The organism is Streptomyces sp. NPDC102437, assembly GCF_044765565.1.
GTDB lineage: Bacteria > Actinomycetota > Actinomycetes > Streptomycetales > Streptomycetaceae > Streptomyces.
In genome coordinates, this window is record NZ_JBIWKI010000010.1 from 171,410 (window position 1) to 225,995 (window position 54,586).

Here is a 54,586-nt window from a genome sequence, read left to right on the forward strand (position 1 = left end):
GCCATCCGGGCCCGCTGGGCCACCGCACCGCCGGTGAGCTGTGGGTGCCCGAGCGGGAGTGCGGGATAGCGGCACCGGCCGGGCTGGTGCGCGGTCTGCTGGACGGCTGGGTGGCGGACAGCCCGGACAGCCGCGAGTGGCGGGATCTCGAAGAAGTCTGCTGACCGGTGCCCGTAGGCTGTACGGGCACCGGGTCGCGGTGCTCGGGTGCCCAGCCCCAAAACCGTCGGTCGGCCTGGTTTCAGGCAGGGCCGGACTTCGGGCCAGGGCCGGGTTTCAGGTTTGAGGAAGGCGTACGGCGGACATGGCGCAGCAGGAGACGGACGAGCAGATCAGCGTCGACGACGAGGGTTTCGTCGTTGACACCGAGGACTGTGAGGCGCGCGAGGCGGCACATCGCGAGCGCGGCACCTCCCGTCCGATCACGGTCGTGGGCAACCCGGTGCTCCACAAGGAGTGCAAGGACGTCACCGAGTTCGACGACGAGCTGGGCCGGCTGATCGACGACATGTTCGCGAGCCAGCGGACGGCGGAGGGCGTCGGCCTGGCAGCCAACCAGATCGGTGTCGACCTCAAGGTCTTCGTCTACGACTGCCCGGACGACGACGGTGTGCGGCACGTGGGCGCCATCTGCAACCCGGTGCTGGAAGAGCTCGCGCCCGAGGACCGGATCCTGGACGACTCCAACGAGGGCTGCCTCTCCGTCCCGACGGCGTACGCCTCGCTGGCCCGCCCGGACTACGCGGTGGTCCGCGGACAGGACGCCAAGGGCAACCCGGTCAAGGTCCGGGGCAGCGGCTACTTCGCCCGCTGCCTCCAGCACGAGACGGACCACCTGTACGGCTACCTGTACATCGACCGGCTCTCGAAGCGGGACCGCAAGGACGCGCTGCGGCAGATGGCGGAGAACACGCCGCGCTACGAGGTCGTGCCGAACGACTGAGCGCGTCCCCGGTCGTCACTGCTGGGCCCGGCACCTCGCACGCATCGCGAGGTGCCGGGCCCAGCGGCTTCCGCACCGGATTCCGCAGCAGGACGCGCGTCAACTGTCATTCGTACCTGGGCAGTTGACGCGCGTCGACTCGTCCGACAGGCTCTCTCACCACACTTCCGTCACAGCGGGGAGCCCCACATGCTCAGACGTACCGCACGACTCCTGCTCGGACTTGTCATGGCCATGGCTTTCACTTTGGGTGGTGCCGTGGTGACCGCCGGCACCGCACAGGCCGACGGCTGCTACACCTGGACCCGCACGATGTCCCCCGGCGCCACCGGCAACGACGTCGTCCAGCTCCAGATCCGGGTGGCCGGCTACCCCGGCTACAACTCCGTACTCGCCGTCGACGGCTCCTACGGACCGGCCACCACCGCCGCCGTCAAGCGCTTCCAGGCCGCCTACGGCCTCGCCGCCGACGGCATCGCGGGCCCGGCCACCCAGGCCAAGATCTACGAGCTCCAGGACAACGACTGCACCCCGGCGCACTTCACGTATGCCGAGCTCAACCACTGCAACAGCACCTGGGCCGGTGGTGCCGTCGCTGCGGGAACCGCCAAGGCCAACGCGCTGAGCACCATGTGGAAGCTGGAAGCGCTGCGGCACGCGCTCGGTGACCGCCCCATCACCGTCAACAGCGGCTTCCGCTCCACGTCCTGCAACAGCGCGGTCGGCGGGGCCTCGAACAGCCGTCATCTGTACGGTGACGCGGCCGACCTGGGCGGGATCGCCTTCTGCACCCTGGCCCAGCAGGCCCGCAACCACGGGTTCAACGGGATCCTCGGCCCGGGTTACCCGGACCACAACGACCACGTCCACGTGAACCAGGGCCCCAGCCACTTCTGGTCCGCGCCCAACTGCGGCATCTGACGCGCGCGTGGGGCCCGCCGGCACCGGCGGGCCCCACCTTGCGCGGGACGGTCAGGCGGTCTCGGCCGTCAGCCGCGTACCGCCCGTCGTCTGGACCGCGGCGCCGTCCGCGGCCTGCCGGGTCAGGGAGAGCTGCGAGATGGCGTTGCGCAGGGTCAGTGCCCCGGCCCCGGGGTCCAGTTGCCAGCGCTGGGTGCGCGCCGTCACCGAACAGACACCGAGCGACAGCTCGGCCCCGACCTCCAGCGGAGCGCCCAGGTACTTCTTGCCCCGCACCGCGTCCAGGCACTGGTCCGTCCCGGCCGAGCGCACCGTGTAGTACCCGTCGGCGGTCGCCGTCAGCGTCCAGGAGGCCGCGCCGCCGCGGACCAGGGACACATCCGAGTCCGCCCCGGGGACCAGGACCTCGTCCCCGGCGGTCAGCCGGTAGGTGCCGTCGGCCAGCGGGGTGCGGTCGGTGTTCGACCAGCCCGGCGCGTGGCCGATCCGCCTGGCCAGCTCCTCGAAACCGTCGTACGTCCCGCTGGGCTGCGGGCCGCCTCAGGTGGCCTGCCGCCAGGAAGCGCAGCGGCATGAAGGTCTTCTCCTCCACCTCGTTCTCGGTCTCGGCCGCGGCGCTGTCCGGCCACAGGCTGATCTTGGCCCCGGTGACGTTCGCCGCCGTCGCGGGCAGGGTCTCGCCCTCGAAGCGCAGCGGGGTCCAGTCGCTCTCGTAGAGCTTGCGGGTCTGCGCGAAACGGCGCGCGTCGGCGGTCGTACGGCTGTCGCGCACCCCGTCCAGCACGATGCGGGCCCGGTCGGCCAGCGTGAACTCGCCCTCCCTGGGCTGCCATTGCCGCAGCGAGGGCAGCACTTCGGGCGGGGGCGCGGCCGAGGCGGCGTCCCCGGCCGAGGCGCTCTGCCAGGGCAGCAGCGCGGCGGCGAGCGCGGCCACCACGGCCCCGATGGTCCTTCGTCTTGTCATCCGCATGTCCATGCCGATGACCCTCTTGGCTCGGCCGGGTCGCGGTCCATGGACAGGTGTGGCGAAGAATTGGACGATCGACCCGACGTCAGACCTGTGACGGATGACGTGTAGGTCAGGCCGCGCCGGCCATCGAGGTCGGGCCACGGAAGGTGCGGCGGTACGCATTGGGTGTGGTGTCCAACGAGCGTACGAACTGGTGGCGCAGCGCGGCGGCGGTCCCGAAACCGGTGCGCCCGGCGATCGTGTCCACCGTTTCGTCGGACGTCTCCAGTAGGTGCTGTGCCAGCAGCACCCGCTGGCGCAGCAGCCAGCGGTACGGAGTGGTGCCCGTCTCCTGCTGGAAGCGGCGGGCGAAGGTGCGCGGCGACATGTGGGCCTGGGCGGCGAGCTGCTCGACGGTCATCTCCTGGTCGAGGTGGCGCTCCATCCAGACCAGCGTCTCGCCGACGGTGTCGCAGGAGGTGCGGGGCAGCGGCCGCTCGATGTACTGCGCCTGGCCGCCGTCCCGGTGCGGCGGCACCACCATGCGGCGGGCGAGCGCGTTGGCGGCGTCGGGACCGTACGCCTGCCGGACCAGATGCAGACAGGCGTCGATTCCGGCCGCCGTGCCCGCCGAGGTGATGACCTGGCCCTCGTCCACGTACAGCACATCGGGCTGGACGACGGCCCGGGGGAAGCGGCGGGCCAGCGCCGCCGCGTGGCGCCAGTGGGTGGTGCAGCGGCGTCCGTCCAGCAGTCCGGCCGCGCCGAGCACGTACGCGCCGGAGCAGACGCTCATCACCCTGGCCCCCCGGTCCACGGCCCGGCGCAGCGCGTCGAGGACCTCCTCGGGGTACTCCCGGTCCCGGAAGTTGCTCCCGGCCGGCACGGCGATGAGGTCGGCCTCGTCCAGACGGTCGAGGCCGTGCGGAGTACTGATGGTGAAGCCGGCGTGGGTCCGCAGCACCGGGCCCTCGGCGGAGACCACGGCGAAGTCGTGGACCGGCAGGCCCTGATCGCTGCGGTCGAGCCCGAAGACCTCGCACAGCACGCCGAGTTCGAAGGGGTGGACCTCGTCGAGCAGCAGAACCGCGACATTTTTCAGCATGACGCCAGTGTGGCAGTAATTCGAGGTTCCATGACAGTCCTGCCACTGCCGCAATGTGCCCGCGCGGACGAGAGTAGAGCCATGAACACATTCCAGAACGTCCTGGGCATAGCCGCACTTATCGCTCTCGTCCTGCTGCCCGCCCTCGCCGGGCTCGCCCGCGAGCGCCGCATCGACCGCGAACTGCGCGCCGCGGAACGGGCCCGGAGCGACGGACCCCCGCAAACGGCGGGCGCCGCGCGACCCGTCATGGCCGCGCGGCGCCCCCACCTCAGAAGCTGGGCCAGGGTCTAGGGCCCGAAGAGGATCTAGAAGTCGTCGTCGAAGGCGACCGAGCCCTCCACCGCCACCTGGTACGCGGACGGCCGGCGCTCGAAGAAGTTCGTCAGCTCCTGCACGCCCTGGAGCTCCATGAACGAGAACGGGTTCTCGGAGCCGTACACCGCCGGGAAGCCCAGCCGGGTGAGCCGCTGGTCGGCGACGCACTCCAGGTACTGCCGCATTGACTCGGTGTTCATGCCCGGCAGCCCGTCACCACACAGATCGCGGCCGAACTGGAGCTCCGCGGCCACCGCCTCCTTCAGCATGTCGGTGACCTGCTGCTGGAGCTCGTCGTCGAAGAGGTCCGGCTCCTCCTTGCGGACGGTGTCCACGACCTCGAACGCGAAGTTCATGTGCATCGTCTCGTCACGGAACACCCAGTTGGTGCCCGTGGCGAGACCGTGCAGCAGGCCCCGCGAGCGGAACCAGTAGACGTACGCGAACGCGCCGTAGAAGAACAGCCCCTCGATGCACGCCGCGAAGCAGATCAGGTTCAGCAGGAAACGGCGGCGGTCGGCCTTCGTCTCCAGGCGCTCGATCTTCTCGACCGAATCCATCCACTTGAAGCAGAACTGCGCCTTCTCGCGGATCGACGGGATCTCCTCGACCGCGTCGAACGCCGCCGCGCGGTCGTCCGGGTCGGGCAGATAGGTGTCCAGCAGCGTCAGATAGAACTGGACGTGCACGGCCTCCTCGAAGAGCTGCCGCGACAGATACAGCCGCGCCTCGGGGGAGTTGATGTGCTTGTACAGCGTCAGCACGAGGTTGTTGGAGACGATCGAGTCGCCCGTCGCGAAGAACGCGACCAGTCGGCCGATCATGTGCTGCTCGCCGGGGGACAGCTTGGCGAGGTCGGCGACGTCGGAGTGAAGGTCGACCTCCTCCACCGTCCAGGTGTTCTTGATCGCGTCCCGGTAGCGCTCGTAGAAGTCCGGGTAGCGCATCGGCCGCAGGGTCAGCTCGAAGCCGGGGTCCAGCAGGTTCTTCTCGGAGTTGGTGGAGCTCATTACTGGCAGGCCTCGCAGGACTCGGGGTTTTCGAGGGAGCAGGCGATCGCGTCCGCGTCGGGCGCCGAGGCCTGCTGTACGGGAATGGGAGCGGCGGCCGCCTGGCCGGAGGCGGCACGGGCGATCCGGGTCGCCGGGCGCGAACGCAGGTAGTACGTCGTCTTCAGCCCCTGCTTCCAGGCGTACGCGTACATCGAGGAGAGCTTGCCGATCGTCGGCGTCTCCAGGAACAGGTTCAGCGACTGGCTCTGGTCCAGGAACGGCGTACGGGCCGCCGCCATGTCGATCAGGCCGCGCTGCGGGATCTCCCACGCGGTGCGGTACAGCGCCCGCACCTCCTCGGGGATCCAGGCGAAGCCCTGCACCGAGCCACTGGCCTCGCGCAGCGCCTCACGGGTGCGCGCGTCCCACACCCCGAGCTTCTTCAGCTCGTCCACCAGGTACGCGTTGACCTGGAGGAACTCGCCGCTGAGCGTCTCGCGCTTGAAGAGGTTGGAGACCTGCGGCTCGATGCACTCGTAGACGCCCGCGATCGAGGCGATCGTCGCTGTCGGTGCGATGGCGAGCAGCAGCGAGTTGCGCATCCCGCTCTTCGCGACCCGGGCGCGCAGCGCCTCCCACCGCTCGGGCCAGTTCAGCTCGGTGTCGTAGTGGTCGGGGTGCAGCACACCGCGCGCCGCCCGCGTCTGCGACCAGGCCGGCAGCGGGCCCGAGCGCTCCGCGAGCTCGCAGGACGACTCGTACGCGGCGAGCATGATCCGCTCGGAGATCTTCGTGGAGAGCGCGCGGGCCTCGGGGGAGTCGAAGGGCAGCCGCAGCTTGAAGAAGACATCCTGGAGACCCATGGCGCCCAGACCCACCGGGCGCCACTTGGCGTTGGAGCGGCCGGCCTGCTCGGTCGGGTAGAAGTTGATGTCGACGACCCGGTCCAGGAAGGTCACGGCGGTGCGGACGGTGGCATCCAGCCGCTCCCAGTCGATGCCGCCGTCGGCGACGAACGCGCCGAGGTTGACCGAGCCCAGGTTGCAGACCGCCGTCTCGCCGTCGTCGGTGACTTCGAGGATCTCGGTGCACAGGTTCGACGAGTGGACGACGGTGCCCGGCTCGGCGGTCTGGTTCGCGGTCCGGTTGGAGGCGTCCTTGAACGTCATCCAGCCCTGGCCGGTCTGGGCGAGGGTGCGCATCATCCGGCCGTACAGCTCACGGGCGGGGATCGTCTTGCGGGCCAGGCCCTGGGCCTCGGCGGCCCGGTAAGCGGCGTCGAACCCGTCGCCCCACAGGTCGACGAGACCGGGCACGTCGGCGGGCGAGAACAGCGACCAGTCGCCGTCCGCGTCGACCCGGCGCATGAACTCGTCCGGGATCCAGTGCGCCAGGTTGAGGTTGTGCGTACGCCGCTGGTCCTCACCGGTGTTGTCGCGCAGCTCCAGGAACTCCTCGATGTCCGCGTGCCAGGTCTCCAGGTAGACGGCGGCGGCGCCCTTGCGGCGGCCCCCCTGGTTGACCGCGGCGACGGAGGCGTCGAGCGTCTTCAGGAACGGCACGATGCCGTTGGAGTGCCCGTTGGTGCCCCGGATCAGCGAACCGCGGGAACGGATGCGGGAGTACGACAGACCGATGCCGCCCGCGTGCTTCGAGAGCCGGGCCACCTGGTGGTAGCGGTCGTAGATCGAGTCGAGCTCGTCCAGCGGGGAGTCCAGCAGGTAGCAGGAGGACATCTGCGGGTGCCGGGTACCGGAGTTGAAGAGCGTGGGGGAGGAGGGCAGGTAGTCGAGCCGGCTCATCAGCCCGTACAGCGCCGCCACTTCGTCCACGGCGCGCTGCGAATCGTCCTCGGCCAGTCCGGCCGCGACCCGCAGCATGAAGTGCTGGGGCGTCTCGACGACCTGGCGGGTGTGCGGGTGGCGCAGCAGATAGCGGCTGTGCAGGGTCCGCAGCCCGAAGTAGCCGAAGCGGTCGTCCGCGCCGTCGGCCAGCGAACGCTCCACCAGCGCGTCGAGGGCGGCCGCGTGCCGGGCGACGAACTCGGCGGTCCGGTCCGCGATCAGGCCCTCGCGGTGGCCGACCGCGACCGAGGCGGAGAAGGAGACCGCGCCCTGGCCGGCCGCCTCGTCCGCGATGGCGAGGGTCAGCAGCCGGGCGGCGAGCCGGGAGTAGGCGGGGTCCTCGGAGATCAGCCCCGCGGCGGCCTCGGTGGCCAGCGACCGAAGCTCGGCCTCGTCGGCGCGGGCGCTGCGGCCGCGCAGCGCGGCGGCGGCGACCCGGCCGGGGTCGGTGTCGGGCAGATCGGCGGTCAGTTCGGTCAGGGTCCGCAGCAGTGCGGTTCCCGGTCCGTCCTGTGCGGCGGCCTCGGACTCGGCTGCTGCGGACGCGGCGACTGCCGGATCGGCTGGCGCGATGGTCACGTGGTGCTCTCCCTCGCTCGGCTCGGGGCCGGCGGGGATCGGGGCAGCCCTGCGGGCGCGCAGACCCGGAGCAGGGCAGCACTTCGCACGGCGTCCACCGGCCCAACCGCGAGGCCCGGACGTCTGGGCATCCGGTTCGGTCGAGCCGGATGCGCTGCCGGCAGGTCATCGGACTGACTCGGGGGTGCACAAAAGCGCACTGAATACACCGTTGCGGGACAGTTCCGGATTCACACCGGATTCCCCTGCGGCGACAGCGAGGACGAGCATACATGTGGGGGCTGCCCGAAGAGGCAGCCCCCACATGTTGTGTCGGTCGGCAAATACCGGGACCACAGGACGCGTTCTGCGGCCCTTTCGGGCAGACGGCGGACGGGCCAGTCGCACCCCTTCGGGAAAGGGGCTCGACGGGCCGTTGGCAGGCCATGGGCCGCGGTTGTCAGTGGCCGCTCGGAGCGCCCGCCGTGGCCGGCGGGAGTTCCACCTCGACGCCCGGGTCGCCCGCGTCGGCGGTGTAGTCGGCCGGGGACGTCTCGTCGGTTCCGGCGGGTGCCTTCACGGCGTTCAGGACGAAGGTGAGCACCACCGTCACCACCACGTTCAGCACGAACGCGGTGAGGCCGATGTAGCCGATCTCGCCGATTCCGGGGATCTCCTTGGACGAGCCGCCGAAGTGCTTCTGCGTCGGCGAGGCGACCCCGTACGCGGCCACCGTCCCGTACACCATGCCGACCGCCCAGCCGGCGAGCAGCGCCCAGCGGTGGAACCAGCGGGTGAACAGGCCGCCGACCAGGGCCGGCATCGTCTGGAGGATCCAGATGCCGCCGAGCAGCTGGAAGTTGATCGCGACCGTCTTGTCCATGGTGAGGACGAAGGCGAGTGCGCCGACCTTGACCAGCAGCGAAACCAGCTTGGAAACCTTGGTCTCCTGCTCCGGGGTCGCGCCCGGCTTCAGGAAGTCCTTGTAGATGTTGCGGGTGAACAGGTTGGCCGCGGCGATCGACATGATCGCGGCGGGTACCAGCGCGCCGATGCCGATGGCGGCGAACGCGACGCCCGCGAACCAGTCCGGGAACATGTTCTCGAACAGCTGCGGGATGGCCAGCTGCCCGTTGTCCACCTTGATCCCGGCGGCGATGGCCATGAAGCCGAGCAGCGCCAGCAGGCCCAGCATCAGCGAGTACAACGGCAGGATCGTGGTGTTGCGCCGGATCACGTTGCGGCTGCGGCTGGAGAGCGTCGCCGTGATCGAGTGCGGATACATGAACAGCGCCAGCGCCGAGCCCAGTGCCAGGGTGGCGTAACCCCAGTGGCCCGCCTCGCCCGGCGCGAGTCCGGCCACCGGTTTGCCGGCCGCTGCGTTCTTCTGCGAGAACGCCTCGCCCGCCTTGGCGAAGATGTCGTCGAAGCCGCCGAGCTTGATCGGGATGTAGATGATCGCCACCGCGATGACCAGGTAGATCAGCCCGTCCTTGACGAAGGCGATCAGCGCGGGTGCCCTCAGCCCGGACGAGTAGGTGTACGCGGCGAGCACCGCGAACGCGATCAGCAGCGGCAGGTCCTTGATGAACCAGTGGGTGTTCTCGCCGCCGCCGACGCCCATCACGTCCAGCACCGCCTGGATGCCGACCAGTTGGAGCGCGATGTACGGCATCGTGGCGAGGATGCCGGTGACGGCGACCGCCAGCGACAGGCCCTTCGAACCGAACCGCCCGCGGACGAAGTCCGAGGTGGTGACGTACCCGTGCTTGTGCGAGACCGACCACAGCCGCGGCAGGAAGGTGAAGATCAGCGGGTACACGAGGATCGTGTACGGCACGGCGAAGAAGCCCGCCGCGCCCGCGGTGTAGATCAGCGCGGGCACGGCGACGAAGGTGTACGCCGTGTACAGGTCGCCGCCGAGCAGGAACCAGGTGACCCAGGTGCCGAAGGAGCGCCCGCCCAGGCCCCATTCGTCGAGGCTGGCCTCGTTCTCGGCCTTGCGCCACCGCGCCGCCAGGAAGCCCATGACCGTGACGGCCACGAAGAAGAAGATGAAGACGCCGAGCGCGACGCCGTTCACGCCGTCCTTCATGCCGACGCACCCCCCTTGCGGGCGCGCTGGTCACGCTGCCACAGCTTGTACGCGATCATCGTGAGCGCGGTGGAGATCAGCACCCAGAGCATCTGGTACCAGTAGAAGAACGGAATGCCGATGAAGGTGGGGTCCACCTTCGCGTACGAACTCACCCAGAGCATCGCCACGAACGGCGCGACGAGACAGAGGGCGATGACCACCCGCACCGGTGTGACGGTGGGTGGTTTTCCTTCTGGTCCTGCTGGCATGTGGCGACTCCGTCCCCTCGCTGAGCACCTTGTAATGCGCAGGAAATCTAGGGGAGGCTTCCGGTCACCGTCACCCCCCGTCCGCATTGCGGTCCGGCAACGGTCGGCCGAGTGGGTATTCATGCTCGAAATACGGCCAAACGTTCGACAGTTGGTCCGGGCCAAAGTGCGCGAGAGGCCCCCGCGGAGTGATGCGTTCCACGGGGGCCGGTCGATGGTGCGGAGTCAGTCCGTGGGCCGCTTCAGGCGCGCCACGAACTTGTACCGGTCGCCGCGGTAGACCGAGCGCACCCACTCCACCGGTTCGCCCTGTCCGTCGAGTGAGTGCCGGGAGAGCATCAGCATCGGCAGGCCCACGTCCGTACCGAGCAGCCCGGCCTCGCGCGGGGTGGCCAGCGAGGTCTCGATGGTCTCCTCGGCCTCGGCCAGCCGTACGTCGTACACCTCCGCCAGCGCGGTGTAGAGGGAGGTGTACTTCACCAGCGAACGGCGCAGCGCCGGGAAGCGTTTGGCCGAAAGGTGGGTGGTCTCGATCGCCATGGGCTCGCCGCTGGCGAGCCGCAGCCGCTCGATCCGCAGCACCCGGCCGCCCGCGCTGATGTCGAGCAGCCCCGCCAGGGTGTCGTCGGCCGTCACGTAGCCGATGTCCAGCAGCTGGGAGGTCGGCTCCAGGCCCTGGGCGCGCATGTCCTCGGTGTACGAGGTGAGTTGCAGGGCCTGCGAGACCTTCGGCTTGGCCACGAAGGTGCCCTTGCCCTGGATACGCTCCAGCCGGCCCTCGACGACCAGTTCCTGCAGCGCCTGGCGCACGGTGGTGCGTGAGGTGTCGAACTCGGCGGCCAGGGTCCGCTCCGGCGGCACGGGGGTGCCCGGCGGCATGGTGTCCGTCATGTCGAGCAGATGTCGCTTCAGCCGGTAGTACTTCGGGACGCGCGCCGTCCGTGTGGCCGCGCCCGTCTCGTTCTCCGTACTGCCCCCGTCGGCACCCATGGTCCGCCCTCCCGGCGCTTGCGTTGCTGCCGTCACCGGCTCCTCCGTCTGTCGCGGCTCACATGGTGGCACGGTCCGGTCACGGCTGGTCGCCCTCCCTTAGGTGTCGGTCCTATAACGGACGCGAGTGCACTTCTTATACACCCCTTGACACCCTTAAAGGTCTAGGCCAAGCTCCCCGTGCTGGTCTAAACCATTAAAGACCAGGTCCAGCCCCAGCAGTACTCGTCGAATGTCTTCGCGGTGGGCGGGGTTGCAGTATCCCTGAGGAGGGTTTGGCGTGAAGCGCAAGCTCATCGCGGCGATCGGCGTCGCGGGCATGATGATCGGCCTTGCGGCGTGCGGGTCCGACGACGGCGGCGACAGCGGCAAGAAGGCCGGTCCGGACGCGTACAAGGGCCAGACCCTGAAGGTGTGGACGATGTCCGGCTCGAACCCGGACGGGTGGACCAAGAAGGTCACCGAGGAGTTCGAGAAGAAGACGAAGGCCAAGCTGAAGATCGAGGTCCAGGACTGGAACGGCATCCAGCAGAAGGTCACCACCGCCCTCTCCGAGTCCAACCCGCCGGACGTCCTGGAGATCGGCAACACCCAGACCCCGGCGTACGCCAAGACCGGCGGTCTCGCCGAGCTCGGTGACCTGAAGAAGGAGATCGGCTCCGCCTGGGCCGACGGCGTCAACCAGCCCTCCGTCTTCGACGGCAAGCAGTACGCCCTGCCGTGGTACGTGGGCAACCGCGTCGTCATGTACAACAAGAAGGTCTTCAAGGACGCCGGCATCACCGAGACGCCGAAGACCCGCGCCGACCTCTTCAAGGCCTTCGAGGCCATCGAGAAGAAGGGCGACGCCGAGCCGATCTACCTGCCCGGCCAGAACTGGTACTTCTTCGACGGCCTGCTCGTCGGCAAGGACGTCTCGCCGGTCAAGAAGGAAGGCGACAAGTACGTCTCCAACCTGGCCGACCCGAAGGTCGCCGAGGCCATGGACGTCTACAAGCAGTACCAGGCCTTCTCCAAGGCCCCCAAGGACAAGGACGAGGCCACCCCGCAGCAGGCCGAGGTCTTCGCCAAGGGTAAGACCGGCGCCATAATCGCGATGGGCTACGAGGCCGGCACGGCCATCAAGGCCAACCCGAAGATCAAGGACGACATCGGCTTCTTCACCATCCCCGGTGAGACGGCCGACAAGCCCGAGGGCGTCTTCCTCGGCGGCTCGAACCTCGCCGTGGCCGCGGGCAGCAAGAACCAGGACCTGGCCAAGGAGTTCCTGAAGATCGCGCTCTCCGAGCAGAACGACGGTGAGCTGATCAAGGAGGCCGGCTGGTCCCCGAAGAACGACGCCATGCAGAAGTACACCGTCGGCCAGCCCGCCGCCGAGGCCGCCGGTCCGGCCGCCGCCAAGTCCGGTGGCACCACGCCGCTGATCCCGGAGTGGGCGCCGGTCGAGAACCCGCCGAACCCGATCAAGACCTACATGACGCTGGTCCTGCAGGGCAAGTCGCCCGCCGAGGCCGCCAAGCAGGTCGAGGGCGAGCTCAACAAGCGCCTCGGCCAGCAGCAGTAGTCGCAGTAGCGCGTCCCGCGCCGGGGCGGCGGGTCCCGACCCGCCGCCCCGGCTGTACGCACCGTTCCGTGTAGGGCTTTGTTGGAAGAGATGGCGAGCATGGCAGTGCAGACCGAACCCTCGGATGTGGCCAGGACGGCCGCAGTCCGCGGGCAGGACGGGGAACCACCCGTCGGGCAGCACGGGGGCAGCAAGCGGAAGCCGGGCATCGGCGCAGCGCCGTACCTGCTGATGATTCCCGCACTCGCGGTGACGGCGGTCTTCCTCGGGTACCCCCTGGTGAAGAACGCCATGCTGTCGTTCCAGAACCTCAATATGGGACAGCTGATCCAGCATGTCACCGAGTGGAACGGCTTCAAGAACTACCAGGAGATCCTCACCGGAGAGGACTTCTGGAAAGTCACGCTCCGCACGATCGTCTTCACCGGCGTCAATGTCGTCCTGATCATGGTCCTCGGCACCCTGGTCGGACTGCTGCTCGCCCGGCTCGGCAAGAAGATGCGGCTCACCCTGATGGCCGGCCTGGTGCTCGCCTGGGCGATGCCGATCGTGGCCGCGTCCACCGTGTTCCAGTGGCTGTTCGCCTCGCGCTTCGGCGTGGTCAACTACGTGCTGGACCAGCTCGGCTGGCACTCGATGGCCGACTACAACTGGACCGGATCGCAGTTCTCCACCTACTTCGTGGTCACCCTGATGATCGTCTGGCAGTCCATCCCGTTCGTGGCGATCAACCTGTACGCGGCGACCACGACCATCGCCAAGGAACTGTACGAGGCCGCCTCGCTCGACGGCGCCGGCGTCTGGAAGAGCTTCACCTCGGTGACGTTCCCGTTCCTGCGGCCCTTCCTCTACGCCACGACCTTCCTCGAAGTCATCTGGGTCTTCAAGGCGTTCCCGCAGATCTTCACCATCAGCGAGGGCGGCCCCAACCGCCTCACCGAGACCCTGCCGATCTACGCCTTCGTCGAGGGCGTCGGCAACCAGCACTACGGCATGGGCGCGGCGATCTCGTTGCTGACCATCCTGATCATGCTGGGGCTCACCTCCTACTACCTCCGCATCGTTCTCAAGCAAGAGGAGGACGAGCTGTGAAGCGCTCACTGTTCGGCCGCATCTGGCCCAACGCGACGGCGGTCATCCTCTTCGCCGGTCTGGTCTTCCCCGTCTACTGGATGTTCAGCACGGCGTTCAAACCGACCGGCGACATCATCACCGAGACGCCCGTCTGGTTCCCGACCGACGTCACGTTCGAGCACTTCAAGACGGCGTACCACGCGCCGGACTTCCTGACCCTGGTCGGGAACTCGCTCACCGTCACCCTGCTCGCCGTGGTCTTCTCGCTGATCATCGCGCTCTTCGCGTCGTTCGCGCTGGCCCGGATGCGGTTCAAGGGCCGCAAAGGCATGATCCTGGTCTTCATGATTGCGCAGATGGCACCGTGGGAAGTCATGATCATCGCGATCTACATGCTGGTCCGCGACGCGGACATGCTCAACAGCCTGGTCCCGCTGACCCTCTTCTACATGGTGATGGTCCTCCCCTTCACGATCCTGACGCTGCGCGGTTACGTTGCCGCCGTGCCCAGGGAGCTGGAGGAGTCCGCCATGGTCGACGGCTGCACCCGCCCGCAGGCGTTCGTCAAGGTGATCCTGCCGCTGCTCGCCCCCGGCCTGATGGCCACCTCGCTCTTCGGCTTCATCACCGCGTGGAACGAATTCCCGCTGGTCCTCATCCTCAACAAGGACCCCGAGGCCAAGACGCTGCCGCTCTGGCTCTCCCAGTTCCAGAGCCAGTTCGGCGACGACTGGGGCGCCACCATGGCGGCGGCCTCGATCTTCGCCATCCCGATCCTCATCCTGTTCGTCTTCCTGCAGCGCAAGGCCGTCAGCGGCCTCACCGACGGTGCCGTGAAGGGATAACGCCGCCATGACCACCCTGATATCCACCACGGACACCGTCACCCGCGACGCGCTCGCCGTCCTGCAGCCCGGCTTCACCGGCACCACCGCCCCGGACTGGGTGCTGCGCCGGGTCGACGAAGGGCTCGCCTCCGTCGCCCTGTTCGGCCGCAACATCCGGACGCCCGAGCAGGTGACCGCGCTCACCGCCCAGCTCAGGGCCGTCCGCGACGACCTGCTCGTCGCCATCGACGAGGAGGGCGGTGACGTCACCCGCCTCGAGGTGCGCACCGGCTCCTCGTTCCCCGGCAACCTCGGCCTCGGCCACGTCGACGACCTCGCCCTGACCCGCGCGGTCGCCCAGGAACTCGGCCGCCGGCTCGCCGAATGCGGCGTCAACCTCAACTGGGCGCCCTCCGCGGACGTCAACTCCAACCCGGGCAACCCGATCATCGGCGTACGTTCCTTCGGTGCCGACACCGGACTCGTGGCCCGGCACACCGCCGCGTACATCGAGGGCCTCCAGGCCGCCGGGGTCGCCGCCTGCACCAAGCACTTCCCGGGGCACGGCGACACCGCGATCGACTCGCACCACGCGATGCCGCGCATCGACGTGGACCTGGAGACCCTGCACGCCCGTGAGCTGGTGCCCTTCCGGGCCGCCATCGCGGCGGGCACCAAGTGCGTGATGAGCGCGCACATCCTGCTGCCCGCGCTCGACCCGGACCGCCCCGCCACGGTGAGCCCGCAGATCCTCACCGGCCTGCTGCGCCAGGAGCTGGGCTACGACGGCCTGATCGTCACCGACGCCGTGGAGATGCAGGCCATCGCCGCGACCTACGGCATCGAGCGGGGCTCCGTCCTGGCGATCGCCGCCGGGGCCGACGCGCTGTGCGTCGGCGGCGGCCTGGAGGACGACGGCACGGTGCTGAGGCTGCGCGACGCGCTGGTCCGGGCGGTGCGCAGCGGTGAACTGCCCGAGGAGCGGCTCGCGGACGCGGCCGCACGGGTACGCGCCCTCGCGTCCTGGACGCAGGGGGCCAAGGGGACGGGTTCGGGGCCGGGCGGGGCAGCGCAGGAGGGGACCGCGCCCGCCACCGGAATCGGCTCCGACATCGGCCTGGTCGCCGCCCGCCGGGCGGTGCTGGTGACCGGATCCGCCGCCCCGCTCACCGAGCCCGCGTACGTCGCCGCCTTCACCTCCGCCTCGAACATCGCCGTCGGCGACGAGACTCCGTGGGGCGTCGCCGCGGAGCTGGGCCGGCTGCTGCCGGGCACGGAGACCGACACGTACAGCAGCGAGACCGAGGCGCCCGCCGCCGCGGTGCTGCGGGCGGCGGGGGAGCGGCGCATCGTCGTGGTGGTCCGCGACGTCCACCGCCACGCCTGGATGGGCGAGGCGCTCGACGCCCTGGTGGCCGAGCGCCCCGACACGGCCGTCGTCGAGATGGGCGTACCGCAGGCGGCTCCCAGGGGCGCCCTGCACATCGCCACCCATGGCGCGGCCCGGGTCTGCGGCCTCGCGGCTGCGGAGATCGTCGTCAGCGGCACGGACGGCCGACGGCCTGAGCGCGGGGCGTGATGCGGGGCCGGGGGCCGCATCACGCCTGGCCCGATCCTGAAAGGGCTGTTCCGTAATCCCTGGCGGGCATGCGGCTGCGAGAGGGCCGGGGTACCCGGCGTGGGTGCCCCGGCCCTCTTCTGTGCGTCCGGGAGCCTTACAGCCCCTGCCACGGCGGCTTGGCCGCGTACGTGGCGCGGAAGTAGTCCGCCAGCTTCAGCTTCGACGCGGCGGCCTCGTCGACCACCACCGTCGCGTGCGGGTGCAGCTGGAGCGCCGAGGCGGGCACGACCGCGGCGACCGGTCCCTCCACCGTCTGCGCCACGGCGTCCGCCTTGCCCTCGCCGGTGGCGAGCAGGATCGGATGGCGGGACTCCAGGATGGTGCCGATGCCCTGGGTGATCACGTGGTGCGGCACCTGCGAGATGTCGTTGTCGAAGAAGCGCGCGTTGTCGACCCGGGTCTGCTCGGTGAGCGTCTTGATCCGGGTGCGGGAGGCGAGCGAGGAGCACGGCTCGTTGAAGCCGATGTGCCCGTCCGTGCCGATGCCGAGGAGCTGGAGGTCCACGCCGCCGGCCTCGGCGAGCGCCTTGTCGTACGCCAGGCAGGCCGCGTGGACGTCCTCGGCACTGCCGTCGGGGCCCATGAAGGACGCCTCGGACAGGCCGAGCGGTTCGACGACCTCGCGCAGCACCACCGAGCGGTAGGACTCGGGGTGGCCCGCGGGCAGCCCGACGTACTCGTCGAGCTGGCAGATGCGGGCGCGCGAGGCGTCGACGGCACCGGAGCGGACCTTGGCCGCCAGCGCCTGGTAGATGGGCAGCGGGGTCGAGCCGGTGGCAACGCCGAGAAGTGCGTCGGGCTTGCGGCTCAGCAGGGCGCCGATGGCCTCCGCGATGAGTTCGCCGCCTGCCTTGGCGTTCGGGACGATGACAACTTCCACGCGGGGCCTGCCTATCTGAAGAGTGAAGTCAGGTGGTATAGACCAATCGTCTTCCAATCTAGCAGACCTGGGCGACCCGAGCGCGGCGGACGTACCGTCCCGGCCGCGGTCCACCGACGGCCGTCCGGGATCGCCTGAGGAGGCCGAGGAGATCCTGGCGCGCGGGGACGAGGCCGGGGCCCTGGCGTCGCGCTGTCGGGCCGCCGGGACCGGTTGAACGCGGGGAGTGTGCCGAAGGGCCGGCTGAACGCAGAAAATGGCCCCGGAAACACCCGCGGGCCACGGCGCCGGGACGGGACCCTCAGCCCGTCCGGCACCGCAGCCCGGAGCAAGGCCGGCCATCACGGCCGGACCGGTCGGCCGGCGGTGTGCGGTGCCCCCGGCCGGGGAGAGGTACCGGCGCGGTCAGGGCAGAGAGCGCGGTACCTCGATCCGCCCTCCTGTGCGGGGAGAGCGGAAGCTCTGTCTTCAGCATTGTGGACTAGACCATTCGCCCGTGTCCATCCATCGGAGCGCCGAAATTTTCCGCACTCCTTACCTTCTTCTTTTTACCTTCTTCCTTGCACGTACCGTCCGGATGTCCGGTTCGGAACCATTGCCCGTCCGCGGGTACGCTCGCACACGTGCCCTCCATGAACGACCTCGTCCGCCAGCACACAGCCCTCAGTGACACCGACCTGGAGTGGCTGCATCTGCTGGTCTCGGAGTGGCAGCTGCTCTCCGACCTGTCCTTCGCCGACCTGGTGCTCTGGGTTCCCACTCGCGACGGCACCCGCTATGTGTCGGTGGCGCAGATGCGCCCCAATACGGGCCCCACCTCCTACCAGGACGACATGGTCGGACACCTGGTTCCGCGCGGCCGCCGCCCGTTGCTGGACGCGGCGCTGGACGAGGGCCGGATCGTGCGCGAGGGTGACCCGGAGTGGCGCGAGGAGGTGCCGGTACGGGTCGAGTCGATCCCCGTGCGCAGGGAGCAGCGGGTCCTCGGCGTGATCGCCCGCAACACCAACCTGCTCACCGTCCGCACCCCGTCCAGGCTGGAGCTCACCTACCTCCAGTCGGCCTCCGACCTGGCCCAGATGATCGCCGCGGGGTCCTTCCCCTTCCCGGGGCAGCAGGTCGACATGGACGCTTCGCCGCGCGTGGGCGACGGCCTGATCAGGCTCGACGCCGACGGGGTCGTCCAGTACGCCAGCCCCAACGGCCTCTCCGCGTACCACCGCCTCGGCCTCGCCTCCGATCTGGTCGGCCAGCACCTGGGCGGCATCACCGCCGAACTCGCCCCCTCCCGGGGTCCGGTGGACGAGGCCCTGGTCAAACTGGCCAGCGGCTACGCGCCCCGGGAGTTCGAGGTCGAGTGCGCGGGCGGCGTGATCCAGCTCCGGGCTATCCCGCTCAAGCCCAAGGGTGTCCGCATCGGCTCCCTGGTCCTGCTCCGAGACGTCACCGAACTCCGTCGCCGCGAACGCGAGTTGATCACCAAGGACGCCACCATCCGGGAGATCCACCACCGGGTGAAGAACAACCTCCAGACCGTCGCAGCCCTGTTGCGGCTCCAGGCCCGGCGGATGGACTCGGTACGGGGCCGCGAGGCGCTCAACGAGGCGGTACGGCGCGTCGGTTCGATCGCCATCGTCCATGAGACGCTGTCCCAGAATCTGGACGAGCGGGTGGAGTTCGACGAGATCGCCGATCGCGTCATCGCGATGGTCGCCGAGATCTCGCCGGGCAAGGTCACCTGCCGCCGGACGGGTCGCTTCGGCATCCTGGACGCCGAAGTGGCCACCCCGCTGGCGATGGTACTCACTGAAGTCCTGCAGAACGCCCTGGAGCACGCCTTCACGCTCGCCGAGTCCGGCACGGTGGAGGTGTCCGCGGTGCGCGGCGGTTCTTCCGTCGAGACACGGCTGCTGATCACGGTCCAGGACGACGGGTGCGGTCTGCCGGAGGGGTTCGACCCGCAGCGCGCCGGCAATCTGGGGCTCCAGATCGTCAGGACGCTGGTGGAGGGCGAGTTGGGCGGAACCTTCGGCATGGTCCCGGCCCCCGAGCGCGGCACCCAGGTCGTGCTCGACATACCGGTCCGTTCCGAGAAGTGACCCGGCCCGCCGCTTCCCGGGCGGCCGAACGCGGCAGTGAGCCCGAACACAGCAGTGAGCCCGAACCGTTGTTCACGGTCCGGGCTCACTGGTCATGCATGCGCTTCGGGGGTACTGCGCGCTGCGACTCGGGGGGCGGGGTTGTGCGTACGCTCTGTACGCGCCGCCTGGCTGAGGCTCGTAGCGGTGGCGTCGGTCAGGCGCTGGCGTTACGCGCCCGGTTGCGAGCGGCGCGGCGCTTCATCGCGCGGCGCTCGTCCTCGCTGAGGCCACCCCAGACGCCGGAGTCCTGGCCGGACTCGAGCGCCCACTGCAGGCACTGCTCCATGACGGGGCAGCGACGGCAGACGGCCTTGGCTTCCTCGATCTGCAGCAGCGCAGGACCGGTGTTGCCGATGGGGAAGAACAGCTCGGGGTCTTCCTCACGACAAACGGCGTTGTGACGCCAGTCCATGGCTGCTACCTCTCCTTGGTATTACATACTGGTGCTTGTGAATGTGAACGCTTTCACGAATCCCCCCGCAGATGACGGGCCGACGCCCAGATGAACTGGTTGTGGTCCTGTGAAGTGAGGAGGGGTTCTGGCTCTCAGTGGAGGCCGGTGTTGCGGGCCGTCCCGATCGCCATGTAGAGATTCGCAAACCTCGGCGGCGGATACAACCCCTTCTGGAAACTTTTTTTTGATTCCTCGGTGTCGACTAGGTCACAGCCGTACTTCTATGGGGTGGAGCCCAGCCCAAACGTTCGAGTTAAAGGACTTTGGGCCCTTCTACTCACACAATCACACGCAGTGCCCGGCGTACGCCTGTGAACGTCACACTTGTGCGCACTCCCAGGTGGTCGCCGTCCATCTGGAAGGGCAGCGGGACCTTTGAATGCAAGGTGAAGTCCGTGAGGTCGTGAAGTGAAACTGCGTGCTTTCCGGACGGGCCCTTCTCCGGGCTCGAAGTGAGCAGCTGGGTGCCGTAACGGGCGACCGCCGGAGTGGAGAGCCGCTTCAGCCCGAGCACATCCAGTCCGGTGTCGAAGGTGGCCTTCGGGGACGCGTACAGCGGACGATTGCCCAGGTAGGACCAAGGGGCGGTGTTGGAGATTATGGACAGCGCCAGATCGGTGACCGGCTCCTGCCCCGGGGTCTCCAGGGTCATCACGCCGTGTCTGCGGTGTGGCTCGTCGATGAACTGCCGGACCACCTGGCGCACGTACAGCGCGTGCGTCGAACGCTTTCCGCGTTCGCGCTGCTGTTCGACGCGGCCGACCACGCCCGCGTCGAACCCGAGTCCGGCGCAGAAGGTGAACCAGCGTTCCGGGACCGACTCGTCCTCGGTGCCGGGGGTGCCGGCCGCCAGCCCGAGGCCGACCGTGCGTTCGGTCCGGTTGGCGAGCGCGTCCAGGATCGCCCCGGTCGCCTCCACCGCGTCGTTGGGCAGACCCAGGGCGCGCGCGAACACATTGGTGGAGCCGCCGGGAACCACCGCGAGGCTCGGCAGGCTGTCCAGATCGGGGCCGTTGTGGAGCAGGCCGTTGACGACCTCGTTGACCGTGCCGTCGCCGCCCAGGGCGACCACCAGATCGATGTCGTCGGCGTCCGCGGCCCGTCGCCCCAGGTCACGGGCGTGACCGCGGTATTCGGTGGTCACGGCCTCCAGCTTCATCTCGCTGGCCAGCGCGTGGATGAGCACATCACGGGTCCGCGCACTGGTGGTGGTAGCAGCTGGATTGACCACGAGGAGTGCGCGCATGACCGTCAGACTACCTACCGTGCGGTATCACTCTGAAGTCCTGCCCCATGACCTTTACGCACGGTGACGACGCAAGGTCGAATCCGACCCCGGCTTCGCTTTCGCGGCGCCGGGATGCCAACCTGCAAGGGTGAGTACTCAGCAGAACACGCCCGACTCGTCGCCCGCACCGAGGCTCGAACCGGCGAAGCCGAGCAGGATCACTCTCGTTGCCGGACTCACCGCCCTGGAAGGGGCGGCGCTCGCCATCGGCGGGATCTACATGCTGGTCATGGGTCTGCTCGGCCGCCCCGAGAGCCCGCAGCAGGCGGAGATGGGCGGGCTGACGCTGATCGCGCTGGCCGTGATCCCGTTGGCCGCGGCCCGTGGTCTGCTGCGGCGGCGCAGCTGGAGCCGCGGTCCCGCGCTGATCACACAGATCATCGCGCTCCCGGTGGCGTGGACGCTGCTCAGGTCGCAGGGGGTGCTGATCCCGGCCGGGATCGTCCTTGCCGCGGTGACCCTGACGGCGCTCTACCAGCTGGTCAGGCCGACGACGGTCGAGGCGCTCGGCATCCGCCGGCCGGGCACCACCCCGGAGACCGGCACCACCCCGGAGAACTGAACCGCCCCGCCGGAAGGCCTGATGCTGTTGGCGAATTCAGTCCGATCCGATCTGGCGGTGAGCCCGTGCTCACCGCCAGATCGGACTGATGCTGGGCGGTGGGGCTGCGAGGATGCGTTCTGTGGTTACGGATGCGGAGTGGGAACGGATCCGGGGTGATCTGCGCTTCGGGCAGGTCTTCCGGGGCACCGTTGTGAAGGTACCCAGACCTGGGGCTATCGGGATCTTCGTAGACATCGGGTTGGGCGTTGGGGGCTTCGTCGATGTCCTGCTGTTGCCTGAGCAGGCAGAACGCTGGCCTGCCGAAGGAACGGTGACTGATTTCGAGGTCTGGTGGGCGGACAGCCGTCTTCAGGTCCGGCTGAAGCCGTCCAATCCGCAGTACCTGCGGACGGACTTCGCGGACTTCACTGCGCGGGTCAGGCCCGGTTGGCCGTCCGGCATCGGCCAGCCTGTTCGCGACGGCGGGCCTGTCACCTCGGAGGAGCTTGGCCCACTACTCGATCGGCAGAAGCGCCGCGAAATGTGAAACGCGGGTGCGGGCGCGGGGCGTTTGAGTGAGGTGGGCGTTGATACGGGCGAGGTTGATCGCAGCGCCCGTGAGCTGATGCTGGAGGCTGGTCTTGGCCAGACCGCGGTAGCGGGATCTGCGCAGGCCGCAACGTTGGACTCCTTGGGCGATGGTGCCCTCGACACCAGCCCGGATCTTGTAGCGCTCTTTCCATTCGTCGGTCTGCTGGAGGGAGCGAGCCCGCTGCAGCGTGTCGTACTCGTCTCGGGGCCGCAGAGTGAGCTGTCGGCGCCGGGCAGTGGGCGTACTGAGGCAGTTGCTCCGCTGCGGACAGGAACGGCAGCTCAGCACCGAAAACTCGACTCTGATGACGGGCATCCGGCGCTGCGAACTGTGGACGGCCCAGCTCTTGCTGGTGTGGCCGTTCGGGCACGTAACGCACTGGGATTCCCAGTCAACGGTGAAGGCTTCGTGGCCGTAGGCACCATCTCCACGGGCGGTCTGGACGCTGTTGACCGCCTGGAGCGGGCCGTGCAGATCCACACGGTAGTCACGGTGGGCCGCGACCATGGCGGGGCTGTTGGCGTAGCCGGTGTCGACCCAGTGCTCCTCGGGCAGCAGTTCCCGCTCAGCCAGACCCGCGTGGACCACTGCCGCCATGCGGTCGTCATTGATCGCCGCGGGAGTCGTCACCACATTCGTGATCAGGTGCGGGAGGTCAGGGCCGCACGTCTCGGTGAGATGAACCTTGTAGCCGTCCCAGTCCAGGTCGCGCTTGGAGCCGGTGCGGGTCTCGGCGTCATAGGGGGTGACCAGGCGTTGTGTGCCCGGCGGGCGGTCTTTTGGGCTTCTGCGCAGCACCTCGCCATCGACCAGGTGGAAGTGCTGGACCCAGATCTGTCGCAGAGTCTCGACCTGCGGCAGAACGCGCAGCTGACAGGGAACGTCTGGCGCCGTCACGGCCTGGAGCAGCCGCATGCCGTCGGCGCCGATCCGCCGGCCGGTCTCCTCCCGCTTGGCGCGGGCCTTGGGGAAGCGCGAGTCCTCAGCCCGGGTGGCGTAGTGCCGGAACCAGTCCGGCTCGGACACCTGCTCCAGCTACTCAGGGGATGCCTGAGCCAGTGCGTTCAACGCTGCGCGCAACGTCTCTGAGACCATCTCCAGCCAGCGCAGCTCTCGCACCGCAGACAGCACATGGGTGGAGTCCGTCCGCACCTTTCCACCACCGGCGAGCAGGCCCTTGTCTCTGGCCGTAGAAAGAATGCCATCCAGCACTCGCCGTCCGGCGTCTGCCTCGATGAGGCGGTCCCGGAACTCCGAGAGCACCGAGAAGTCGAAGCCAGGATCGGTCAGCTCCAGCCCGAGCGCGTACTTGAAATCGATCCGAGCGCGCACCGCCTCCGCGGTCTGCCGGTCGGTCAGCCCTTCCACGAACTGCAGCACCAGGACCAGAGCCAGCCGCCCCGGCGACCACGCGGGCTTGCCCCGTAACGGAAACAAGTCGGCGAACTGCTCGTCGGTGAACAGCGTCCCCAGTTCGTCCCGGACCCGGATCGCCAAGCTGCCTTTGGGAAAAGCGGCCTTCGCTACCCGCGCCGTCTCTTCCGGGACCTCCCCCGACACCACTGGCCGCATCGACATCGACACCCTCCCCCTACAGCAACGTCGGTCTCCAAGACCACAACTGGGTCTCGGAGACCGACGTCACGCTGGCCCCGAATTAACCAACAGCATCGGAAGGCCTGGCGGGGCGGAACGGCGGCAACTCCGCGGTCGCCGCCAGCGGCGCGGCCAGGGCACGGGAAGGACCACGCCCGCGCGCGGCCCCCGCCCGCTACTCCTCGACGAGCAGCCGCTCGCGCAGCTGCGCCAGCGTGCGGGCCAGCAGCCGCGAGACGTGCATCTGCGAGATGCCGACCTCCTGCGCGATCTGCGACTGGGTCATGTTGCCGAAGAAGCGCAGCAGCAGGATCCGCTTCTCGCGCGGCGGCAGGTCCTCCAGCAGCGGCTTGAGCGACTCCCGGTACTCGACGCCCTCCAGCGCCTCGTCCTCGGAGCCCAGCGTGTCCGCGACCGCGGGGGACTCGTCGTCCGTGTCCGGCACGTCCAGCGAGAGCGTGCTGTACGCATTGGCCGATTCCAGGCCCTCCAGGACCTCTTCCTCGGAGATGCCCAGCCGCTCCGCCAGCTCGTGGACCGTCGGCGAGCGGCCGTGCTGCTGGGAGAGCTCGGCGGTGGCCGTGGTAAGCGAGAGCCGCAGCTCCTGGAGCCGGCGCGGCACCCGGACCGCCCAGCCCTTGTCACGGAAGTGGCGCTTGATCTCGCCCACGACCGTGGGGGTCGCGTACGTCGAGAACTCGACGCCGCGGTCCGGGTCGAACCGGTCCACCGATTTGATCAGGCCGATGGTGGCGACCTGCGTCAGGTCGTCCAGCGGCTCGCCGCGGTTGCGGAACCGGCGGGCCAGGTGCTCCACGAGCGGCAGATGCATCCGCACCAGTCGATTGCGCAGCTCAGCCTTCTCCGGCGACCCGTCGGGAAGCGCGCGCAGTTCGATGAACAGCGCCCGCGCCCCGCTGCGGTCGTGTGGATCGTGGTGCCCGTGCTCGCTCATCTGGCCTGCCCGCTCCGCCTGCGACTGCTCCACCGCGACCGTACGACCCGAAGGCCCGGCCGCCCCGTCCACCGGATGGGGCAGGGCCTGCTGCTCCGGGATGCCTGCTGCGCGCACCACCCCTGGTCGCATCGTCTCGTCCCGCACAGGACCGTCCCCGTTCCCGTTGCTCACGCCGGCCCGGGTCCCGCGCCGCGCTGTTTGTAGAGGCTGATGCTGACCGTACGGTCGTCGGCCACCGAGGAGTCGACCTTGCCGGCCAGTGCGGAGAGCACCGTCCAGGCGAAGGTGTCGCGCTCCGGCGCCCGGCCGTCCGTCGTCGGGGCGGCCACCGTCACCTCGAGAGAATCCTCGACGAGCCGGAACACGCAGCTGAGGACGGAGCCCGGCACGGCCTGCTGAAGCAGGATCGCGCAGGCCTCGTCGACCGCGATGCGAAGATCCTCGATCTCGTCGAGAGTGAAGTCCAAGCGCGCTGCGAGACCGGCCGTGGCCGTACGCAGCACCGACAGGTAGGCACCCGCAGCGGGCAGCCGGACCTCTACGAAGTCCTGATTCCCGGGCTCGCCTGCGATCTGGGACACCCTCACCTCCAAGGTGGCACAAACTCTTTCGAGGATCCGGGAAGGGTGCCCCGGAGCCATGTGGTACGTCTTCGGTCCTGGTCCGCGACGCTATCGCGACCCATGATGCCTGTCGCCAGAGCCTAAGCCCATGGCTGTCACTCATGGTAAACCCATGAGCACACACAGTGGGTAGGGGTCTGCGGCCGTCAATTACGAACAACCGGCGCCGGTTTGACGTACCCAGACGTCAGACGATCGAACCGTCCTCGAAGCACCAACGCCAGCTCTCGCCGGGTTCGAAACTCCGCATCACCGGATGGCCGGTCTCCTTGAAGTGTCCCGTGGCGTGCTGGAGGGGTGACGAGTCGCAGCAGCCGACATGACCGCAGACCAGACAGAGCCGCAGCTGCACGGGATGGGTCCCCGCCGCGAGGCACCCCGGGCAGGTCGCGCTGAGCGGGGCCGGTTCGGGGCGCGGAAGTACGGACACGTGAGAGCAGTCACTCATGATTGTCAGGTTACGACGGATGTGTGGCCCGTGAATTGCGGATGCGAGGACCGTGGAATGGACGTATTGCCGCTGGTGGGACTGGTCGCGGCCAGTGCGGCGGTGGCGGGGGCGGCCCGCCGTACCCCCGTGCCGGCCCCGCTGCTGCTCGTCACGGTGGGCCTGATCGCCTCCTATCTGCCCGGGGTGCCCACCTACACCCTGGACGCGCACGTCGTGCTGCCGCTGCTGCTGCCCCCGCTGCTCTACACGGCGGCCGTCGACAGCTCGTACCTCGATCTGCGGGCCAATCTCCGGCCGGTCGCACTGCTCTCGATCGGCTACGTCCTGTTCGCGACCGTCGCGGTCGGCTGGCTGGCGTACCGCCTGGTGCCCGGCCTGCCGCTGACCGCAGCGCTGGTGCTCGGCGCGGTCGTCGCCCCGCCGGACGCGGTCACTGCCGCCGCGATCGCGCGCCGGGTCGGGCTGCCCGGCCGGGTCACGACGATCCTGCAGGGGGAGTCCCTGGTGAACGACGCCACGGCGATCACCGCCTACAAGGTGGCGATCGCCGCCGCCGTGGGCGAGGGCATGAGCTGGGGCGCGGGGATCGGCGAGTTCTTCCTGGCCGCCGTCGGCGGTGTGGCGGTCGGCCTGGCGCTGATGGTGCCGCTGCACTGGCTCCGTACCCACCTCAGGGAATCGCTGCTGCAGAACACGCTGTCGTTGCTGATCCCCTTCGTGGCGTACGCGGCGGCCGAACGCGTACACGCCTCCGGGGTGCTCGCCGTGGTCGTGGTGGCGCTCTACCTGGGTCACCGGTCCTGGCAGGTCGACTTCGCCACCCGGCTCCAGGAGGCGGCCGTCTGGAAGATGGTCGCGTTCATCCTGGAGTCGGCGGTCTTCGCGCTGATCGGACTCCAGCTGCCCTTCGTGCTGAAGGGGCTCGGCGAGTACGCGGTCGGTGAGGCCGTCCGGTACGCGGTGATCGTCTTCCTCGCCGTGGTCGTGGTCCGCTTCATCTGGGTCTACCCGGCGACGTTCCTGCCCCGATGGCTGTCGAGACGGATCAGGGAACGCGAGCCCGACACCGACTGGACGGCGCCGCTGATCGTCGGCTGGGCCGGGATGCGTGGTGTCGTCTCGCTCGCCATCGCCTTCTCCATCCCGCTCGCGATGTCCGACGGGAGTCCCTTCCCGGCCCGCAACCTGGTGCTGTTCCTGACGTTCACCACGGTCATCGGCACCCTGGTCGTCCAGGGGCTCACCCTGCCGCTGCTGGTGCGGGTCCTGAAGCTCCCCGGGCGCGACGCGAAGGCGGAGACGCTGGCCGAGGCGCAGGCCCAGAGCGAGGCCTCCGCGGCCGCCGAGGCGCGGCTGGAGGAGCTGCTCGCCGATCGCCGCAACGAGCTGCCGGGCCCCCTCGTCGACCGGCTGCGCACCGTCATGGAACGCCGCCGCAACGCCGTGTGGGAGCGGCTGGGCGCGGCCAATCCGGTGACCGGGGAGTCGGCGGACGACACCTACCGGCGGCTGGCCGGGGAGATGATCGACGCCGAGCGCGAGGTCTTCGTGACGCTGCGGGACGAGCGGCGGATCGACGACGAGATGCTGCGGACGCTGCTCAGGCGGCTCGACCTGGAGGAGGCGGCGGCCTACCGGGAGGAGTCCGAAGCCCCCTGAGGGCTGCCCGTGACAACCGCCGCGAGCGCGGTTCCCGGAGGGAACGCGCCCTCCCCGGCCAGTTCGGTGAGCGCGTACAGCAGCTTGGCCACGTAGAGCCGCTCGACGGGCAGGCCGTGCCTCTGCTCGAAGTCGTCGGCGAAGGCGTGCAGCGCCGGGGGCGTACGGGCGTAGCCGCCGAAGTGGAAGCGCTCGTCCAGCGACCACGCCCCGGCCGGACCGCCGAACGCCTCCTCCTGGAGTCCGCGCACCGCGTCCCCCAGGAAGCCGCCGCGCAGCACCGGAACGCCGAGGGCGCGCTGCATCGGCGCGAGCCCGGCGGCGAGCCCGGCGAGGGTGCCCCCGGTGCCGCAGGCCACCGCGACGACGTCGGCCGCTCCACGCAGCTCGCGCCCCAGCTCGGCGCACCCCTGTGCGGCCGGCGCGTTGCTGCCGCCCTCCGGGACGACACAGCACTCCCCGAAGAGGCCCAGCAGCCCCGCCAGGACCCCTGGATCACCCTTCGCGCGGTACGTGGCACGGTCCACGAAGTGCAGGGTCATCCCGTCGGCGGCGCACCGGGCGAGCGAGGGGTTCAGCGGCCGGCCGGCCAGCTCGTCGCCGCGTACCACCCCGACGGTGGGAAAGCCGAGCAGCCGCCCGGCGGCGGCGGTGGCCCGCAGATGGTTGGAGTAGGCGCCGCCGAAGGTCAGCACGGTGCGCCCGGCGGCGGCCCGCAGATTGAGGGAGAGCTTGCGCCATTTGTTGCCGGGCAGATCGGGGTGGATCAGATCGTCCCGCTTGAGCAGCAGCCGGACGCCGTGGCGGGCGAAGCGCTCGTCCTCGACCGGCTGCAGGGGCGAGGGGAGCACCGGTCGCAGCCGGGAGAGGTCGAGCGCTTCGGAGGGCATGCCGCAATTGTCGCCGTACAGGGCGGGCACCGGTCATTTGAGCCGGTCGTGGATGCGGGCCCGCATGGAATCCATCGTGAAGCCGCGCGGGTCGGCCTTGCCCGGCTGCCACTCCTTGTGCCCGATCACCGAGCGGGAGTATCAGCCATGGTGGCGGCAGATGGCGGCGGCGGCCTTCTCGATGGCTTCGAGCTGGGCCTCGGGCCAGGGGTCCTTGCCGTCGCCGAGGTTCTCGCACTCGAAGCCGTAGAAGTACCTGTTCGCGTCGGTGTCGGCCTCGTTGTCGCCGGGGAGGCGCTTCTCGGCGACAACGGCGCGCAGTACGTCGCTGTCGCCGAGTCCGGCGTGGTTGGCGCGGCCGTGGCCGACCAGGTGGACCCGGCCGTCCTTGGCGATCACGCCGTGGCACAGCGGGCCGGGCAGATCCGGGTAGCCGTCGCGGCAGACGCGCACGGTGGCCTCGGTGCCCCTGGTGACGGTGTGGTGGATCATCACGCCGTTGACCGGGCCCCAGGGGCCCTTGTGGTTGCGGTTGTGGGTGCGCCAGTCGCCGACCTGGACGACGGTGAGCCCCTCGTTCGTCAGGACTTCCAGGAACCTGCTCGCGGACATGGGCGAGGACATGGCCGTCTCCTTCGTGCGCGGGGAACCAGCCTTGATCCGCTTTTACCGGAATGCCGCTCTCCGGGCCATGCCTTCAGCGGCTGTTCGGACCGTGTGCGATCCGAACCGGTCAGATCCGCGAGCAGTGGGCCGGATTCAGCCCTGTGCCAGCCACATGTCGGGGCCGAACACCTCGTAGTGGATGTCGGTCGCCGGGATGCCCTTGGCCAGCAGCTGGGTGCGTACGGCACGCATGAAGGGCAGCGGGCCGCAGAGATAGGCGTGGGTGCCGGGGGCGACGGCGAGGCCGCTCAGGTCGACCAGGCCGGTGCGGCCGGCGGGGTGGCCGGGCTCGGGGTCCTCGTACCAGAAGTGGGCGGCGGCGTCGGGGAGTTTGCCGGTGAGCAGGGCGTGGTCGGTGCGCATCGCGTGGGTGGCGGGGGAGTGGTCGCCGTGCACGACGGTGACCGGGGCGCGGTGACCGGTCGCCGCGAGGTGCTCCAGCATCGAGAGCATCGGGGTGCAGCCGATGCCCGCGGAGGCGAGCAGGAGCGGTGCGTCGGCGGAGTCGAGCACGAGGTCGCCGTACGGGGCGGAGACGCGCAGCACGTCACCGGCCTCGACCTCGGTGTGCAGGTGGCGGGAGACCTCGCCGTCGGGTGAGCCGCCGCCCCGCACCCGCTTGACGGTGATCGAGCGGAGCCGGGAGCCGGGGGCGCAGGAGAGGCTGTACTGGCGTATCTGGCGGGCCCCGTCGGGGAGTTCCACCTGCACGGAGACGTACTGGCCGGGCCGGAAGGCGGGCGCGGGCGCTCCGTCGGCGGGGCGGAGCTGGAAGGTGGCGACGTCGGCGGTCTCCTCGATCCGGGTGACCACCTCCCACTCGCGCCACACGTCGCCGGCGACGACGCCCTGCTGCGCGTACAGCCGCTCCTCGATCGAGATCAGGGCGCCGGCCATCAGCCAGTAGACCTCGTCCCAGGCGGCGGCGACCTCCGGGGTGACCGCGTCGCCGAGCACTTCGGCGATGGCGGCGAAGAGGTGCGTGTGCACGACGTCGTACTGGGCGGGGGTGACGCCGAGCGAGGCGTGCTTGTGGGCGATCCGGCCGAGCATCACGTCGGGGCGGGTGTCCGGGTGCTCGATCAGCTGCGTCGCGAAGGCGGCGATGGAGCCCGCGAGGGCCTGCCGCTGGGCGCCGGACGCCTGATTTCCGCGGTTGAAGAGGTCGCGCAGCAGCTCGGGGTGGGCGTCGAAGAGCTTGCGGTAGAAGAGATCGGCGATGTCTCCGACGGCCGCGCCCACGGCGGGCAGGGTGGCGCGGACGGTGGCGGTCGACGTCTCGGAGAGCATCGGGACTCCTCGTGTGTGAATTGGTATTTGAGATGCGTATTTTTGGACAGCGCGAGGCCGGGCGATGGGCCCGTGACGCGATGTGCGGCGTGTGGTGTCCGGCGTGCGTTGGGGATCAGCCGGTGTCCGGGCGGCCGCTGCTGATGCCGATCAGCAGCGGTCGGGTGGGGGATGCGACGAGTTCGGTGACGGTGAGCGGATCGAGTGAGGCGTAGAAGGCCGCCTCGGCCTGGCGCAGGGCGCCGCGCAGCCGGCAGGCCGAGCGCAGGGGGCACGGGTTGGTGCCCTCGCAGTCGACGACGTCGCCTGGTCCCTCCAGCTCCCGGACGAGTCCGCCGATCGAGGCGGAGCGGCCCGCTCCGGTGAGGCTGAGCCCGCCGCCGCGACCCCGCCGCGCCTCGATCAGGCCGAGGTGCTGGAGCTTGGCGACGACCTTCGCGGTGTGGGTGTAAGGCACCTGCATGGTGGCCGCCACCTCCCGGGTGGTCGGCGGATCCTCGTTCTCCACGACGGCGAGGCGCATCAGTACGCGCAGCGCCACGTCGGTGAATCTCGTCAGCCGCATGACAGCCACCGTAGATAAGTGGCATCGCGGATGCAACTTAAGTCGGCTCGTGGGCGTCGCTGTGCGTTGTGCCCAGCCCAAAGCCGATTAGTCACACTCTTTTGTGTAATGGCGCGACCGCACTCCGTGCTGAAAGGCTTCTTCGCGCAGGTCAGCCGAAGAATCGAGAGGACGACAGATGTCCGTTGGTGAAGAGGTTCAGAACGCGTCGTTGCCGCCGCAGCAGAGCCTGGGGACGGCAGCGGCGCGGAACCTCGCGACGACCACCAAGTCCGCCCCGCAGATGCAGGAGATCACCTCGCGGTGGCTGCTGAAGATGCTGCCGTGGGTGCAGGTGCAAGGTGGTACCTACCGGGTGAACCGCCGGCTGAGCTACTCGGTCGGGGACGGCAGGGTGACCTTTGTGCAGACCGGTGGCCGGGTCGCGGTCATCCCGGCCGAGCTCGGTGAGCTCCCCGCCCTGCGGGACTTCGGCGACGAGGAGGTGCTGGGCGAGCTCGCCCGGCGCTGCGAGCAGCGCGAGATCGCGGCGGGGCAGGTGCTGGCCGCGTCGGGGGACACGGCGGACAGTGTCTATCTGCTGGCGCACGGCAAGGTCGAGAAGATCGGCACCGGCCCGTACGGGGACGAGACGGTGCTCGGGGTCCACGCCGACGGAGCCTACTTCGGGGACCAGGCCCTGGTCGACGGCGACGCCGTCTGGGAGTACACCGCCCGTGCCGTCACCACCTGTACGGTGCTGACGCTGAGCCGGGCCGATGTGCTGAACCTCGCCGAGCGGGCGCAGCCGCTCCGCGACCACCTCGCCGGACTGCTCAACATCCCGGAGCAGCGCACCAACAAGTACGGCGAGGCGGCGATCGACCTCTCCGCCGGCCACGTCGGCGAAGCCGTCGTCCCGCACACGTACGTCGACTACGACGCGGCGCCCCGCGAGTACGAACTGAGCGTCGCCCAGACCGTGCTGAAGGTCCACAGCCGGGTCGCCGACCTCTACAACCAGCCGATGAACCAGACCGAGCAGCAGTTGCGGCTCACGGTCGAGGCGCTGCGCGAGCGCCAGGAGCACGAGCTGATCAACAACCGCGAGTTCGGGCTGCTCAACAACTGCGACTACGGGCAGCGCCTCCAGCCGCACGACGGCGTGCCCAGCCCCGACGACATGGACGAACTGCTCTCGCGCCGCCGCGGGTCGAAGCTCTTCCTCGCCCACCCGAGGGCCATCGCCGCGTTCGGCCGCGAGTGCAACAAGCGCGGTCTGGTACCGCAGAGCGTCGACCTCGGCGGACAGCATGTGCCGGCCTGGCGAGGGGTGCCGATCCTCCCGTGCAACAAGATCCCGGTCACCGACGCCCGGACCACGTCGATCATCTGCATGAGGACGGGTGAGGACGAGCAGGGCGTCATCGGACTCCAGCAGACCGGAATCCCCGACGAGATCGAGCCCAGCCTCTCGGTCCGCTTCATGGGGATCGACGAGCAGGCGATCATCTCCTATCTGGTGACGGCCTACTACTCCGCGGCCGTCCTCGTGCCGGACGCCCTGGGCGTACTGGAGAACGTCGAGGTCAGCCGCTGGCGGTAGCCCCGCGGGGGTCCGGACGACGATGTCCGGGCCCCGTCAACCTGCGCACCCGGGCAGCGGTGCCCGGGGCGGTCTCGGGAGGACGCCCAGTGAAGACCCACCACGTACCCCAACCACCCACCCCCCGGGCCCCGGGCGACGACGCCCCGGCCGCCCCCGTGGCGCAGGGCCAGGAGGGCAGGGCTCTCCTGGAGGAGACCCGGGCCCTGGTCGATCCCCGACTGCGCGCCGCCGTCGAATCCTTACCCGGATCGATCCGCCGCGTCGCGATGTACCACTTCGGCTGGCAGGAGGCCGACGGCACCCCGTCCTCGGGGCCGGCCGGCAAAGCGATCCGGCCCGCCCTGGTCCTCGCCGCCGCCCGCGCGCTGGGCGGCGATCCGGAACGGGCGGTACGGGCGGCCGTCGCCGTGGAGCTGGCGCACAACTTCACGCTGCTGCACGACGACGTCATCGACGAGGACCGGACCCGCCGCCACCGGCCCACGGCCTGGGCGGTCTTCGGCATCCCCGACGCCGTGATCGCGGGCGACGCCATGCTCGCCCTCGCCCAGCGGTTGCTGGCCGAGGACCCGGACCCGGCCTCGCCCTGTGCTTCGGCGCGGCTCTCGACCTGTGTCATCGAGCTGTGCGCGGGCCAGCAGGCCGACTGCGCCTTCGAGGACCGGGGCCCCGACGAGGTCACGCTGGACGAGTGCCTGACCATGGCCACCGCCAAGACCGGAGCCCTGCTCGGCTGTGCGTGTGCGCTGGGGGCGCTGTACGCGGGCGCTGAGGAGCGGGCGGTCCGGAGGATGGACGGCTTCGGCCGGGAGGCGGGCCTCGCCTTCCAGCTCATCGACGACCTGATCGGCATCTGGGGGGACCCGGCGCGGACCGGGAAGCCGGTCGGGGCGGATCTCGTCGCCCACAAGAAGTCGCTGCCCGTCGTCGCCGCGCTGACCTCCGGCACCCCGGCCGCGGCCGAACTCGCCACCCTCTACCGGGGATCGATGAACACCCCGGGCGAGGTGAGCCGGGCCGCCGACGCCGTCGACCGGGCCGGCGGCCGGGACTGGGCGCAGATCGCCGCGGCGGACCGGATGGCCCGTGCCGTCCACCACCTGTCCCGGGCGGTCCCCGACCTGGCCCGGGCCGGCGACCTCCTGGCCCTGGCGGAGTTCGTCACCCGCCGGACGAACTGACCACGAACCACCAGGACCGGGAACGGTGAAGGCGCGGAGGAAGGAGACGGGGACCGAGGAGAGCGGAATCGAAGAGACCGGACGCGAGGAAGGCGGAACGAAGGAGCCCGCAACGAAGGAGCCCGCAACGGAGGAGAGCGGAACCGGGGAGACGGGAACAAGGCGCCGAGGTCACAAGGCCCGTGACGGGAAACGGAGGGCGATCGGGCGTCTGTCATGGGCACGGGCTACAGTCCGTGCCCATGACAGATGAGTCATGGGCGGGGTGGTACCGGGACCGACAGGGTTCCGACGCCGTCGTCCTCACCACCGACGGACAGCAACTACGCCTCCGGACGAGGGGCATCGACTTCGAGGGCGCGAGCTTCGACGGCCTCACCCCGGCCGCCGGCGCGCCACCGGCCGACGACCGGTTCGTCCTGGTGGACGGTGCGCTGAGCGACTGCGTCCTGGAGTGGGACCTGCCGCTCCCGGTCATCTGGGACGGAGCGGTCCACCAGGCCACGCTCAGCTGCCTGTTGTCGCTGCGCCGACCCGATTCGCACCTCAGCCTCGAATTGCAGTTCGGCGGTGCGGCCTACGCGTCCCATCGCGCCGAGAGCGACTTCGCGTCCGCGCTCGCCACCATCCAGCGCGCGCTGCCGCCCGGGGTGCGACTCCAGACCTGTATCGCCTGCGCCTTCTCGGACTATTTCCCGGCCCCGGCCGCGGTGCGCGGACTGTCCGGCGGCCTCGCCTGCTTCCGGGGGGCCAAGGACGCCTACCGCGAGGCGGCCGGTGAGGGCGATCTCCGGGACCTGTGGGACCGGCGTACCGGATTCGTCCAGGAGATCTGGAGCTGCCGCGAGTACGAGCCCCGCCCGGACACCGGCGCGGGCACCGGACACCGGGGTGCGTTCCCGCTGGAACACGCCTGAGGCGAGAGGGCGCAGACCGGCCCGAAGCGGCCACCCCGTCCTACGAGGTGGCCGCTTCGGGCCGGTGAGGCGCGGCGCTGTGCGGTGCGTACGGACCGTACGGGGTCAGGAGGCGCTGCGTGCGAGTCCGGCCGCGAAGCCGTACTGCCACAGGTAGTTGACCTGGCTGCGCTCGTTCGCGTCGGGGTACGGGTTGGTACAGGACGGGCCGGGGCCGCCGCCCGACATCAGTTCGCTGCACGGGCCGGAGTAGTGGTCCGGAAGGCCGAGCACATGCCCGGTCTCGTGCGTGGTGACGCGGGTCGAGTTGTACTGCTGGTTCTGCGCGTAGTCCAGGAAGATGTACCCGTTGCCGTGACCGTCGGTGCTCGCGTACGAGCCCCTGGAGTCGTTGCCCTCGTAGTAGGCGAAGTCGGCGTTCGAGCCTTCCTGCAGCCGGACGGTGGAGACGGAGCTGTTCCAGATCTGCGCGCTGTTGGCGATCGAGCTGCGGAAGCTCGGCGCGTTGGCCGCGCTGTAGACGACGGTGACCGACTGGGCGCCGGGGTTCGCCGCCCGCTTCTTCGCCACGGACTTGGCGACCGCCTCGAAGAACGCCTTGTTCGCGGCGGCGTTCTCGTGCGACCCGGCGTAGGCGGTGTAGCCCGCGCGGGCCTGCGAAGCGGTGTCGGCGGGTGCGGCGGCGGGGGCCGAGGAGGCGGCGATGGCGGGGGCGGTGCCGAGCACGGCCGCGAGGCCGAAGCCGAGGCCGACCACGGCCGACATGACGGTCCTGGGGTGTCTCATGGGGGGTCTCCTACCGGTTACCGGTCCGATGAACCCGTCCGATGATCGGACCCGGACGGGTGCGGTACGCAGAGAGTGTCGGGGAGCGGGAGCCCGTGCGGATGATGTCAACCGGCGATAACACCGCCCTATCGCCGCCCTGTCACCGGACTCCTGCCACACCGGGTACTGCCGACGAATCGTCCCCCGACTCCAGGTGAATTCAAGGACTTTGATGCGATTGGGGAGTCTGGTGCGACCGCCGCCCGCCGCCCTACGCTCGACCGCATGGAGCTTGAGGTGAGACACCTCAGGGCGCTGTGCGCCATCGCGGACACGGGCAGCCTGCACCAAGCCGCCCGCAGACTGGGCGTGAGCCAGCCCTCCCTGACCACCCAGCTGCGCCGGATCGAGAACACCCTGGGCGCCGAGCTGTTCAGCCGCGAACGGACCGGCTGTCGCCCGACGTTGCTCGGCCGCGCCGTCCTCAGCCGGGCCCGCCCCCTGGTCGACGGGATGGCCGCCCTGGTCAGCGACGCGAAGGCGGAGGCCGACGCGGTCCGGGCCTCCGGGCCGCGGCTGCGCATCGGCTGCACCGCGAGCCGCGTCATCGGCGGCTGGCTGCGCAGGCTGCGGCTCCGGCTGCCCGACACGGACATCTCGCTGCGGGTCGACGTATCGGCCCGCGCACTGCTGCGCGACATCGCGACGGGCGGGCTCGACGTCGCCTTCGTCCACGAGGTCGAGGGCTGCCCGCTGGCCGTCCCCGACGGCCTGGAACAGCGCGTACTCCTGGACCGCGAACCGCAGTTCATCTCCATGGCCAGAGATCATCCGGCCGCCGACCGGCCCGTGGTCGACCTCATCGATCTGGCCGGCGACCGGTGGATGGTCGACCCCACGGTGGACGGTGAATGGGACGGACTGAGCCGGGTGTTCGGCGAGGCCGGGCTCGCGCCGACCGTCCTGCACGGCGATTACCTCACCGCCGCCTCCCTCGTCGTGCTCGGCGAGGCGGTCGCCCCCTGTCAGCCCACCTCCGGACCGCGCGACGACATGGCCATCCGCCCACTGCGCGACGACCCCCTCGCCGTACGGCTGCTGCTGGTGTCCCGGCCGGGCGCCGACATGGGTGCGGTGTACGGGGAGCTGGAGGCGGCCTACTGCGAGGCGGCCCGGCGCGCTGCCGGGTACCACCAGTGGCTGCTGCGCAACCGAAGCCCGCTCGCCCGCACGCCCTGACGAACGCGGCCCGCCCCCCTGACGCCGTGACGAACCGCTTCCCGATTCCGCCGAGAGCGAGGACCGGTTCCCAGCGGGCCGCCCGGCGGGCAGAGTCGGGCACATGAGGCTTCTGATGCTGGGCGGTACGGAATTCGTGGGGCGCGCCGTCACCGGGGCGGCGCTGGCGCGGGGCTGGGAGGTCACGGTGTTCCACCGCGGCCGGCACGCGCCCCCGCCGGGTGTGGCGGAGCTCCTCGGTGACCGCACCACCGAGGACGGTCTGGCCGCCCTGGCGGGCGACGGCGAGGGTTTTGGCGGCGGGTACACCTGGGACCTGGTGGTGGACACCTGGAGCGGCGCCCCCTCGGCCGTGCGGGACGCGGCCCGTCTGCTGGCGGACCGGGCCGCCCGGTACGCGTACGTCTCCAGCCGCTCCGTGTACGACTACCCGGCCCCGGCCGGCCTGTCGGAGGACGGTCCGCTGGTGGCCGGTGCCTCGCCCGACGCGGGCGGTGACGTCTCGTACCCGCTGGCCAAGCGCGGCGGCGAACTGGCCGCGCTCGACGCCTTCGGGGACCGGGCCCTGCTCGCCCGCGCGGGACTGATCCTGGGGCCCTGGGAGAACATCGGCCGACTGCCCTGGTGGCTGGGGCGGATCGCCCGCGGCGGACCCGTACTGGCCCCGGGCACACCGGATCTGGGGCTTCAGTACATCGACGCCCGCGACCTCGCTAACTGGCTGCTGGACGCGGCCGGCAGCGGTCTGCACGGGCCGTACAACCTGGTCAGCCGGCCGGGTCACGCCACTATGGGGCAACTGCTCGATGCCTGTGCGCGGGTCACCGGCTCCGACGCGGAACTGCGCTGGACGCCCACCGAGAGGATCCTCGCGGCCGGTGTGGAGCCATGGACCGATCTGCCGGTCTGGCTGCCGCCGGGCGAGCTGTACGACACCCTGCACTGCGGGGACGTCAGCAAGGCCTACGCGACCGGCCTGCGCTGCCGCCCGGTCGAGGAGACGGTCGCCGACACCTGGAAGTGGCTGGAGGAGCTGGGCGGGGTGGCGCCGCAGCGACCGGACCGGCCCTCGGTCGGCCTGGACCCGGACGTGGAGGCCGGACTGCTGGCGGAAGGGGCCTGACGCACGGCAGGGCTCGTGACGCGCCACCAGGCACCGTGTCGAGCCGCCCGGATGCGGCCCCGGGTATCGGAGTCCATCGGGCCGGTCCGGGCGTGGCACTCGTACCGCTTGTAGGCAAAGCCGCATATTGCCCTGTATGGCAACGCCTGTGCGTGCATGCGGCAACGGCAAATTTCCCGGACGCCACCGAGGTCGGTCTCCACGGCACCGGGCAGTTCCAGGGCAGTGTGCTGATCGGTCAGCGGTCCAGTACCACCGTCCTGGCCATGAACGGCACCGACGGCCGTTTCTGCACCGCCGGTTCGCTCACCCACACCTCTGCGGGCGAGCCGGGCGGCCAGGAGCTGCACGCCTACCCCTTCGACGGCGATCTGCCGGGCTGCGGCGAGGAGCCGACTCCCCCCGACACCGACGGACACACCGACCCCGAACCCGACGGACACTCCCACACCTAAGCCGACCCACACCCCGACCCACACCCCGGGCCCGAAGCCGACTCCGTCCCACCCCTGGACGCACAAGCCCGACGGGCCCGACTGGCCGCACAAGCCTGATTGGACGCACAAGCCCGACGGGCCGGACCGGCCGCACAACCTACCCCGGGGGCGAGCTCCCGCACACGGGCGCGCGCGGCGGTGAATGGATTCTCGGCGGAATCGCCGCCGCTTTGCTCGTGGCCGGATCGGCGGCCACGCTGATGGCCCGGAGGGCGCGTCGACGCGGCTAGCTTTGGCCCATGGCCGAACTGCTGCTGCACCTCACCGAAGGGCCCCTGTGGGAGGCGGCCCGCGGGATCGGGACGTACGAGATGTCCACCCGCGGCCGCACCCTGCACGAAGAGGGCTTCATCCACTGCTCGCTGCCGCACCAGCTCCCCGGCGTCGCCGAGATGCTGTACGGAGCCGGGAGCGGGGCCGGGACCGGAGACCAGGAACTCGTGGTCCTCGTCATCGATCCCGACCGGCTCCCGGTGCCCGTACGGTACGAGTCCGTCGCGCCCGGCGGCGACGAGTTCCCGCACATCTACGGCCCCGTCCCGGTGGACGCGGTCGTGGAGGTGCGCCCCTGGCCGCGCAAGGAAGGCGATCCCGCATGAACAACCCACCACCCCCCGGCCCGGAGAACCCGGACGCTCCCATCGTCGCCGTCACCGGCGCGGGGGGAGCCGTCGGCGGCCGGGTCGCACGGCGCCTTGCGCGGGCCGGCGTGCCCGTGCGGCTCCTCGGGCGCGACCCCTCCCGGCTGCCCGAACTCCCCGGCGCCGTGGCCGCGCCGCCCGCCCGGTACGGCGACGGCGAGGCGATGCGCCGCGCCCTGGCCGGGGCGCACACGCTGTTCCTCGTCTCGGCGCACGAGAGCCCGTACCGCGTGCGCGAGCACACGACGGCCGTGGACGCGGCGGTCGCCGTGGGCGTGGAACGCATCGTGTACGTCTCGTTCCTGGGCGCGGCGCCGGACGCCACGTTCACCTTCGCCCGGGACCACTGGCACACCGAGGCGCACATCCGGGCCGCCGACATCCGCCACACCTTCCTGCGCGACAGCCTGTACCTCGCCGGGATCCCGGCGATGACCGGCGCCGACGGAGTGCTGCGCGGACCGGCCGGGGACGGCCGGGTGGCGGCGGTGGCGCACGACGACATCGCGGACGCCGCGGTCGCGGTCCTGCTGGCCGACACCGAGAGCGCCGACACCCGCCACGACGGGATCACCTACGACCTCACGGGCCCGGAGGCGTTCACCCTCGCCGAGGCGGCCGAGGAGCTCACCAGAGTCACCGGCCGGACCGTCACCTACCTGCCGGAGACCCGGGAGGAGGCCTACGCCTCCCGGGCGCAGTACGGCGCCGAGGACTGGGAGGTGGCCGGCTGGGTGACTTCGTACGAGGCCATTGCCACCGGCGAGATGGCCACGGTCTCGGACGCCGTACCGGACCTCACCGGGCATCCGGCGACGAGCCTGGCCACGTTCCTGCGGGAGCATCCGGACAGCTACCGGCACCTGCTGAAGACGGACTGACCCGGGACCTGCTGAAGACGGACTGACCCGGCGTCGGACGAAGCCGGACCGGCCGACCCCGTGTCGGGCGGCGCCGGAGAGGGGAAGAGGCCTGCGGCCATGCGTACGGAGACCCCGTGGGGCCCCTGGGATCCGCCCCCGCCGGACGAGGTCGCACGCCTCTTCGCACCCTTGCGTGTCCCCTGGTGGATCGCCGGGGGATACGCGGTCGAATTCGCCGTGGGCCATGCCTTCCGGGACCACGCCGACATCGACGTGCTGCTGCTCCGCCGCGACCAGCTCGCCGCCCAGCGGCTCCTGGCCGGCTGGGAGTGGTGGGCCGCGGACCCGCCCGGCACCCTGCGTCCCTGGCTGCCCGGCGAGACCCTGCCGCCGCACGTGCACGACATCTGGTGCCGTCCGGGGCCCGACGAGCCCTGGCGCATCCAGCTCATGCTCGACGACACGGAGGGCGGTGACTGGCTGTTCCGCCGTGACCCCCGCATCCGGCTGCCGATCGGCCGGATCGGCCGGGTCTCCGAGGGCGGCGTCCCGTATCTCCGCCCCGAGGTGCAGCTGCTGTACAAGGCCGGTTCCCCGCGCCCCAAGGACGAGCAGGACTTCGCGAAGGCGCTGCCGGTCCTCGACGCGGACCAGCGCGCCTGGCTGACCGGCGCCATCTCCCTGGCCCAGGACGCGGGGCACCCGTGGGCGGTGCGGCTGCGCGCCCGTCCGGTGGGCTGACGGGGCGCGAATCGCCGCCAGGGGGACGGGCGGCCGGTCCTCAGTTCACGTACGCGCCCGACCGGGCCGCCGCCTCGGCCGCCCCGGCGGCCCGGTCCGCCGCCGCCTCGTCGATCGGGTCGCCGCTGGCCAGCAGCCGATAGTAGAGCGGCGCCGACACGGCGCGGATCACCTCGTCCGCGTCCGTGCCCGCGGGCAACTCCCCGCGCTCCACGGCCTCCACGACACAGCCGGACCACTCCTTGATCCGGATCGCGTAGAACCGGTGCAGCGCCTCGGCGGTGCGCGGGTCGCAGGTGGCGGCGGCGATCACGGACCTGAAGAGCGCCCCCTGCCGCGGGTCGGAGAGAGTCGTGGCCACCAGCCGGGCGTTGGCCCTGAGATCCTCGGCCAGCGAACCCGTGGCCGTACGGGGCGAGGACTGCTCGGCCATGTCGTCGAGCAGGTCCGCGATCAGGCCGGTGGGGGTGGACCAGCGCCGGTAGACGGTCGTCTTTCCGACCTCCGCGCGGCGCGCGACATCGGCGAGATCCAGCCGGTCGAAGCCGTGCTCGGCCAGGGCGTCGCCCGCCGCCCGCAGGACCGATTCCCGGACGCGGGCGGTACGGCCGCCGGGCCGGACGCTGCCGGGTTCCACACCCTCAGAAGCCATAACGGGTCTCCAGTTCCATTAATAACTCTTCCTCTGCTACGGTGACTCCCATCTTAACGGAACTCTGGTCCCGTTAAAACCTCCGCCTCCGTCTCCGCTCCGCCGAGGAGTCCCATCGTGTCCGCACCCAGCCAGGTCCCGTCCGGCGCGACCGCCGCCGCCGTGCCTCCCCTCGCCCCCTCCGCCGCCTCGTCGAGAACCCGTATGACCGGACGGCAGAAGCTCGTCCTCGTACTCCTCCTCGGCGCCCAGTTCATGATCGCCGTGGACTTCTCGATCCTGAACGTGGCACTGCCGGTCGTCGGCGAGGGGCTCGGCTTCTCCCTCTCCCGTCTCCAGTGGATCGCCACCGCGTTCGCACTCGCCGCCGCCGGCTTCACACTGCTCTTCGGCCGTGTCGCCGACCTGGTCGGCCGCAAGCGGCTGTTCCTCGCCGGCATGGTCGTCCTCGGTCTCTCCTCCGCCCTCGGCGGACTCGCCACCTCCCCCGAAGTGCTGCTCGTGGCAAGGGTGTTGCAGGGACTCGCCACGGCGGCCGTCACCCCGGCCGGGCTCGCGCTGCTGACCACCGCCTTCAAGGAGGGCCCGCTGCGCGAACGCGCCCTGGGGCTCAACGGGGCGCTGATGTCCGCCGGATTCACCGCCGGGGCCGTCCTCGGCGGCCTGCTCACCGATCTGCTCTCCTGGCGCTGGGCGTTCTTCATCAACGTGCCGGTGGCCGCCCTGGTGGTCGCCCTCGCCCCGGCCGTCATCACCGACTCGCGGCCCGCCGCGCGCCCCCGGCTCGACGTCCCCGGCGCCGTGACCGTCACCGGTGGTCTGCTCCTGCTCGTCTACGGGCTGACGCAGGCCGGCGAGTCCGGCTGGACCCGGCCCGCCACCCTGGCCGCACTCCTCGCCGGGCTCGCGCTCCTCGTCGCCTTCCGGGCCGTCGAGAAGAAGGCCGCGGCACCGCTGGTCCCCGTGCACATCCTGAAGCGGCGCAGCGTCATCTGGGGCAACACCGCCGGTCTCATCGCCTTCGTCACCGAGACCTCGCTGGTCTTCCTGCTCACCCTCTACCTGCAGGAGGTCCTCGGCTACTCACCGCTCGCCACCGGTCTCGCCTTCGGTGTCCTGGGCATCGGCACCGTGATCGGCGGCACCCTCGGCGGCCGCGCCGTCGGCCGGTTCGGGAACCGCAGGACCATCGTCACCGGCGGGGCCGTCCAGGCCGTCGCCACCCTCTCCCTGGTGGCGCTCGGGACGTCGGGGGGCTGGATCACGCTTCTGCTGGTGGCCACCTTCGTCGGCGGCATCGGCAACATGCTGGTGATCGTCGGCTTCATGGTCACCGCGACCTCCGGTCTCCCCGACGAGGAACAGGGCCTGGCCACCGGCCTCGCCACCATGACCCAGCAGGTCGGCATCACCATGGGCATCCCGGTCATGAGCGCGGTCGCCACCGCCCGGATGTCCCCACTCGGCGACACCGGCCCCGAGGGTGTTCTCTCGGGGGTCTCGGTCGCGATCCTGGTCAACTCGGCGCTGGTGCTTGCCGGGGTGCTGCTCGCGGGCGCCTTCCTCGGGCCACGGCGTACGAGGAGCGACGTGCGGCGGTGAGAGCGGGGAAGCGGCGCGTCTCAGCCCTCGTCGTGGGCCTTTTGCAGCGCGGCGATGTCCAGCTTCTTCATGGTCATCATCGCCCTGGTGGTCCTGGCGGCCTTCGCCCCGTCCGGATCGGTGACCATCCCCAGCAGCACCTCCGGCACGACCTGCCAGGAGAGCCCGTACCTGTCCTTCAGCCAGCCGCAGGGCCCCTCCTCGCCCCCGTCCGTGAGAGTGCCCCAGTAGTAGTCCACCTCGGCCTGGTCCGCGCAGCGGATCTGGAACGAGACGGCCTCGTCGAACGTGAACTCCGGGCCGCCGTTCACCCCCACGAACTTCTGGCCGTTGAGCTCGAACTCGACCGTCATCACCGACCCGGCGGGCCCCGGCCCCGCCTCGCTGTAGCGGCCGACCGCCCCGAGGCGGGAGTTCTTGAAGACCGAGACGTAGTACTCCGCCGCCTCCTCGGCCTGTCCGTCGAACCACAGACATGTGGTGAAGCCCTCGGTGGTCATCGCTGTCTCCCCTCATTGCGCAGCCCCGCTGCGCAGGTACACCCATACCGACCGATCCCGTCCCGAAAAATCACCGTTGTACTGGTAGTGACTCAAGGGGGGGCAGGTGTCGGCCGACTTCATATGGTCCCCGTGGACAGCTCGAAATCGCCTCGGCGACACGGCTGCACCTCATATCTGACAACCGGCCCGGCCGATCGGGACGGATCGGATCGCGTCATGGGCGAAGACGGGGCCGGAGGGATCCGACCCCGAGGCCCGGGGGGGTCATACCCAGGTCCGACCCCGAGATCCGGGCCGTGGTCCGATGCCCCGACCGGGGGAGGGGCGGCATCGTCGGGGTATGACGAACCGAACCGCCCCCATGGACACACCGGCGACTGCCATCGGTGCCCGGCTGCGCGTCGCGCTGCCGGTCGAGCGGATGGGCACAGCCGGATTCACCGGACGCTGGGCAGGCGGCACCGCCATGGTGCTCGGCCCGGTCCTGATGCTGGCCGGGGCGCTGCTGCGCGTCCGCTTCCACTTCTTCTACCCGGACCAACTCATCGCGTACGAGAGGCACTCCACGCTGATGGCCACGGCGTACGGCCTGTTCGCCGTGGGGAGTGTGCTGCTCTGGCCCGCCGTGGCCGTGCTCGCCGCCCGGATCGGCGCCCGCAGCCCGGGATGGGGGCTGTGGGGCGGAGTCCTGGTGGTCTTCGGGCTGTTCGCCCGCGCCTTCCACACGGGAGTGGACCACCTGGCCTTCCAACTGGTGCGGTCGCGAGGCGCCGAGGCCGCCACCGAGGCCGTGACCGCCGGCTACGGCGCCTTCCACGTCTTCGCCGCGCTCAACCTCGCCGTGCTCGTGGGCTGGATAGTCCTCGCGCTCGGGGCCTGGCGCACCCGGGTGCTCGGGCCGGTGCGGGCCGTCGCGCTCGGCCTGACGGCGGCGCTGCCCCTGGGAGTTCTCAAGGGCACCACACCGATGTCACTGGTGGCCCTGGCCGGGCTGTGCATCGCGCTGGTGCCGTCCGGCGTCGGCCTGCTGCGCGAGGCGCCGCGACCCGGCCGGGCGGCGGCGCTGCGGTGGGCCGCGCTGACCGCGGTGGCGATCGCGTTCATGGTGCTGATCGGGCAGGCCGGCTGAATGCGCCGCCCGTCCGGATACCGTCGGACCGTGATCCCCACGGTCGAACGCCGCCGTCTGCGGCTCCAACTCCTCGACCTCGTCGCGGCGTTGTCCCTGACCGCCGTCTACGTCGGTTTCGTCCGGATGGGTTCCGGCGACGGCCAGGCGCATTACACCGGGCCGCTCTGGGCCGGGTACCTGGTCGCCGCCGCGGTGGGCCTGCCCATCGCCGTACGCAGGCGCCGGCCGCTCCTGGCCCTGGCGGTCGTCCTCGCCGCACTGGCCGCCGCCTCGCTCCTGGACATCGTCCGCGAGCCGTACGCGGCGGCCGGTTTCGGGGCGTACCTGGTCGGCCTCGCCGAACCGGCCCGCCGCTCCGTACCCGCGCTGGCCGTCGCGCTGACGGTGGCGGGCGGCGCCGTCTACCTCGGTGAGGCCGTGGTCACCCCGGCCGAGGACCCGTTGGGGGCCGTGGGAGTGGCCGGGCTGGTGGTGCTGGTGATCAGTGGTTCCTGGGGTGCGGGCCGCACGGTGCGTGGGCGCCGGGCCGACGCCGTACGGGACGAGCGGCGGCGCGCGGAGCGTGCGGTGGCGGAGGAACGCCTCAGGATCGCCCGGGAGTTGCATGACATCGTCTCGCACAACCTCAGTCTCATCGCCGTCAAGGCGGGCGTCGCCGGGCATGTCGCGGACGCCGATCCGCAGGAGGCGAGGGCCGCGCTGAAGATCATCGAGGAGACGAGCCGGTCCGCGCTGGCCGAGATGCGGCGCACCCTCGGCGTACTGCGCGGCCAGGGCACACCTCCCGGCGCGGGCGCTTCCCCCGCCCCGCACGCCCCGCACGCCCCGCTCGACCCGGTCCCGGACCTCGGCCGCCTGGACGCGCTGGGTGTCGAGGCCGGACGGGTGGGCACGGACATCCGCTTCGCGGTCCACGGCACGGAGCAACTGGCCGAGGGGATGCGGGTGACCGTCCACCGGATCGTCCAGGAGGCCGTCACCAATGTCGTACGGCACGCGTCCCCGACCCGGTGCCGGGTCACGGTCGCGGCGGACACGCGCGAGATCCGTATCGACGTCGTCGACGACGGGCCACCGGCGGGCCGCCGACGGACCGGAAATGAACTTCCCGGCGGGCACGGACTGTTGGGGATACGGGAGCGGGCCATGATGTACCAAGGCAGCTTCGCTGCGGGGCCGCGCCCGGAGGGCGGCTTCGCGGTGTCCGTCCGGCTGCCGGTCGACGGGGAGCGGAACACATGACCGACGGAGCACCGGTCCGGGTGCTGGTCGCGGACGACCAGGCCATGGTGCGGGGCAGTTTCCGGGTACTGGTCGATCACACGCCCGGCATGACTGCGGTGGGCGAGGCGGCGACCGGCGCGGAGGCCGTCGAGCTGGCCCGGCGCGAACGGCCGGACGTGGTGCTGATGGACATACGCATGCCGGAACTCGACGGCATCGAGGCCACCCGGCGCATCTGCTCGGACCCCGCCACGTCCCGGGTCCGCGTCCTGGTCCTGACCACCTTCGGCCTGGACGACTACGTCTATGCCGCTCTGCGCGCCGGAGCCACCGGCTTCCTCCTGAAGGACACCCCGCCGGCGGAGGTCCTCACCGCCATCGGAGTCGTCGCCGCGGGGGAGTCGCTGCTCGCGCCCTCGGTCACGAGCCGTCTGATCGCGGAATTCGCCCGCCGCCCGGAGCCGGGACGGCCACCGGCCCGTTCGCTGGACGGGGTCACGGACCGGGAGCTGGAGGTGCTCGGCCTGATCGCGCGCGGCCTGTCCAACACGGAGATCGCGCAGCACCTCCGGCTGAGCCCGGCCACGGTCAAGACGCACATCGGCCGCCTGCTCGCCAAGCTCCGGGCGCGCGACCGTGCCCAACTCGTCATCGTCGCCTACGAGACCGGTCTGGTCGACGCCCGCAGGTGCGACGGTCTCAGACGGTGACCTTGGGGTCCGCCGGCCCGAGGTACTGCACGGCGGTCCGTTCGCAGTGCGGTGCGAGCAGGTTCCTCAGATCCTCCGCCGCGACCCCGACGAGGTCGCCGCCGTGGGTGGCGCGGAGGGTTTCGAGTACGAAGACGACGCGGTCGGAGTCCTCGGTGACACGGGTGCGGTGGGCGTCGCGGTGGTTCCAGTGCCGGGTCAGGACGCCGCCGGCGTCCGCGTAGACGATCTCGCCGGGCTTGGGGTTCTCGACGGCTTCGGGCTCGCCGAGCGGGGTGAACTCCTCGCAGCCGTCCGCGTACCGGATGTCGACGTCGCCGGTGACGTGGTCCAGGTCGAAGGCGCCTGCGGGCAGACCGTGACGGACGGAGACGGCGTTGTACGAGTCGACCGCCGGGTTGATACGCGGCAGGGTCCCGCGCTTCGCGAAGCGGCGGCCGAGCGCGTCGACGCTGGGCCGGACGCGGCGCGGGTTGGTGCCGAAGGAGCGGTAGGCGGTGTGCCACGCCTCGATGCGCGGGTCGGTCTCGTCGGCGGGCTGCCAGACACCGTCGGCGAGCCCCCGCTCCAGCCCCTCCAGGGCGGCGGCGGTGTCGGGCCAGGGTTCGCGGCCGCGCAGGCCGGTGGCGGTGACCAGGGCGATGAGGGTGTCGGGGAAGGCGTCCGTGACGTCGGGGGCGATGCGGAAGGTGGTCATGAGCGGGTGTTTCCGTTTCCTGGGTGAGGCGGGTGCGCGAGTGCGTGAGCGGGTTCAGGTCAGGGCGAGGAGGCCGACGGCGACGGCGGCGGTGCCCAGGCCGACGAGCTGGCCGCGGTGGATGCGTTCGGCGAGCACGCCGCGGGCGAGCAGGACCGTGCCGGCCGGATAGAGGGCGGTGATCACGGCGACGACGGTCAGGTCCCCGCTGCGGGCGGCGAGCAGGAACATCAGGTTCGCCATCGAGTCCAGGACGCCCGCGGCGGCCGACATCGCGTAGGCGGGCCGCTCGGGGCCGAGCTTGCGATACATCAGCCCGGCGGCGGCCAGGGTGACGGCGGAGGAGACAGCCCGGCCGATGATCAACGGCGCCACACCGCTGTCCGAGGGCGCCTGGTGCAGGAAGATCAGCTGGAGGGCTATGGCGGAGCCCGCGCCGAGGGCCAGCAGCAGCGCGGTACGGGACGGGCGCACGACCCCGGCGCCGTGCCCGGCGCTGACCAGCACCACCGCCAACAGCGCGAGCGGCAGGCCCACCAGCCCGGCGGCCCCCAGGTGCTCGCCCTGGAACAGCCCCACGCCGACGGGCAGCGCGGCGGAGACCAGCGCGGTCACCGGCGAGAGCACGTTCATCGGGCCGATCGCCAGGGTGCGGTAGAGCAGGGCGAACGCGGCGGCGGAGACGACCCCCGACGCGGCACCCCAGCCCAGGGCACCGAGGCTGAACGAGGCCCCGAGCACCGGCCACAGCAGCAGCTCGACCGCGAGCGAGGCCGGGGCGGCGATCATCACCGTACGCAGGACATGGGCCTTGCGGGCACCGAGACCGCCGAGGAAGTCGGCGCACCCGTATGCGAGTGAGCTGCCCAGAGCCAGGAGCAGAGCGATCACAGCACATCCCTTAATATCAATGAAACGACCGCACCGTACAACGGATCGACCGGTCGGTGCAACCAAACGACCGCACGGTTCAATCCAGTAATCCGTGACGGGGATGGAGATCAGATGGCCGAGACGGCCGCGGCCCTGCGGACGGTCGCCTACAACGTCAGGGCGGCCCGGACCCGCGCGGGCTTGACCCTTGACGAGCTGGGCCGGCGCGCCCAGGTCAGCAAGGGGGCCCTGGTGGCACTGGAGAAGGCCCAGGGCAACCCCAACCTGGCCACCCTGGTCCGGCTGGCCGACACCCTCGGCATCTCGGTCTCCGCCCTGATGCAGGGACCGTCCGAGGGCCGCGTCCGCGTCGTGACCGCCGGAACCGTCGCACCGCTGTGGACCGGGCCGCAGGGCGGCGAGGCCCGGCTCATGCTCACGACCTCGGGCCCGGCCCCGGTCGAGATCTGGCGCTGGCGGCTGGAACCCGGCGAGGAGTACCCCAGCCACCCCCACCAGGCCGGAGTCACCGAGACCATCAGCGTCACCGCCGGCCGGATGACCCTGCTCGTCGACGGCGAGGAACACCCCGTCGAGGCCGGCCAGACCGCCACCTTCGAGGGCGACGCCCCCCACGCGTACCGCGGCTCCGGCACCGGGACCTGTCACCTGATCATGACGGTCCACCTGCCACCGGGCCCCACGGTCACGGCCTGACCGGCAGGAGTCGTCCGGGTCTCCCGTTCATCTCCCGGAACGGCCGAAGGGGTGCGACCGCCCGGCGGTCGCACCCCTTCGGAGCAGGGACTGGAAGGTCAGGCCTTCTTCGTCTCCCAGAAGATCTTGTCGATCTGGGCGATGTAGTCCAGAGCCTTCTGGCCCGTCGCCGGGTCCGTGGAGGCCTTGGCGGCCGACAGGGCCTTCAGGGCGTCGTTGACCAACTGGTGCAGCTCCGGGTACTTCTCGAAGTGCGGGGGCTTGAAGTAGTCGCTCCACAGCACCGAGACGTGGTGCTTGGCGAGCTCGGCGCGCTGCTCCTTGATGACCACCGCGCGGGCCCGGAAGTGCGGGTCCTCGTTGGCCTGGTACTTCTCCTGGACGGCCTTGACGGACTCCGCCTCGATGCGGGCCTGGGCCGGGTCGTACACGCCGCAGGGCAGGTCGCAGTGGGCGCTGACCTTCACCTTGGGGGCAAACAGGCGGGAAAGCATTGAGCTGTCCTTCCTCGTGATCGTCTTCTCAGGTGGGACATTACTCGGTGAGAGACGTGATTTCGTGGGTGCCCCCATGGGCTTAGGCCAAAAGTCCAGGGCGAGGATGGGACCAGTGGCCGAATGTACGCAACGCTGTACGGGACGGTGTACTGGACGGACCGGGGAGGTGCGGGAGAGATGCGGGACGTGCCGGAGGTGCCGGAGGTGCCTGAGCTGACGGAGGGACAGGGCGGGCGCGGGATGTCGGCGCGGAGGCCGTTCCAGGTCGTGGAGGTGACCGGGCCGTCGATGGTGCCGACGCTCCATCACGGGGACTGGCTGCTGGTGCATTACGGGGCGGCGGTGCGCCCCGGTGACGTGGTGATTCTGCGGCATCCGTTCCAGCAGGACCTGCTGGTCGTCAAGCGGGCCGCCGAGCGCCGTCGGGGCGGCTGGTGGGTGCTGGCCGACAACAGCTTCGCGGGCGGTGACAGCACGGACTACGGGACGGTGCCCGAGGAGTTCGTACTGGCCAGGGTCCGGGCGCGCTACCGGCCGCTGAAGAAGGATCAGCGGTCGGTGCTGGGTGTGGTGACCTGGGCGGTCTCCGCGCTGCGGCCGGTGTCGGCCGCCCGTTCCGTCTCCAGGCGCTTGCGGGCCCGGTAGGCGGCCACATTGGCCCGGGTCGCGCAGCGGTCGGAGCAGTAGCGGCGCGAACGGTTGGTGGAGGTGTCGAGGTAGGCGTTGCGGCACGGCGACGCCTCGCACAGGCCGAGCCGGTCGACCCCGTACGAGGTGAGGTGGAAGGCGAGGCCCATCGCCGCGATGGCGGCGTACCCGGCCGTCGCGTTCGACGGATGGTCGGCCAGGTGCATGTGCCAGTCCGGCTTTCCGTCCTCGTCCCGGGTCTCGTGGCCGGAGATCTGCGGGCTGACCGGGAACTCCAGCAGCAGTGAGTTGAGCAGGTCGACGGCGAGTGTCTCGTCCCCGCCGTCGGCCGCCTCGAAGACCGAACGCAGCCGGGCCCGTACCGATCTGAAGCGGGTCACGTCCGCGTCGGTCGCCCGCCGGGCCGCCTGGCCGTTGGCTCCGAACAGCTCGCGGACCGCCTCCACGGAGGTGAGGGAGTCCTTGTTGCGGGCCGGCTCCTCGGTGTTGACCAGACGTACGGCGTAGTCCGAGTAATAGGCCAGTTCCACTTGTAGTCCTTACGGCGTGGGTCTATGGTCGGTGCAGCGAACGATGTAATGGGCCCTTTTGGGTCCAGGGTATTACATGGAGGTTCCTGGTGACTGAGACATCGACAGGTACGGACTGGCGGGCCTGGCAGGAGAGCTGGGACCGGCAGCAGGAGTGGTACATGCCCGACCGCGAGGAGCGGTTCCGGGTGATGCTGGACATGGTCGAGGCCCTCGTCGGGCCGCGGCCGAGGGTGCTCGATCTCGCATGCGGTACGGGAAGTATTACGGACCGGCTGCTCAAGCGGTTCCCGGAAGCCACCAGTACCGGCGTGGATCTCGACCCGGCGCTGCTCGCCATCGCGCGAGGCCACTTCGACGGCGACGAGCGCGTCACCTTCGTCACCGCCGACCTCAAGGACCCCGAGTGGGCCGGGCGGTTGCCGTACGACTCGTACGACGCCGTCCTCACCGCCACCGCCCTGCACTGGCTGCACACCGAACCGCTCACCGCGCTCTACGGGCACATCGGCGGGCTCGTCCGGGACGGCGGGGTGTTCATGAACGCGGACCACATGATCGACCCCGCGACGCCCCGGATCAACGCGGCCGAACGCGCCCACCGGCACGCCGTCATGGACCGTGCCAAGGCCGGGGGCGCTCTCGACTGGGCCGACTGGTGGGCGCTGGCCGCCAAGGACCCGGTCCTCGCCGGACCGACCGCCGAGCGGTACGAGATCTACGGCGAGCACGCGGACGGCGACATGCCCCCCGTGCGGTGGCACATCGACACCCTGCGCGAGGCGGGATTCGGGGAGGCGCGGACCGTCTGGGCCTCGCCCTCGGACACCCTGGTGCTCGCCGTGAAGTAGCGGGGCGAGGGATGAGGGGGAGGGACGGGCGGTACGGCCGAAGGCCGTGCCGCCCGTGATCTATTTCCTGGCGTCGCTGCAACCCGCTGTGCACCCCACCGCACTGAAAGGGTGAGACGGTCCGCACCCGCGGACCCGGAGAGGGGCGCCGACGATGCGGATCGATGACGATGCCGCGCTGCACGCCTTCGTCGAAAGCAGACGTACCGCGCTGTTCCGCAGCGCGTATCTGCTCTGCGGCGACCGGCACGAAGCCGATGACCTGGTCCAGGCGACGCTGGTCAAGGTGGTGCTCGGGGGGCGGCGGTACGGACGGCTCGACAACATCGAGGCGTACGCGCGCAAGACGTTGATCAACACCTTCATCGCATCCCGCCGCAGGTTCTGGCGGCGCGAACAGTCCTACGGCGAACTGCCCGACCGCGCCGACCGGGCGCCGGACACGGACACCGGGCTGGCGGTGCGGGCGGCGCTCGCCCGGCTCACGGACAAGCAGCGGGCCGTACTGGTCCTGCGCTACTGGGAGGACCTGAGCGTCGAGGCCACGGCCGGGCTGCTCGGGATGCGGGAGAACACGGTCAAGAGCCACGCGGCTCGGGGGTTGGCGGCGCTGCGCGCCGAGATGGCGGAGGAATTGGTATGAGCAACGACGTGCAAGAGCTGCTGGGACGGGCCGCGGACGACGCGGGAGCGCCGGCCACCACCACCCGGACGGTGTACGCCGGGGCCGCCCGGGTGCGGCTGCGGCGTCGGGTCACCGTCTCGGTCGCGGCGGCCGCCGTGGTCGCGGGCGGAGCCGTCGTGGTGCCGAACCTGGCGGCGAAGGGCGGCGACACGCAGGAGACCACGGTGGCGGCGCCGGTCGAGCTCGCGGGGAACGGCGGTCGGGCGAAGGACCTCGCGAAGGTGCTGCCCAAGGACGTCGGGGACATCGATCAGGTCTCGCTGTCGGTCGTCATCAAGGGCGCCACCTCCGAGCAGGAGATGCCGCACCTGGAGGGACCGTTGGACGGGCACTTCTCGGTACGCAAGGACGGTGGTGTCGGCTACCTCGTCATCGGCTACATGAAGACCGGCAGCCCCGTCGCGGGGGACAACCCGTGCGAGGACGCCCCCGGGGTGCCGGCCATGCCGGACTGTGTGAACGAGAAGCTGCCGGACGGACGGGTGCTGACGACCTGGAGCGACCCGATGAACTACGAGGGCGCGCCGCAGTGGGGCAGGGAGCTGACGGGCCGGCTCACCTTCAAGGACGGCGGGGTGCTGGCCGTCCGTGACAGCACCGGCTTCAAGGGCGAGCGGGCGCAGGGCCCGCTCCTGAAGACGCCGCCGCTGACCCGTGCCCAGCTGCGGGAGCTGATGCTCAGCCCGCAGCTGCTGCCGAAGAAGTAGAAACGGACGGAGGAGGGCGGTACGGAGCTCCCGGCTCCGTACCGCCCTCCTCCCGCTGCTACAGGACCTTCGACTACAGGACCTTCGAGAGGAACGACTTCGTGCGCTCGTGCTGCGGGTTGGTCAGCACGTCGCGCGGGTGGCCGGACTCGACCACCACGCCGTCGTCCATGAAGACCAGCGCGTCGCCGACCTCACGGGCGAAGCCCATCTCGTGGGTCACGACGACCATCGTCATGCCGTCCTCCGCGAGACCGCGCATGACGTCCAGGACGTCGCCCACCAGCTCCGGGTCGAGCGCCGACGTCGGCTCGTCGAAGAGCATCAGCTTCGGCTCCATGGCCAGGGCACGGGCGATGGCCACCCGCTGCTGCTGTCCGCCGGAGAGCTGGGAGGGGTAGTTCTTCGCCTTGTCGCCGAGGCCGACCCGGTCCAGCAGCCGCTCGGCCCGTGCTCTCGCGACGGCCTTGGACTCGCGCCTGACCTGGACGGGGGCCTCCATGACGTTCTCGATCGCCGTCATGTGCGGGAAGAGGTTGAAGCGCTGGAAGACCATGCCGATGTCCCGGCGCTTCAGCGCGACCTCGCTGTCCTTGAGCTCGTAGAGCTTGTCGCCCTTCTGGCGGTAGCCCACCAGCTCGCCGTCGACGTACAGTCGGCCGGCGTTGATCTGCTCCAGGTGGTTGATGCACCGCAGGAACGTCGACTTGCCGGAACCGGACGGGCCGATCAGGCAGAAGACCTCCCTGGGCGCGACCTCCAGGTCTATGCCCTTGAGGATGTGCGCGGCGCCGAAGGACTTGTGGACGCCCTCGGCCTTCACCATGGCGGTAGCGGTCATGCCATGCCTCCCTTCGGGCGGCCGAAGGACAGGAGGTTGGCCCTGACCTTCTGGAACGGGGTGGGCGGCAGGTTGCGGCTGGAACCGCGCGCGTAGTACCGCTCCAGGTAGTACTGGCCGATGCTCAGCACCGAGGTCATGATCAAGTACCAGGCCGCGGCCAGGAAGTACATCTCGACCGGGGCTCCGGATCCCTGACCGATGTCCTGGGCGTACTTGAACAGTTCGTAGAACTGCACCGCCGCCACCAGCGACGTCGTCTTGAGCATGTTGATCACTTCGTTGCCCGTCGGCGGCACGATCACCCGCATCGCCTGCGGGATCACGACGCGCCGCAGGGTCTTGCCGTGGCTCATGCCCAGCGCGTGCGACGCCTCCGTCTGGCCCTCGTCGACCGAGAGCAGACCCGCACGGCAGATCTCGGCCATGTAGGCGGCCTCGTTGAGACCCAGGCCGAGCAGCGCCGTCAGCAGCGGCGTCATGAAGCTCGACCAGTAGTCCTTGTAGATCGGCATCAGGTTGATGTACTCGAAGACCAGGCCCAGGTTGAACCAGACGAAGAGCTGGACCAGGACCGGAGTGCCGCGGAAGAACCAGATGTAGAACCAGGCGATCGACGAGGTCACCGGGTTCCGCGACAGCCGCATCACGGCCAGCAGAACGCCGCCGACGATGCCGATGACCATGGACAGCGCGGTCAGCAGCAGGGTCTGGGTGACGCCCTTGAGGATGCGGTCGTCGAAGAAGTAGTCCGGGACCGCACCCCAGTTGATCTTGCCCTGGCTGAAGGCGTAGACGATCGCCACGAGTGCGGCGATGGCGACGACGGCCGAGACGTACCGGCCGTAGTGCCGGACCGGAATGGCCCTGATCGCCTCGGGACCGGAGGACGGGGTGACGGGTATGCGCGGCTGGTCGGCCGGGCCCGTCTTCTTGATGTCAGTCACAGGAAGAACCTTTCTGCGCCGGTCCCTGATCAGGATCCGCCGTTCACCTTGGCCTCGGTGACCGCACCGGCCTCGACACCCCACTTGGAGATGATCTTGCCGTACTCGCCGTTCTTGATGATCGCGTCCAGGGCCGCCTGTACGGCCTTGGTCAGCTGGTCGTTGCCCTTGGCGACGGCGATGCCGTACGGGGCGGCCTCGACCTGCTCGCCGACGATCTGGAAGTCCTTGCCGCCGCCCGAGGTCTTCACCGCGTACGCGGCCACCGGGAAGTCGGAGGAGCCCGCGTCGGCGCCACCGCTGCGCAGCCGGGTCTGGGCCTCCAGGTCGTTGTCGAAGGTCTCGATCGCGATCTTCTTGCCGCCCGTGCACTTCTTCGACTCGTCCTTGGCGAGGTTGTGCGAGACGGTGCCGCGCTGGACGGCGATCTTCTTGCCGCAGAGGTCCGCCCAGGTCTTGATTCCCTGGTCGTCGCCCTTCCGGGTGTAGATCGAGACTCCGGCGGTGAAGTAGTCGACGAAGTCGACGCCCTCGCCGACCTTCTTCTTCGTCTCGGAGTCGAT

The 54,586-nt window shown here is 70.4% G+C and carries 57 protein-coding genes, 2 pseudogenes and 1 riboswitch (2 of these 60 cut by a window edge); of the genes and pseudogenes, 31 read left to right on the forward strand and 28 right to left on the reverse strand.

What is annotated here, in order from left to right; genetic code table 11:
• The 3 genes from ACIRJP_RS15440 to ACIRJP_RS15450 form a co-directional block, all read left to right on the forward strand.
• On the forward strand, positions 1-164 hold the 3' portion of the coding sequence (locus ACIRJP_RS15440) for a hypothetical protein (protein WP_072483827.1). The gene continues 829 nt to the left of window position 1, outside the view; the window shows 164 of its 993 coding nt (coding positions 830-993); the start codon falls outside the window, past its left edge; its stop codon occupies positions 162-164.
• Between the two features lie 140 nt (positions 165-304).
• Positions 305-943, forward strand: a complete 639-nt coding sequence (def, locus tag ACIRJP_RS15445) for a peptide deformylase (RefSeq protein WP_404173232.1) — start codon at positions 305-307, stop codon at positions 941-943.
• A 189-nt stretch (positions 944-1,132) separates the two neighbouring features.
• Positions 1,133-1,864 carry a D-Ala-D-Ala carboxypeptidase family metallohydrolase gene (locus tag ACIRJP_RS15450; protein ID WP_404173235.1) on the forward strand — a complete coding sequence of 244 codons (732 nt, stop codon included), beginning with the start codon at positions 1,133-1,135 and terminating at the stop codon, positions 1,862-1,864.
• A gap of 51 nt (positions 1,865-1,915) precedes the next feature.
• Here the strand turns inward: ACIRJP_RS15450 and ACIRJP_RS15455 are convergent, their stop codons facing one another.
• Positions 1,916-2,242 (reverse strand): RICIN domain-containing protein, encoded by a 327-nt coding sequence (locus ACIRJP_RS15455; RefSeq protein ID WP_404173238.1) that lies wholly within the window; start codon positions 2,240-2,242, stop codon positions 1,916-1,918.
• A gap of 194 nt (positions 2,243-2,436) precedes the next feature.
• Here ACIRJP_RS15455 and ACIRJP_RS15460 point away from each other — a divergent pair, with 194 nt between their 5' ends.
• Positions 2,437-2,580 carry a hypothetical protein gene (locus ACIRJP_RS15460; protein WP_404173241.1) on the forward strand — a complete coding sequence of 48 codons (144 nt, stop codon included), beginning with the start codon at positions 2,437-2,439 and terminating at the stop codon, positions 2,578-2,580.
• Between the two features lie 363 nt (positions 2,581-2,943).
• Here ACIRJP_RS15460 and ACIRJP_RS15465 read toward each other — a convergent pair whose 3' ends face one another.
• Positions 2,944-3,918, reverse strand: coding sequence for a GlxA family transcriptional regulator (locus ACIRJP_RS15465; RefSeq protein ID WP_383714929.1), 975 nt, complete (start codon positions 3,916-3,918; stop codon positions 2,944-2,946).
• A gap of 81 nt (positions 3,919-3,999) precedes the next feature.
• Here ACIRJP_RS15465 and ACIRJP_RS15470 point away from each other — a divergent pair, with 81 nt between their 5' ends.
• Complete coding sequence (locus tag ACIRJP_RS15470) at positions 4,000-4,212, forward strand: hypothetical protein (RefSeq protein ID WP_404173244.1); 213 nt, start codon at positions 4,000-4,002, stop codon at positions 4,210-4,212.
• A gap of 14 nt (positions 4,213-4,226) precedes the next feature.
• On the opposite strand, the gene ACIRJP_RS15475 is transcribed toward ACIRJP_RS15470, so the two are convergent.
• From ACIRJP_RS15475 to ACIRJP_RS15495, 5 genes are all read right to left on the reverse strand, one after another.
• Positions 4,227-5,246 (reverse strand): ribonucleotide-diphosphate reductase subunit beta, encoded by a 1,020-nt coding sequence (locus tag ACIRJP_RS15475; protein ID WP_266729798.1) that lies wholly within the window; start codon positions 5,244-5,246, stop codon positions 4,227-4,229.
• Positions 5,246-7,651 (reverse strand): ribonucleoside-diphosphate reductase subunit alpha, encoded by a 2,406-nt coding sequence (locus tag ACIRJP_RS15480; RefSeq protein WP_404173247.1) that lies wholly within the window; start codon positions 7,649-7,651, stop codon positions 5,246-5,248. The genes ACIRJP_RS15475 and ACIRJP_RS15480 overlap by 1 nt, the downstream gene beginning before the upstream one ends.
• Before the next feature lie 141 nt (positions 7,652-7,792).
• Positions 7,793-7,934: riboswitch (cobalamin riboswitch) on the reverse strand.
• Positions 7,935-8,090: 156 nt separating this feature from the next.
• Positions 8,091-9,725: a monocarboxylate uptake permease MctP gene (mctP, locus tag ACIRJP_RS15485; protein WP_404173249.1), complete on the reverse strand. Its 1,635-nt coding sequence runs from the start codon at positions 9,723-9,725 to the stop codon at positions 8,091-8,093.
• Positions 9,722-9,976 carry a DUF3311 domain-containing protein gene (locus tag ACIRJP_RS15490; protein ID WP_358948943.1) on the reverse strand — a complete coding sequence of 85 codons (255 nt, stop codon included), beginning with the start codon at positions 9,974-9,976 and terminating at the stop codon, positions 9,722-9,724. Before ACIRJP_RS15490 ends, mctP begins: the two co-directional genes overlap by 4 nt.
• Positions 9,977-10,201: 225 nt before the next feature.
• Positions 10,202-10,966: a GntR family transcriptional regulator gene (locus ACIRJP_RS15495; RefSeq protein WP_266729794.1), complete on the reverse strand. Its 765-nt coding sequence runs from the start codon at positions 10,964-10,966 to the stop codon at positions 10,202-10,204.
• A 280-nt stretch (positions 10,967-11,246) separates the two neighbouring features.
• Between ACIRJP_RS15495 and ACIRJP_RS15500 the strand changes: the two genes are divergently transcribed.
• The 4 genes from ACIRJP_RS15500 (at position 11,247) to ACIRJP_RS15515 (ending at position 16,010) form a co-directional block, all read left to right on the forward strand.
• Positions 11,247-12,530, forward strand: a complete 1,284-nt coding sequence (locus ACIRJP_RS15500; RefSeq protein ID WP_404173254.1) for an extracellular solute-binding protein — start codon at positions 11,247-11,249, stop codon at positions 12,528-12,530.
• Between the two features lie 99 nt (positions 12,531-12,629).
• Positions 12,630-13,622, forward strand: coding sequence for a carbohydrate ABC transporter permease (locus ACIRJP_RS15505; RefSeq protein WP_404173257.1), 993 nt, complete (start codon positions 12,630-12,632; stop codon positions 13,620-13,622).
• On the forward strand, positions 13,619-14,449 hold the full coding sequence (locus tag ACIRJP_RS15510; protein ID WP_404173260.1) for a carbohydrate ABC transporter permease: 831 nt from the start codon (positions 13,619-13,621) through the stop codon (positions 14,447-14,449). Before ACIRJP_RS15505 ends, ACIRJP_RS15510 begins: the two co-directional genes overlap by 4 nt.
• A 7-nt stretch (positions 14,450-14,456) precedes the next feature.
• Positions 14,457-16,010 carry a glycoside hydrolase family 3 protein gene (locus tag ACIRJP_RS15515; protein WP_404173263.1) on the forward strand — a complete coding sequence of 518 codons (1,554 nt, stop codon included), beginning with the start codon at positions 14,457-14,459 and terminating at the stop codon, positions 16,008-16,010.
• A 136-nt stretch (positions 16,011-16,146) separates the two neighbouring features.
• Here the strand turns inward: ACIRJP_RS15515 and nagB are convergent, their stop codons facing one another.
• Positions 16,147-16,932: a glucosamine-6-phosphate deaminase gene (gene nagB, locus ACIRJP_RS15520; protein ID WP_404173266.1), complete on the reverse strand. Its 786-nt coding sequence runs from the start codon at positions 16,930-16,932 to the stop codon at positions 16,147-16,149.
• A 632-nt stretch (positions 16,933-17,564) separates the two neighbouring features.
• On the opposite strand from nagB, the gene ACIRJP_RS15525 reads away from it, so the two are divergent.
• The gene (locus ACIRJP_RS15525) at positions 17,565-19,031 is read left to right on the forward strand and encodes a histidine kinase N-terminal domain-containing protein (protein WP_356088470.1); all 1,467 of its coding nucleotides are present in this window, start codon (positions 17,565-17,567) and stop codon (positions 19,029-19,031) included.
• Positions 19,032-19,227: 196 nt separating this feature from the next.
• Here ACIRJP_RS15525 and ACIRJP_RS15530 read toward each other — a convergent pair whose 3' ends face one another.
• Both ACIRJP_RS15530 and ACIRJP_RS15535 read right to left on the reverse strand, forming a co-directional pair.
• Positions 19,228-19,485 (reverse strand): WhiB family transcriptional regulator, encoded by a 258-nt coding sequence (locus ACIRJP_RS15530; protein WP_003953983.1) that lies wholly within the window; start codon positions 19,483-19,485, stop codon positions 19,228-19,230.
• A 319-nt stretch (positions 19,486-19,804) separates the two neighbouring features.
• Positions 19,805-20,773 carry a diacylglycerol kinase family protein gene (locus ACIRJP_RS15535; RefSeq protein WP_356088411.1) on the reverse strand — a complete coding sequence of 323 codons (969 nt, stop codon included), beginning with the start codon at positions 20,771-20,773 and terminating at the stop codon, positions 19,805-19,807.
• Between the two features lie 130 nt (positions 20,774-20,903).
• Between ACIRJP_RS15535 and ACIRJP_RS15540 the strand changes: the two genes are divergently transcribed.
• Positions 20,904-21,377: a hypothetical protein gene (locus tag ACIRJP_RS15540; protein WP_358948950.1), complete on the forward strand. Its 474-nt coding sequence runs from the start codon at positions 20,904-20,906 to the stop codon at positions 21,375-21,377.
• Positions 21,378-21,498: 121 nt separating this feature from the next.
• Entirely contained in the window at positions 21,499-21,906 is a 408-nt protein-coding gene (locus ACIRJP_RS15545; protein WP_404173270.1) for a hypothetical protein, read from the forward strand.
• On the opposite strand, the pseudogene ACIRJP_RS15550 reads toward ACIRJP_RS15545, so the two are convergent.
• The 4 genes and pseudogenes from ACIRJP_RS15550 to ACIRJP_RS15565 form a co-directional block, all read right to left on the reverse strand.
• A pseudogene (locus tag ACIRJP_RS15550) lies at positions 21,874-23,529 on the reverse strand (IS1182 family transposase). The gene ACIRJP_RS15545 and the pseudogene ACIRJP_RS15550 sit on opposite strands and share 33 nt — an antisense overlap.
• Positions 23,530-23,722: 193 nt before the next feature.
• Positions 23,723-24,676, reverse strand: a complete 954-nt coding sequence (locus tag ACIRJP_RS15555) for an RNA polymerase sigma factor SigF (RefSeq protein WP_404173272.1) — start codon at positions 24,674-24,676, stop codon at positions 23,723-23,725.
• Positions 24,673-25,086 carry an anti-sigma regulatory factor gene (locus tag ACIRJP_RS15560; protein WP_072483809.1) on the reverse strand — a complete coding sequence of 138 codons (414 nt, stop codon included), beginning with the start codon at positions 25,084-25,086 and terminating at the stop codon, positions 24,673-24,675. Before ACIRJP_RS15560 ends, ACIRJP_RS15555 begins: the two co-directional genes overlap by 4 nt.
• A 229-nt stretch (positions 25,087-25,315) precedes the next feature.
• Positions 25,316-25,576, reverse strand: coding sequence for a UBP-type zinc finger domain-containing protein (locus tag ACIRJP_RS15565; protein ID WP_358948954.1), 261 nt, complete (start codon positions 25,574-25,576; stop codon positions 25,316-25,318).
• Positions 25,577-25,633: 57 nt separating this feature from the next.
• On the opposite strand from ACIRJP_RS15565, the gene ACIRJP_RS15570 reads away from it, so the two are divergent.
• Positions 25,634-27,238 carry a Na+/H+ antiporter gene (locus tag ACIRJP_RS15570; protein WP_404173275.1) on the forward strand — a complete coding sequence of 535 codons (1,605 nt, stop codon included), beginning with the start codon at positions 25,634-25,636 and terminating at the stop codon, positions 27,236-27,238.
• Here ACIRJP_RS15570 and ACIRJP_RS15575 read toward each other — a convergent pair.
• The 4 genes and pseudogenes from ACIRJP_RS15575 to ACIRJP_RS15590 form a co-directional block, all read right to left on the reverse strand.
• A complete protein-coding gene (locus ACIRJP_RS15575; RefSeq protein WP_404173278.1) occupies positions 27,211-28,128 on the reverse strand; it encodes a 1-aminocyclopropane-1-carboxylate deaminase/D-cysteine desulfhydrase in 918 nt (305 codons plus the stop codon). The genes ACIRJP_RS15570 and ACIRJP_RS15575 overlap by 28 nt on opposite strands.
• A 33-nt stretch (positions 28,129-28,161) precedes the next feature.
• A pseudogene (locus ACIRJP_RS15580) lies at positions 28,162-28,752 on the reverse strand (N-acetylmuramoyl-L-alanine amidase).
• 135 nt (positions 28,753-28,887) lie between these two features.
• Positions 28,888-30,084: a globin domain-containing protein gene (locus ACIRJP_RS15585; RefSeq protein WP_404173281.1), complete on the reverse strand. Its 1,197-nt coding sequence runs from the start codon at positions 30,082-30,084 to the stop codon at positions 28,888-28,890.
• Positions 30,085-30,199: 115 nt separating this feature from the next.
• Positions 30,200-30,649 (reverse strand): RrF2 family transcriptional regulator, encoded by a 450-nt coding sequence (locus ACIRJP_RS15590; protein WP_404173284.1) that lies wholly within the window; start codon positions 30,647-30,649, stop codon positions 30,200-30,202.
• A 178-nt stretch (positions 30,650-30,827) separates the two neighbouring features.
• Here ACIRJP_RS15590 and ACIRJP_RS15595 point away from each other — a divergent pair, with 178 nt between their 5' ends.
• The 3 genes from ACIRJP_RS15595 (at position 30,828) to ACIRJP_RS15605 (ending at position 34,335) form a co-directional block, all read left to right on the forward strand.
• On the forward strand, positions 30,828-32,234 hold the full coding sequence (locus tag ACIRJP_RS15595; RefSeq protein ID WP_404173287.1) for a family 2B encapsulin nanocompartment shell protein: 1,407 nt from the start codon (positions 30,828-30,830) through the stop codon (positions 32,232-32,234).
• A 158-nt stretch (positions 32,235-32,392) separates the two neighbouring features.
• Positions 32,393-33,418, forward strand: a complete 1,026-nt coding sequence (locus tag ACIRJP_RS15600) for a family 2 encapsulin nanocompartment cargo protein polyprenyl transferase (RefSeq protein WP_404173440.1) — start codon at positions 32,393-32,395, stop codon at positions 33,416-33,418.
• Between the two features lie 242 nt (positions 33,419-33,660).
• On the forward strand, positions 33,661-34,335 hold the full coding sequence (locus ACIRJP_RS15605) for a DUF6304 family protein (protein ID WP_266729780.1): 675 nt from the start codon (positions 33,661-33,663) through the stop codon (positions 34,333-34,335).
• Positions 34,336-34,440: 105 nt separating this feature from the next.
• Here the strand turns inward: ACIRJP_RS15605 and snpA are convergent, their stop codons facing one another.
• Complete coding sequence (gene snpA / locus ACIRJP_RS15610) at positions 34,441-35,121, reverse strand: snapalysin (RefSeq protein ID WP_404173291.1); 681 nt, start codon at positions 35,119-35,121, stop codon at positions 34,441-34,443.
• 267 nt (positions 35,122-35,388) lie between these two features.
• Between snpA and ACIRJP_RS15615 the strand changes: the two genes are divergently transcribed.
• The 6 genes from ACIRJP_RS15615 (at position 35,389) to ACIRJP_RS15640 (ending at position 40,207) form a co-directional block, all read left to right on the forward strand.
• Positions 35,389-36,342 (forward strand): LysR family transcriptional regulator, encoded by a 954-nt coding sequence (locus ACIRJP_RS15615; RefSeq protein WP_404173294.1) that lies wholly within the window; start codon positions 35,389-35,391, stop codon positions 36,340-36,342.
• Positions 36,343-36,457: 115 nt separating this feature from the next.
• The gene (locus tag ACIRJP_RS15620) at positions 36,458-37,465 is read left to right on the forward strand and encodes a reductase (RefSeq protein ID WP_404173443.1); all 1,008 of its coding nucleotides are present in this window, start codon (positions 36,458-36,460) and stop codon (positions 37,463-37,465) included.
• 152 nt (positions 37,466-37,617) lie between these two features.
• Positions 37,618-37,920 (forward strand): choice-of-anchor A family protein, encoded by a 303-nt coding sequence (locus ACIRJP_RS15625; RefSeq protein ID WP_404173297.1) that lies wholly within the window; start codon positions 37,618-37,620, stop codon positions 37,918-37,920.
• Between the two features lie 281 nt (positions 37,921-38,201).
• A complete protein-coding gene (locus ACIRJP_RS15630) occupies positions 38,202-38,561 on the forward strand; it encodes a DUF952 domain-containing protein (RefSeq protein WP_404173300.1) in 360 nt (119 codons plus the stop codon).
• A complete protein-coding gene (locus ACIRJP_RS15635; protein WP_404173303.1) occupies positions 38,558-39,484 on the forward strand; it encodes an NAD(P)H-binding protein in 927 nt (308 codons plus the stop codon). Before ACIRJP_RS15630 ends, ACIRJP_RS15635 begins: the two co-directional genes overlap by 4 nt.
• A gap of 99 nt (positions 39,485-39,583) precedes the next feature.
• Positions 39,584-40,207, forward strand: a complete 624-nt coding sequence (locus tag ACIRJP_RS15640) for a nucleotidyltransferase domain-containing protein (RefSeq protein WP_404173306.1) — start codon at positions 39,584-39,586, stop codon at positions 40,205-40,207.
• Between the two features lie 40 nt (positions 40,208-40,247).
• Here the strand turns inward: ACIRJP_RS15640 and ACIRJP_RS15645 are convergent, their stop codons facing one another.
• Positions 40,248-40,859 carry a TetR/AcrR family transcriptional regulator gene (locus tag ACIRJP_RS15645; RefSeq protein ID WP_404173309.1) on the reverse strand — a complete coding sequence of 204 codons (612 nt, stop codon included), beginning with the start codon at positions 40,857-40,859 and terminating at the stop codon, positions 40,248-40,250.
• 117 nt (positions 40,860-40,976) lie between these two features.
• On the opposite strand from ACIRJP_RS15645, the gene ACIRJP_RS15650 reads away from it, so the two are divergent.
• Positions 40,977-42,461, forward strand: coding sequence for an MFS transporter (locus tag ACIRJP_RS15650; protein ID WP_404173312.1), 1,485 nt, complete (start codon positions 40,977-40,979; stop codon positions 42,459-42,461).
• A gap of 20 nt (positions 42,462-42,481) precedes the next feature.
• Here ACIRJP_RS15650 and ACIRJP_RS15655 read toward each other — a convergent pair whose 3' ends face one another.
• Positions 42,482-42,961, reverse strand: a complete 480-nt coding sequence (locus ACIRJP_RS15655; RefSeq protein ID WP_404173315.1) for a VOC family protein — start codon at positions 42,959-42,961, stop codon at positions 42,482-42,484.
• A gap of 343 nt (positions 42,962-43,304) precedes the next feature.
• Between ACIRJP_RS15655 and ACIRJP_RS15660 the strand changes: the two genes are divergently transcribed.
• From ACIRJP_RS15660 to ACIRJP_RS15670, 3 genes are read left to right on the forward strand one after another with little or no spacing between them, the layout of a single operon-like run.
• A complete protein-coding gene (locus tag ACIRJP_RS15660) occupies positions 43,305-44,093 on the forward strand; it encodes a hypothetical protein (RefSeq protein WP_404173318.1) in 789 nt (262 codons plus the stop codon).
• 30 nt (positions 44,094-44,123) lie between these two features.
• Positions 44,124-45,338, forward strand: coding sequence for a sensor histidine kinase (locus ACIRJP_RS15665; RefSeq protein WP_404173321.1), 1,215 nt, complete (start codon positions 44,124-44,126; stop codon positions 45,336-45,338).
• Positions 45,335-46,030 (forward strand): response regulator, encoded by a 696-nt coding sequence (locus ACIRJP_RS15670; protein WP_404173324.1) that lies wholly within the window; start codon positions 45,335-45,337, stop codon positions 46,028-46,030. Before ACIRJP_RS15665 ends, ACIRJP_RS15670 begins: the two co-directional genes overlap by 4 nt.
• Here the strand turns inward: ACIRJP_RS15670 and ACIRJP_RS15675 are convergent.
• Complete coding sequence (locus ACIRJP_RS15675) at positions 46,020-46,727, reverse strand: B3/4 domain-containing protein (RefSeq protein ID WP_404173327.1); 708 nt, start codon at positions 46,725-46,727, stop codon at positions 46,020-46,022. The genes ACIRJP_RS15670 and ACIRJP_RS15675 overlap by 11 nt on opposite strands.
• Positions 46,728-46,781: 54 nt before the next feature.
• Entirely contained in the window at positions 46,782-47,618 is an 837-nt protein-coding gene (locus tag ACIRJP_RS15680; RefSeq protein ID WP_404173330.1) for an EamA family transporter, read from the reverse strand.
• Positions 47,619-47,732: 114 nt separating this feature from the next.
• On the opposite strand from ACIRJP_RS15680, the gene ACIRJP_RS15685 reads away from it, so the two are divergent.
• On the forward strand, positions 47,733-48,317 hold the full coding sequence (locus tag ACIRJP_RS15685; protein ID WP_404173333.1) for a helix-turn-helix domain-containing protein: 585 nt from the start codon (positions 47,733-47,735) through the stop codon (positions 48,315-48,317).
• 98 nt (positions 48,318-48,415) lie between these two features.
• Here the strand turns inward: ACIRJP_RS15685 and sodN are convergent, their stop codons facing one another.
• A complete protein-coding gene (sodN, locus tag ACIRJP_RS15690; protein WP_093899557.1) occupies positions 48,416-48,811 on the reverse strand; it encodes a superoxide dismutase, Ni in 396 nt (131 codons plus the stop codon).
• Between the two features lie 180 nt (positions 48,812-48,991).
• Here sodN and sodX point away from each other — a divergent pair, with 180 nt between their 5' ends.
• Positions 48,992-49,459, forward strand: coding sequence for a nickel-type superoxide dismutase maturation protease (sodX, locus tag ACIRJP_RS15695; protein ID WP_404173446.1), 468 nt, complete (start codon positions 48,992-48,994; stop codon positions 49,457-49,459).
• On the opposite strand, the gene ACIRJP_RS15700 is transcribed toward sodX, so the two are convergent.
• A complete protein-coding gene (locus tag ACIRJP_RS15700) occupies positions 49,363-49,992 on the reverse strand; it encodes a CGNR zinc finger domain-containing protein (RefSeq protein WP_266729764.1) in 630 nt (209 codons plus the stop codon). The genes sodX and ACIRJP_RS15700 overlap by 97 nt on opposite strands.
• An 89-nt stretch (positions 49,993-50,081) precedes the next feature.
• Here ACIRJP_RS15700 and ACIRJP_RS15705 point away from each other — a divergent pair, with 89 nt between their 5' ends.
• From ACIRJP_RS15705 to ACIRJP_RS15715, 3 genes are all read left to right on the forward strand, one after another.
• On the forward strand, positions 50,082-50,843 hold the full coding sequence (locus ACIRJP_RS15705) for a class I SAM-dependent methyltransferase (RefSeq protein WP_404173337.1): 762 nt from the start codon (positions 50,082-50,084) through the stop codon (positions 50,841-50,843).
• Between the two features lie 154 nt (positions 50,844-50,997).
• A complete protein-coding gene (locus ACIRJP_RS15710; RefSeq protein WP_404173340.1) occupies positions 50,998-51,486 on the forward strand; it encodes a SigE family RNA polymerase sigma factor in 489 nt (162 codons plus the stop codon).
• Positions 51,483-52,235, forward strand: coding sequence for a hypothetical protein (locus tag ACIRJP_RS15715; protein WP_404173343.1), 753 nt, complete (start codon positions 51,483-51,485; stop codon positions 52,233-52,235). The genes ACIRJP_RS15710 and ACIRJP_RS15715 overlap by 4 nt, the downstream gene beginning before the upstream one ends.
• A 73-nt stretch (positions 52,236-52,308) precedes the next feature.
• Here ACIRJP_RS15715 and ACIRJP_RS15720 read toward each other — a convergent pair whose 3' ends face one another.
• The 3 genes in view from ACIRJP_RS15720 to ACIRJP_RS15730 are tightly spaced (at most 29 nt apart) and all read right to left on the reverse strand, a layout consistent with a single transcriptional unit that may run on beyond the window.
• Positions 52,309-53,076, reverse strand: coding sequence for an amino acid ABC transporter ATP-binding protein (locus tag ACIRJP_RS15720; RefSeq protein ID WP_404173346.1), 768 nt, complete (start codon positions 53,074-53,076; stop codon positions 52,309-52,311).
• Complete coding sequence (locus tag ACIRJP_RS15725; protein ID WP_404173349.1) at positions 53,073-54,023, reverse strand: amino acid ABC transporter permease; 951 nt, start codon at positions 54,021-54,023, stop codon at positions 53,073-53,075. Before ACIRJP_RS15725 ends, ACIRJP_RS15720 begins: the two co-directional genes overlap by 4 nt.
• 29 nt (positions 54,024-54,052) lie before the next feature.
• On the reverse strand, positions 54,053-54,586 hold the 3' portion of the coding sequence (locus tag ACIRJP_RS15730; RefSeq protein WP_404173352.1) for an ABC transporter substrate-binding protein. Its footprint extends 417 nt past the window's final position; 534 of the gene's 951 nt are visible here — the last part of the coding sequence; its start codon lies off the right edge, out of view — the gene reads right to left on this strand; its stop codon occupies positions 54,053-54,055.

Bases quoted from the DNA above. Each gene is read 5' to 3' on its own strand.
- def (WP_404173232.1), top strand. From the start codon at position 305: ATGGCGCAGCAGGAGACGGACGAGCAGATCAGCGTCGACGACGAGGGT.
- ACIRJP_RS15450 (WP_404173235.1), top strand. From the start codon at position 1,133: ATGCTCAGACGTACCGCACGACTCCTGCTCGGACTTGTCATGGCCATG.
- ACIRJP_RS15460 (WP_404173241.1), top strand. From the start codon at position 2,437: ATGAAGGTCTTCTCCTCCACCTCGTTCTCGGTCTCGGCCGCGGCGCTG.
- ACIRJP_RS15465 (WP_383714929.1), bottom strand. From the start codon at position 3,918: ATGCTGAAAAATGTCGCGGTTCTGCTGCTCGACGAGGTCCACCCCTTC.
- ACIRJP_RS15470 (WP_404173244.1), top strand. From the start codon at position 4,000: ATGAACACATTCCAGAACGTCCTGGGCATAGCCGCACTTATCGCTCTC.
- ACIRJP_RS15475 (WP_266729798.1), bottom strand. From the start codon at position 5,246: ATGAGCTCCACCAACTCCGAGAAGAACCTGCTGGACCCCGGCTTCGAG.
- mctP (WP_404173249.1), bottom strand. From the start codon at position 9,725: ATGAAGGACGGCGTGAACGGCGTCGCGCTCGGCGTCTTCATCTTCTTC.
- ACIRJP_RS15490 (WP_358948943.1), bottom strand. From the start codon at position 9,976: ATGCCAGCAGGACCAGAAGGAAAACCACCCACCGTCACACCGGTGCGG.
- ACIRJP_RS15495 (WP_266729794.1), bottom strand. From the start codon at position 10,966: ATGGGTGCCGACGGGGGCAGTACGGAGAACGAGACGGGCGCGGCCACA.
- ACIRJP_RS15505 (WP_404173257.1), top strand. From the start codon at position 12,630: ATGGCAGTGCAGACCGAACCCTCGGATGTGGCCAGGACGGCCGCAGTC.
- ACIRJP_RS15515 (WP_404173263.1), top strand. From the start codon at position 14,457: ATGACCACCCTGATATCCACCACGGACACCGTCACCCGCGACGCGCTC.
- ACIRJP_RS15525 (WP_356088470.1), top strand. From the start codon at position 17,565: ATGAACGACCTCGTCCGCCAGCACACAGCCCTCAGTGACACCGACCTG.
- ACIRJP_RS15530 (WP_003953983.1), bottom strand. From the start codon at position 19,485: ATGGACTGGCGTCACAACGCCGTTTGTCGTGAGGAAGACCCCGAGCTG.
- ACIRJP_RS15535 (WP_356088411.1), bottom strand. From the start codon at position 20,773: ATGCGCGCACTCCTCGTGGTCAATCCAGCTGCTACCACCACCAGTGCG.
- ACIRJP_RS15565 (WP_358948954.1), bottom strand. From the start codon at position 25,576: ATGAGTGACTGCTCTCACGTGTCCGTACTTCCGCGCCCCGAACCGGCC.
- ACIRJP_RS15570 (WP_404173275.1), top strand. From the start codon at position 25,634: ATGGACGTATTGCCGCTGGTGGGACTGGTCGCGGCCAGTGCGGCGGTG.
- ACIRJP_RS15575 (WP_404173278.1), bottom strand. From the start codon at position 28,128: ATGCCCTCCGAAGCGCTCGACCTCTCCCGGCTGCGACCGGTGCTCCCC.
- ACIRJP_RS15585 (WP_404173281.1), bottom strand. From the start codon at position 30,084: ATGCTCTCCGAGACGTCGACCGCCACCGTCCGCGCCACCCTGCCCGCC.
- ACIRJP_RS15590 (WP_404173284.1), bottom strand. From the start codon at position 30,649: ATGCGGCTGACGAGATTCACCGACGTGGCGCTGCGCGTACTGATGCGC.
- ACIRJP_RS15595 (WP_404173287.1), top strand. From the start codon at position 30,828: ATGTCCGTTGGTGAAGAGGTTCAGAACGCGTCGTTGCCGCCGCAGCAG.
- ACIRJP_RS15605 (WP_266729780.1), top strand. From the start codon at position 33,661: ATGACAGATGAGTCATGGGCGGGGTGGTACCGGGACCGACAGGGTTCC.
- snpA (WP_404173291.1), bottom strand. From the start codon at position 35,121: ATGAGACACCCCAGGACCGTCATGTCGGCCGTGGTCGGCCTCGGCTTC.
- ACIRJP_RS15615 (WP_404173294.1), top strand. From the start codon at position 35,389: ATGGAGCTTGAGGTGAGACACCTCAGGGCGCTGTGCGCCATCGCGGAC.
- ACIRJP_RS15620 (WP_404173443.1), top strand. From the start codon at position 36,458: ATGCTGGGCGGTACGGAATTCGTGGGGCGCGCCGTCACCGGGGCGGCG.
- ACIRJP_RS15630 (WP_404173300.1), top strand. From the start codon at position 38,202: ATGGCCGAACTGCTGCTGCACCTCACCGAAGGGCCCCTGTGGGAGGCG.
- ACIRJP_RS15635 (WP_404173303.1), top strand. From the start codon at position 38,558: ATGAACAACCCACCACCCCCCGGCCCGGAGAACCCGGACGCTCCCATC.
- ACIRJP_RS15640 (WP_404173306.1), top strand. From the start codon at position 39,584: ATGCGTACGGAGACCCCGTGGGGCCCCTGGGATCCGCCCCCGCCGGAC.
- ACIRJP_RS15645 (WP_404173309.1), bottom strand. From the start codon at position 40,859: ATGGCTTCTGAGGGTGTGGAACCCGGCAGCGTCCGGCCCGGCGGCCGT.
- ACIRJP_RS15655 (WP_404173315.1), bottom strand. From the start codon at position 42,961: ATGACCACCGAGGGCTTCACCACATGTCTGTGGTTCGACGGACAGGCC.
- ACIRJP_RS15660 (WP_404173318.1), top strand. From the start codon at position 43,305: ATGACGAACCGAACCGCCCCCATGGACACACCGGCGACTGCCATCGGT.
- ACIRJP_RS15670 (WP_404173324.1), top strand. From the start codon at position 45,335: ATGACCGACGGAGCACCGGTCCGGGTGCTGGTCGCGGACGACCAGGCC.
- ACIRJP_RS15675 (WP_404173327.1), bottom strand. From the start codon at position 46,727: ATGACCACCTTCCGCATCGCCCCCGACGTCACGGACGCCTTCCCCGAC.
- ACIRJP_RS15685 (WP_404173333.1), top strand. From the start codon at position 47,733: ATGGCCGAGACGGCCGCGGCCCTGCGGACGGTCGCCTACAACGTCAGG.
- sodN (WP_093899557.1), bottom strand. From the start codon at position 48,811: ATGCTTTCCCGCCTGTTTGCCCCCAAGGTGAAGGTCAGCGCCCACTGC.
- sodX (WP_404173446.1), top strand. From the start codon at position 48,992: ATGCGGGACGTGCCGGAGGTGCCGGAGGTGCCTGAGCTGACGGAGGGA.
- ACIRJP_RS15710 (WP_404173340.1), top strand. From the start codon at position 50,998: ATGCGGATCGATGACGATGCCGCGCTGCACGCCTTCGTCGAAAGCAGA.
- ACIRJP_RS15715 (WP_404173343.1), top strand. From the start codon at position 51,483: ATGAGCAACGACGTGCAAGAGCTGCTGGGACGGGCCGCGGACGACGCG.
- ACIRJP_RS15720 (WP_404173346.1), bottom strand. From the start codon at position 53,076: ATGACCGCTACCGCCATGGTGAAGGCCGAGGGCGTCCACAAGTCCTTC.